This window comes from Clostridium grantii DSM 8605, from assembly GCF_900129965.1.
Classification (GTDB): Bacteria; Bacillota; Clostridia; order Clostridiales; family Clostridiaceae; genus Clostridium_AF; species Clostridium_AF grantii.
Genome location: NZ_FQXM01000014.1, coordinates 57,672 through 112,238, shown reverse-complemented (window position 1 = coordinate 112,238; position 54,567 = coordinate 57,672). Strand labels below are relative to the sequence as shown.

The following is a 54,567-nucleotide window of genomic DNA, read 5'->3' as shown; positions in this document are numbered from 1 at the left end:
AAAGTAGTGCACCTAGATGAACAAGGTGATTATAAAGTAACTTTTAAAGAGAAAGATAATATATTCCCAGAGTATTATCTAATTAATATAGAAAGATTTAAGAATATTGTAAAAGAAGATATAGATGAATGGATATATATGCTTAAAAATTCAGAAATCAAAAAGGAATTCAAGTCCAAGTATATCAAAGAAGCAGAGAGACAATTAAATCTTACAAAACTAGAACAAAAGGATCGAAGAGCCTATGAAAAACATTTAGAAGCTATAGCAATTGAGAGAGATATAATGTCTACAGCTAAGGTAGAAGGATGGATTGAAGGAAGAGAAGAAGGAAGAGAAGAAGGAAGAGAAGAAGGAAGAGAAGAAGGAAGAGAAGAGGGACGAGGAAAAGGAAGAGAAGAAGAAAAAATAGTTACTGTTAAAAATGCTATTTCTTTAAATTTATCAATAGATCAAATATCTGCATTAACTGGATTATCAATTGAGACAATAAAAGAAATCATGGAAAATACTACACACCTGAGGTCGTAGCTAATATTCTCTAAGGTAGAATTATTTCAAAATCACACTGCTCAATATTGAGAATTAACATTTAGGTGGCTGAAATATTTAGTTGTCAAAAAAGCATCCCAAATGATATATAATAACATTTGAAGGTGCTTTTTTAATAGTAAAATGTAATTGCTAATATTTATGTGATCTAAAAGCCATTCTTTAAATGCTTGTTTGAGCAACAAAAATTGTTCTAGTTTTTGTAAGGGTTCAGGTACCATGTCCGTATAAAAAGCTTCAGCCTTATCTATATATTCAAGATGATTAACTTTAAAGTAGCCTAAATCTTTTAATTTCAAATCATTTTTTCCTATGTTATTCTCAAGTTTAGGAATATGCCCAAAGTCGCTCTCACCAGCATCAACTATGCTTTTTAAACGTTTTTCGTTATGAGAAAAAAGCTTACTTTGAGACATCATTAATTTACTAAAGAAACTTCTTAAAAAATCCTCAGATTCCTTATTAAATCTATTATTTACTCCTTGTTTAGTTATTGATAAAGTTTCATTTACTCGCAACCAAGTACTTAATTCTTCTAAAGAATTTTCACATAAATGATTATTTGAAAACACACATAAACTTATAAATTTTTCTGGAGTGAATTTGCTATCTTTTATTAGAAATTTAGCTTTTATAGCTAACTCATTTAAGAGTTTTGAGTTCAAGATATACATTAAATTATCAATTAATTTCCTTATTCGTTTGTTCAAATTTTAACAACCTTTCTTCTTTTATTAATAATAATTTTATCATAAACATGAAAAACTATCTTAACACAGGGGGGGGCCTAGCGATAACTGGAAGTTATTGTTTTCTAAAAATATTTCCTTTCTGATGTGGTTGCGAAATATGAAGACACTTTTTTTAGCCAACAGGAGAAAAGTACATTTATTTAGGATATAATATAGATATTAAAGTAATTATGTTTTAGAATTGTTTAAGGATGGTGGAAATATGAATCATAAGTTAATTTATGAAAAAATCAAAGATTTAATACCTAAAGATAAGATTGATGCTTTATATCTATTTGGTTCTTATAGCAATGGTACTTTTACAGAAAATAGTGATGTTGATTTTGCTATTTTTAGTGATAATTTAAGTTATATAGATTTAGTGGATTTAGAAGATAAAATAAGTGAAAGACTGAGTAGAGAAATTGATCTTATTCTACCAGAAAAAAATGACGTTCTATTATTAAGAGAAATACTCCAAGGTAAGTCTTTAATTGAAACATCAGAAGCTTTTGATAGGTGGTTTGAAAAATTCAATGAATGGTTAGCTGCTGAATGGTGGTTTATAGAGATGTGTATTAATGAAAGGTGTGGTTTAAATGAATAGTTTAAATAATGAACGATTAAAATATATAAGTATTAGTATGCAAGATGTAATAAAAGATTTAGATGAAATAATATCCATTTATGATAGCCAGCCAATAGTTATTCAAAAACATTTAGAGCAAAGTTTTAGAACTAGTTTTCTTCAATATAAAGAGTTATTAGGAAACTATATGAGTCAATGTCTTAAAATACTTGCAATAAGTGTTAATAAAATCACTTATGCTGATGCAATTGAATTATGTATAAAGGAAGAATTTTTACCTAAGAATGAAATAGTATTATATAAAACTTTAAGTAAATTTAGAAATGATACAGCTCATGTATATAAAAAACCCCCATTTAAAGTATTGATTGAGTTTTATAAAGAACATAGAGACTTTTTGATTAATATAATTAAAACTATTAATAGTGTTATAAAAAAAGGATAAGCATAGGGTTTTGGTGTGGCTGCCATATGAGTTATAACAACTCATATGGCAGTACCTTTTTAAAGTTTTACAATCTAGCAACTTCTGTTCAGTTTCAACAAGAGAAACAAACTTCTAATGTATTGACATTTTATGATAGAATTGTAGAGGTTGTATGCACCTCTGAGGTGCAAATTTTTCCAAGTACAAGACTTCAAGAAGAATATATAAAAAATCATTTATATAGTTGAAAAAGATTGGCGTAGGAGTGGAGGAGTGGATTTTTGGAGCTGTTTATAATGAGGGTGAGTGAATTGCAATGGGCAAGGTATTCCTGGAAAATTTTACACCTTGAGATCCTAGGAGGTAATAAATTATTTAAATGAGGTTGAGATTCAGAAGGTTAGGTTTGAATGATTTTTGCTCTTTAAATTGATCCACTTTTCTACTACCCACGCCTCAACAATACTATCTTGATACTTTTCAATATAATAAAATTTTCTATTAGTTAATGCTAGAATCTTCATTTTTCTTTCTTTAGGATCATACTCACTTAATTTACCCAAAAACCATTTATTCTCTAATGTTTTAATCAGAATCCAATAATTCACATAACTATCCCAATTAAATCTTTTGAGATTTCTAATTAAAGCTCATTTATTATTAGGGGCACAATCAATCAATGGGTTATATATACAGCAGTAATAATAAGGGCAAAATTTACAATATGGTAACAACATTTTCCTCCTAATCTTTTTAGTGATTTAATCTCATACAATAAAATATGATTCTATTTTGAAAAGGTGAGTAGAAAGCTAAACCTAAATGTCTTGCGAAAGGAAGTTGGTCATCAAAGGTTCCTTACTAGGTGCACCGGTTGAATTAAAGTAAAAAGCAATATTATTTTCAAGGGATGATGTTACTGTAGCTAGAATAAAAAATATTTATTATTATCAAGGGAAAGGCATATAAAATAATATTTTTAACAAAAGCCTCTAAAGTTCTTAGAGTATTTTTATAATTATTGGAAGTTATGATATAATTATATTGAAATAAAGAAATTAAAATTGTAAGAGCTTATGAGAGCACTTTAAGTTATATTGCACAGCATGATTTAGAAGATAAAATATGGATTCATTTATGAAAGATTATTATAAAAGTTTTGAATTTGAAGGGAAAACCTGAGGATAATAAATCACATTTTACTATTTTAGCTAATAATAAAGTTATTGAAGAAGCGCATATACATACATATTTTAATATGGCAAAGTTTAGAAACAGAATAGTTCATATGTATTTTAATATTAATGACGTCATGATATATGATATCACTCAGAATAATATAGAGGATTTTGAAAAATTCATTAGAATTATTACCATAGAGAGGAAGTGAATCAGATGGAAAACTCAAATAAATTAATAAGGTTTGATTGGTTTATAAAAAAGATGTTACGGGATAAAAGTAACTTTAATGTGTTAGAAGGATTGCTAACAGCCTTACTCAAAAAAGATATTGTTATTTTAAATATTCTAGAGAGTGAAGGAAATCAAATAAGTGAAACAAATAAATTTAACAGAGTAGATATTCTTGTAGAAGATGAAAGTAAAGAGAAAATAATAGTTGAAATACAAAATGAAAGAGAATCTGATTACTTAGAAAGAGTTCTTTATGGAAGTTCAAAAGTTATAGTGGATTACTTTAAATTAGGGGACAAATATAAAGATATTTCAAAGGTTATTTCAGTAAGCATCCTGTATTTTAATTTAGGAACCGGAAAAGATTATATTTATTATGGAACCACAGAATTTTATGGAATGAATACAAAGGAAAAATTAAAGGTAAAAAACAAAGTAGTCCAGATAGATGATAAAGGAAAAGATAAAGTGTCTTTTAAAGAGAAAGCAAATATATTCCCAGAATATTATTTGATTAATATAGAAAGATTTAAGAATATTGTAAAAGAAGATATAGATGAATGGATATACATGCTGAAAAATTCAGAAATCAAAAAAGAATTTAAGTCTAAATATATCAAAGAGGCAGAAAAACAATTAAATCTTACAAAGTTAGATCAAAAAGATAGAAGAGCTTATGAAAAACACTTAGAAGCAATAGCTATCGAAAGAGATATAATGTCTACAGCTAAAGAAGAAGGTTGGATTGAAGGAAGGGAAGAAGGCAGAGAAGAAGGAAGAGAAGAAGAAAAAATAGTTACGGTCAAAAATGCCATTTCTTTAAATTTATCAATAGAACAAATTTCTGCATTAACTGGATTATCAATTAAAACAATAACAGAAATTATGAAAAAATTAGAAGATTAGTTGGAAAATCCTTATTTTTGGGTTAATTTATCATGGAGATTTTATAGTTGGGATATAAAATTACACTGCTCAAAATTGAGCAGTGTAATTTTTCTTTCAAATACTAATATTAAATGAAAAAAAGTTGACAACTAATCTTGTCAATGGTATCATAAGTATGACAAGAATAATTGTCAACATAACAATAAAAGTTGTCAAAATTATATGTAAATTTGTCATGAGGAGGAAGAGATGCCTTTATATAATACTTTGAAAGTTCAAAGAGCAAAGCTTGGTATTAACCAAACAGAATTAAGTAAAATGTGTGGAGTATCAAGGCAAACAATAAGTTCAATTGAAAGAGGGGAATATAATCCTTCAATAACTTTGGTGATAAAACTAGCAAAAATATTTGATGTTGCTATAGAAGAGATTTTTAGTTATGAGGAGGAAAATGAAGATGAATAAAGCAAAAAAGGTGTATAACAAAACAGCATTTCGTTTATTATTATTATTAATTATCGGTGGAATTTTGGGTGGGATTTCATCTATAGGAATGATTAAGTTTAAAGATTCAGAATATGTGAATTTATTCACTAATATGGGCAAGCTTTTCATAGAAAATAGCATAAATATAAATATTGCCTTAATAGTATTTTTATTCTTACCAGCTGTTTATTTTAATATTAAAGGCAGAAAAATCACTAACATGATGTTTCAAGAAAATGTGTCTGATGATAAAATAGAGTCTTTTGAGAAATATGGAAGCAAATTTCGTGATATTTCATTATCTATAAATTCTGTTTTTATTATACTAAATTTTATGCTTTTAGGAATGACCTTTGATGTTACCAATAGTAAATTATTTGTTACACTTATTGTATTTCTGGTTTCCTGTATAGCAGGTTCAGTACTGGAGATTGTAACCATTAAATTTATGCAAAAAAATGATAGTAGATTGAAGGGAGATCCAACATCTTTTAAATTTCACAAAGATTTTCTTGAAAGTTGTGATGAGGCAGAAAAATTAAAAATATATAAAACTGGATATAAAGCTTTCCAATTTTCAAGAGGTGCTTCTTTGGTGCTAATAATAATTACTATAATGGGTAATATGACATTTAAAACGGGGGGCTTTCCTGTATTTATAAGCGGTATGTTTATGTTGATTCAAATAAGCTCGTACAGCTATTATGACTTTAAAGAAAACAATTAATCTAAAGAAGGAATTTATTATGATAATTACAGGACAAAAAGTTTGTGCTTTTATTTGTGGGTTAGTATTAATAGTTTCTATTTTGATGGTGTTAGGAAATTTAATCTTAAATTATGATTTTTCTTATATTGCAGTTGCAATGGGTATTTTTGCAAGATTTTTCTTTTTAATTCTAAGTGGAGATGGTAATAATATGGAGATATTTGGATTGATGGCATTTGCATTAGTCATTTCCGATATGGGATTAAAGGATAAAGTTAAAAAGTTAAAAAAAGATGTGAGGAAAATAAATTCAAAAAAGGAGGAAGTTAAAATGTCCGAAATACTAAAGGAACTAGAAGGTAAAAGATGTAGGCTTACAGTCTCAGAAATTTTTGCGGGACAAATAGAATGTGATGTTATAACTGTAGATGACGAATGGATGAAAATAAGTCTCAATTTTTGTTGTATCAACAATAGTAACAGCGCCAGATTTTAATGCAGCAACAATAAAATCATTGGATGATAAAAAAGCTACAGTTATTAAGCTGGCATCAACTACGGCAGCATCCTCCACTGCTTTATCGTTGATCCCTGGAGATGCTGCAATGCCAATTGCTAATGAAATTGCAGAATTAGCTACTTATTTCATTGTTATACTGGGTTCTATTTTATTAGAAAAGATATTAATTGCAGTAGTTGGGTATGTGTCATTTACTTTTATTATTCCTTTTAGTTGTCTTTTGGGTATTTTTTATTTGTACATAAAGAAAGAGGTATTAAGAAATCTTGCGATAAAATTAGCTATTTTTGGAATAATTATATTTATAGCAATTCCGATAAGTATACAAGTAAGTGACTTAATATATGATTCTTATCAAGCTTCAATAGAGCAAACAGTTGAAATAGCAAACCAAAATAAAGAATATATCGAAGAAAAGAAAAAAGACCTTTCCGAAAAAGATCAAAATTGGATGGGAAAAATTGAGGATTATTTGTCCGATTTAACCTCTAAAATAGGAATTGACATATCCGAAATGGTTAAAAAAGGAGAAGATACACTTACTACATTTTTAGAGGCTGTTGCAGTTCTGATTATAATCTCTTGTGTTATCCCAATAGTTGTAATACTAATTTTTGCTTGGATTATTAAAATCTTATTCAGCTTTGATAGCAACGGGGTATCCACAATTTTAGGAAAAAGATGAATGAGAACATGCTATCAAACAGAGAATACTAACTACTATATTTTCAAGTGTTTATCTAAAAAAGGATATAAAAGTAATGCATTAAGCACACACTTACTTTGCAATGGTTGAAAGATTGATTATCCGATAAAAATGAATAGTAAAACAATTGGAATTAAAGCATTAGAATTCTTTTGTATATTGCTTTGGAGAAACACCAGTGATTTTCTTAAATGCTTTATAAAAATTAGAGTAATCACCAAAACCCACAGCATCAGAAATTTCTAGTATAGGGATGCCTTTATATAGCAGTTTAGTTGCTTCAATAATCCTTTTATAAGTAATGTATTCAATTACAGTAAAACCAGTACTTTTTTTAAAAATATGTGATAAATAATATTTATTAACATAAAACAACTTCTCTAGTAAATCTAGAGTAATTGTTTTATTCAGATTTTCATTGATATAATCCAAAATAGTGTTGATTTTTTCGTTATTTTCAAAAGAATCCATAATCACAATTTTATTTTCTGAGAAGATTTTATTTATTTTAATAAGCATTTGTACCAAAAGAGTTTTAATCATAATAGAACTTTCAGCGGAATCATTCTGGCAGTATTTTTCAATTTCTAACCAATATTTATCAATTCCATAGGATATTACATTTTCACTACGAATTCTATTAAAGTAACCTAATTTTCTTTTTTCTATATAAGTTAGCATATTGTAGTCTTTTGTTTGAAGGGGAAAAATAAACTCTGATTTAAACTGAATCCATTTTCGTTCATAGTTTTTCTGAGAATTAAATACAATTCTATGAAGTTCTCTTGAATTGGTTACAATCATATCATTTTTTTCTAGTTGATACACTTGTCCTTCAATATAATATTTAACATCACCGGAAATAAAATAAAACAATTCATAGCAATCATGAATATGTGTATCTATATCTGTTGGAGATTCAGTAAACGGATGAGAAAAATAAAAATCACTTGTTTTATAAGAAACCAAATCCTTTGTCATATAAAAATCACTCCCAATATAGTATAAAGCAATATTTGCAATATTTAAAGCAGTAAATACTAAGAATTTCAAGTAATCTTAATATAAAATAAAATACAAGTAACAACATATTGGGAGGAAATAAAAATGAGTAAATTTACTTTATCAGCTTTTGCAGATGAAATTCATAGGGACTTAAAGATTCAAATGGATGTTTTAGAACAACATAAGATCTCATATATAGAGCTTAGAGGCGTTAATGGAAAGTGTATATGTGAGTATTCTTTAGAGGAAGTAAAGATGATAAAAAAACAATTAGATGAAAGGAATTTTAAAATATCTTCAATAGGTTCACCTGTTGGTAAAATTCTAATAACTGATGATTTTGAACCTGATTTACGACTTTTTAAACATACTATGAATATTGCAAAAATTATGGAAACAAAGAATATTAGAATGTTTAGTTTCTTTATACCGCAGGGAGAAAATCCGGCAAATTATAGAGAGGAAGTTATGAATAGATGGAAACAATATGTAAAAGTAGCAAGAGGTTCTGGGTTAATGCTTTTACATGAAAATGAAAAAGAGATATATGGGGATACAGCGGAAAGATGTCTGGATGTGGTTCAAACAATGAATTGTGAATATGTAAAAGCTGTTTTTGATTTAGCAAATTTTGTACAATGTAATGAAAAGGTTTTTCCAGAGGCTTATGATTTATTAAAGGATTATATTTACTACGTTCATATAAAAGATGCAGTTTATATTGATGGACATGTTGTACCAGCAGGTAAGGGCGATGGAAAAGTGAAGCAGGTTATAAATACTTTATTTAATAATGGGTATGAAGGTTTCTTATCTTTAGAGCCACATTTAACGGATTTTGATGGATTAAATGATTTAGAACTTAATGGTGTTGCTAGTTTGGATACTATGGAAAAAAAATCAGAGGGGGAGGGGGCAAGAACCTTTGCTATTGCCCTTAAAGCTTTAAAAAATATAATGGTTGAGGTTACTGGAGGAGAATTATAAAATTGTAAAAAATCAATTCTAGGAGGAAAAGGAATATGCCTATTGACTTCCCAGCGCAGGGCATAGTTTATAATGATATTAAAGAGGGGATTTTGTGTATAAAATAATGAGGCCGATTTTAATAAAGCAAAGTTAGTGCAATTATTGAGGAGCTTGGAGTTTTCAATTGCAGAAATAAAAGACGTATTAAGCAAGATTAGCCCTTCAAATAACAGCCCTTTAAAGTATTTTTCCTATATGATATTTGTATTGAGCTGGCTTTTTATCTTTATAAATAATTGAATTCTGAGGACAAATATTTGCACATCGTGTACACATAATACAACTATCTTTAAAGATAATTTTATTACCATCAAAGCTTATATTTTGAGTTGGACAGGATTTGATGCAAATACCACATTCTATACAAGTATCATTAACGGAAAAATGAACACCGGCTTTTTTAGTTCTTTTTCCATAAAATTCATTAGTTTTTCTACATAAGAAAGCTAAAGGGGGGCTTACTTTTTCTATTGAGTAGTTGCCATTCAAAAAGGAATCAACTATTTGTTTACTTTCTTTTAAAGCATTAAATGTGTATAGTTTACAATCTAGTGTAGTAGTTTCTTTGAAAAAGCCAATTAGATAGTTATTTGGCATTCTTATGGTTTTAGAAATCACAAGGTTGCAGTTTTTATCTTTGAGAATAGATTCTGATAAATTAAAGCTAGTTTTTGTAGGAGCCACACCAGTTAAATATTGAATAGTAGGAGTAGGTTTTTTGAAAATAGGCAAATTGGTAGCCATCCAATTAATAAAAAAACAAGGGGTATATTCATAGTGCTTGGGACTTCCCAAAATCATAAAGTCATAATAATCATCTTTTATTATGAAATCTTCTTCAGTAGAATGAATATCCATTTCAATTCCTTTAGTTTTAAAATATTTCTTGATTTCTAAAGCAACAAACTTTGTGTTTCCTGTTGCACTAAAATATAGTATAAGCCCTTTCATATTGCACTCCTTAAATAAAGTTTCTATTTAATATAGTGTGGAAAAGAACAAAATATTACCTATATTTATAGTTGAATGCTTTGTCTAAATAACTGATTTAATAGTATATATGGGAAGAATGGTATATAATTATAGGCATACCTATATTGTGACTGCTTTACTGCATACAATGAATTAAATTGAAAGGAGCATACAATTGGAAATTAAAGAGTTTAAATATTTTGCAGCGGTTTGCAAACATAAAAATATATCAAAAACAGCAAAATCCCTGTATATATCTCAACAAGCTTTAAGTACCTCAATTAAAAATCTTGAGCAAAAATTAAATACTACACTTTTTAGAAGAACTCCTACTGGAGTGGAATTAACTAATGAGGGAATATACTTAGCTGAAAAGATTGATTCTTTCTTAGAACAATATGATTCCATTTGTACTGATATTTATTCACATTTTGATATCAGTAAAGGCACAATTTCTATTGGGATTACTTTAGGAATATTACGCTCATTATCACCAATGATATTTATAGATTTTATGGAAGCTTATCCAGATATTAAGATTGATAAACTAGACTACCTTGATGAACTATGCAAAGTTATGGTTATGAATGAAACCATCCATACTGCAATTAGCATTAAACCTGTTAATTCAACTAATATAGATTTTATATCCATTAAGTCAGAACCACTTATGCTATTAGTAAATAAGCAAAGTGATTTTTCTCAATTAAAAACCGTTAAGTTAAAAGACTTAGCCAATGTGCCATTAATAACCTGTGATGAAAGATTACAATTATATCACTATCAAATTCAAAAATTTAAGCAACATAATATTTCACCTAATTTTATTTTTAAAACTAATGAAATTGAAGTTATGACTTCTCTTGTAAGTCAAAATAAAGGAATGTTGATTTGTGCAGAACACGTTTGTTTAGGAAATAGACATAATAATGTTATAGGAATACCTTTTGAAGATAAGGGATTTGTTTGGGAATATGGGTTTCTATTAAAAAAAGGTAAACCAATATCAAAAAATATTAAAAAATTAATTGATTTTATTATTAATAAAGTTTGAAGCAACCAAGAACCTATAGCATTCTTGGTTGCTTCTATTTTTTTTATATTTCCACTGCAACATTGAAAGCTGAGTGTACAGCATTATGAATATCTTTAACAGTGGAGCAATCACCAACAACATATGTTTCAGGAATTAGTGAACTTAATTGATTTACTGTTTCAACAGTAGATTTCATTCCTAGTGCAATTACCACAGTGTCAGCCGCTAATATGCTTCTGTTCCAATTTCTATCAATTAGTTCAACGCCATTTTCATTGATTTTCTCTACTTTAACATTACCAATGAACTTAACCTTATGTTCATGTAATAAATCAAATAATGCTATTTTACTAACCAAGAAGGTTTCACTACATAAGTTTTCTACTGGCAACATATCAACAACAGTTACTTTTTTCCCTTTTTGTGCTAAGGCTAATGCACTTTCGCATCCAGAAAGTCCACCGCCACATATAACCACTTCTTCGCCTATTTCCACATTGCCCTCATCAGCATCAAATACTGAAATTACATTTTTCCCATGAATTCCATCAATTGGTGGAACTATTGGTGTAGATCCTGTAGAAATAACAATTGCATCAGGGTTTATTTGCTCAACTAATTCTGGTGTCACTTCTGTATTTAAAACTATTTTGGCACCGCAGTTCTCAATATTTTTTACTTGCCAATCAAGATATCTTTTTAAATCATCTTTGAATGACAATACGCTAGCCTCATGAAGTAATCCTCCAAGACGATTTGCTTTATCATAAATAGTAACATCATGTCCACGTTTTATAGCAGTTTCTGCAGCCATCATTCCTGCAACTCCACCACCAACAATCATAACATTTTTCTTTTTATCAGCTTTTTGAATTGTTCTGTATCTTGTTTCACGACCTACAACTGGATTTAAACTACAATGTACAGGCCAACCAGGGAAAATATCTTTTAAGCAATTATAGCAGCGCATACATGGTCTGATTTTATCACTTTCACCTCTATAACCTTTGGTTACAGTTTCACCATCTACCAAAAGTGCGCGTACCATACCAATAACATCAGCTTGTCCTTTTTCTATAATTTCTTCTGCTTCTTCAAGTGTTGTGATACCACCCACTACACATACAGGTATATCAAGAGCAGCTTTTACCTTAGCGGCATTTTCTGCATTTACGCAATGCTCAGATAAATAAGTTGGTAAGGTATACTTTGCATACTTTAAGTCTACAATTAACCCTCTTGATATATGAACCATATCTAAATCTTTTTGAGCTACTTTTAAGAATTCAATTACTTCATCAATCTTCATACCACCTGGAGCGCACTCATCAGCACTAATACGAAAATCTATTGCAAGTTTATTTCCACATTTTTCTCTAATAGCTTTTATTACTTCTAGTGGAAATCTCATACGATTTTCAAGGCTACCGCCATACCAGTCAGTACGTTTATTAGTCATTGGTGATAAGAATTGACCAATAAGATTTCCATGGGCTCCATGCACCATTACCATGTCAAAGCCAGCCACCATACATCTATGCGCACAGTCAGCAAATTTCTTTATAATATCATCAATCTCTCTTTGATCTAACTCTTTTACATATCTTGATTTTCCTGGAAGAGGGATGTTTGATGGTGCTAAAGCATCTCCCACAAGTAAATTTGGAAGTACAGCGCGCCCTGCATGATTAAGCTCTACTGATAGCTTGCAGCCATATCTATGCACTTCTTCTGCAAGTCTTGAAAGTCCCATAATATCTTTATCTCTTGTAATAGATAATGCACCTAAGAAATCTTCTCCTTTATCAGCATCAATTGCAGTAGCCCCAATTGTTATAACGGAAGCTCCTGTTCTTGCTTGACCACCTAAAAAATCAACAAGTTCAGTTGTAACTCTTCCCTCTGCATCTGCATGACAAGAAACAAGGGGAGTAAAGGTAATACGATTTTTAATTGTCATATTACCAACCTGTAAGGGTCTGAATATGTTTGGATAATTATTAAATTTTGTCATTTTTGTATCTCCTTTTTAAATTATTTAGTAACCTTTTGTACTTCAAATTTTTTCACAGCTGAAATATAAGTAAGAACTCCTAAAAATCCTCCCATAAATCCGCTTAGCAAACCACTTATTCCATTTCCTATTGAATTTACAAATATACTTTGAGGCATTGGAATAACAAAATAGTTTAATAAAAAGCTAATGATAAATCCCATAACTCCACCTATAATTCCTGGTTTTAATGAATCTTTCATTTGAATCCTCCTTTAAATGGTTTGTTATTTTTTTAACATATCTTATTATATAAATTATACTTCATTTAAAAGTGGCCATAAAACAGAAAGATATTGTTTAGGTCACAACTAAAATTTGTAGCACTTAATTCAAAAAATATTTGAGTAATCACTATAATTATGATATTATAGTAAACACTATAATTGGAATGATGAGGTGTTCAATAATGGCAAAACAGGAAACAAGAAAAAATATACTAAAAGTCGCAGAAGAATTATTTTCAAAAAACGGTTATGATGGTGTACCAACCAAAATAATTGCCAATGAAGCAGGAGTAACCGAAATGACTTTGTTTAACCATTTCCAGAATAAAGAGTTGTTATATAAAACTGTAGTGAAAGAGAGATATCTTGCAGTGGAGATTCAATCAGTATTTTCTGAATTGACCTACCAAGACTTAGAAAAAGACCTAAAGAGAATTTCTATAAAGCTTATTGAGAATTTTATAAACAATAAGAATATATTAATGATGAGGCTAAAAGAAAAAGAAAATTTTCAAAATGATGAAAGTTTTAGAATTGAGCAAGATCCACTAGTTGAGCAGATCACACCTGTCTTTAAATCATATGAAAAAAAGGGTTTAATTAACGGGTCAGGTGAAAGTGTAGCACTGCTTTTCATGAGTGCAGTTAAAGGTTTGTTTTATATATTTCTTTTGGATGACAAGAGTGAAGAGGAAATCAAGGTTAAAATCAGTGATTTTGTCAGCACAATGTGTAATGGAATAATTTGTAGGTAGAAAGAAGGTATACCATGAAAAACACTGAAAACAGAATTCTGCGATGGGATAAGAAAAAACACACGAAATACGGTGCAGAAAATAAAGGTAAATGGATTACAGATAATAATCCTTATATCAATATAAATCCAGAGTCATTTGACCGATATACAGAGATTGATCCGCCAAACCCAAATACTAAAATGGCTCTTGATCCAAAAAAAATGCGTAAGTTTTTAAGGGATAAAGAGACACCTAAACTTGGAAGAACTTTTATTCAATATATTCCTGGACTGTTTACAGGCTCAATGCTTGAAAAAACACAAAAAATTAAAAACAACAAAGTAAAGACAAAAAAATATGAAACTCTTAAGGAAAAACAAAAGCTAAAAGAGGAAATACTTGAAGAACTCAGAGCTAATGAATTGATTGGTGGTTTTACGCTAATTGACCGAAGATACATTAATGAAGAAAAAGAGTATATTTTTCCCTATGATACTTTCTTGATTATAGGCATGGAAATGACTAAGGATACAATCATGGAAATACCTCAACCAACAACTGATAGCGGCAAGATTTTTGACTTTGACGTTTATCATAATGGAGGATTAATTGTTGACAAGCTTGCTGATTTTATAAGAAGAAAAGGGGTAAAATGTTTTTCACATATTCCACTGAAATGGGATATAAATTTTGCCCCTCACGCAATAAATGCAGGTATAGGTAATTATTCCACACATGGTTTAGTATTGACCAAAGAGTGGGGAACCAGACTAAGGTTTTTTGCTATTAGTATAGACTTGGATATCCCTATTGACAAACCAAAGGATTATAACTTTGAGGAGTTTTGTAAGAAATGTAGAATGTGTTATAAGGCATGTCCTACAAATGCTATACCTAAGGAGGCTTATGATTACAGAGGTGCTGTGAAACGTAGGGTCAGTATAAAAAGGTGTGGTGTAGGTATGTCGGAAAATAAATTCTGTGGTGTTTGCTTAAAAGTATGTCCATTCAATAATTTTGGTTATGAAAAATGTATGGATACACTACCGGAATATTATAAATACAACCTAATGGATAATGAGACAGGCTCCTATGATAAATATGAAGAAGCGGGTGATTAAAATGGTTGATATGAAGTTATTCGGAAATATTAATAAAAAAGGTTTTGTGAGGATAAATGAAAACAAAATAATTCTTGATATTTTGAAAGAAGATGCTATGGGAATGGCTAGTGAAAGAAAACTGGAAATTGTTCAGATAGGAGGTCCATTGGGACAATTTGTGGCGGGAGAGCAATTAACAAAACAACTGGTTGATTATTTGGACAACATGGATATGGCAACAGTGATGTTCTTGAATGATAACTTCTGCCCAGTGGATTTCACAAAATTTCTTCTGCAATATGTAAAAAGAGAAATGGGAATCAGTAATGAAGATCTAGAAATCCTTAGTAATCTCATTGAGGAACTTTCAAGCGGAAAGACACGAAAGTATACATATGAAGAACTTTTGAGAGAAGTGAGAGAGGTAACAGCAAACACAATTGTTACTAAAGTGAAAAGAAACATTAAATATTTGATGGATAGGTATGAAGGTGTTTTTCTTCAACATTTTGAAAGCAAGAAATGTGCTGCAGGCATATGTAACAGGCTGTTTTCTGCACAATGTGTAAATGCATGTCCGGCAGAAATTAATATTCCAGGGTATATTGCACTGATGTATCAAGGAAAAGACGAAGAAGCTTACAGACTTATGCGTCAGAATAATCCTTTGTCTTTAATCTGTGGGAAGATTTGTGCAAGACCCTGTGAGAGTAGATGCAGACGGGGAGAGATAGAACAAACAGTGGGTGTGCGCGCGCTAAAGCATTATGCAGCTACAATTACATTGAACAAGGATGAATTTATAGAAAAGAAACTACCTAAAAATGGCAAGAAAATTGGTATTATAGGAGCTGGGCCAGCAGGTCTTTCGGCAGCTTATTACCTTGCAAAAACAGGTTATGAAGTAGATATTTATGAAAAATATCCTGTTGTGGGAGGTATGCTTGCTGTAGGGGTTCCTTCATATAGATTAGCTCAAGCATCTATTGATAGAGAAGTGAAACTCATTGAAAATCTTGGTGTTAGTATTTATACCAATACTGAAGTAGGAAAAGATATCACCTTTGAGGAATTTAAAGAAAAGTATGACAGTATGGTGCTGGCAACTGGATGTCATTTGCCTAACATTTTTAGTGATCATATCAGCAATCTAGAATCCGCTATTGATTTTCTAAGAGAGGTAAAGCTCTATGATCGCAAGAAAGTTGGTAAGAAAGTAGTTGTAATAGGTGGTGGCGATGTAGCAATGGATGCTGCAAGAACAGCATTGCGACTTGGTGCAGAAAAAGTGGATTTAGTAAGCCTTGAAAGTTATTTGCAGATGCCTGCAAATGATGAAGAAAAAGAGGAAACACAAAAAGAAGGTATTGAATTCCATAATGGCTTTGGCACAAAGTACATCCATGAGGATGAAAATATAGCACAGGGTATTACATTGAAAAAATGTATGGAGTTATATGATCTTAACAACAGATTCAATCCGATATATGATGAGGATGACACGGTAGATCTACAGTGTGATCATATAATTTTGGCTATTGGGCAGAGAAGTGACATAAGTTATCTGGAATCCGCAGTTCAGGTTGATGTAAAAGGCAGAATTCAGTTTGGTAAAAAGCAAGATACAAGCCTAGAAGGGGTGTATGTTGCTGGGGATATTGGTGGACCGGGTAGCGCCATCAAAGCTATAGCTGAAGGAAAAAAAGCGGCTGAAAATATTGACAGGTATTTAGGCGGAAAGGGTCTTTTCATTGGTGATGAGATAGAAGTACCAGTATTTCAGTCTCATTATTCAATATGGGATACTGAAAGTAAGACAGAACAGGTTGAACTATTTACAGAAGGATGTGGCCATGCTTTTGAAGAGAACAGAACTGTACTTAGTGAAACTAAGGTCAGGTCAGAAGCACTGAGATGTATGCGATGTGACAGAAACAGTAAACAGTAGTTGGATTTATAAAAATTGAACATTAAAAGGAGAAAAAGAAAATGGAAAAAAATAAAAAAAGATAAAAAAAGATAAAAAGAAAAATGATTCAGTTGGCAAGGAAAGCCACTCAGTTAATGCCATTACATATGCTTTAAGAATTGAAGAAATTTTTGAAAATAAAGAATACATTAATAAGAACATATGTTTATTGTTATTTGATATTGATAATTTTAAGGAGATTAATGATTTCAATGGACATTTGGTAGGAGATAAAAGTTTGTGTTCTGTGGCAAGAGAAGCGGAAAAAAATGTTAGTGAAAAAACTTTGATTTCAAGATGGGGCGGAGATGAATTTGCAGTCCAATATTAGAAACATAAAAATAAATGAAGAAACAACTTTAAGCATCAGTAGTGGAATAACATTAATTAAAGAAAATGACAGTATTTTAGAAGTATTTAAAAGAATGGATAAAGCTCTTTATGAATCCAAAAATAAAGGGAAAAATCAATATACAATTATATAAATACGATTAAATACCTATAGGCATTGATAAAGAATTAAATCAATTTATAGGTATTTAATTATTATGATTAAAATTCAGTAGCAGTGGATATTAACTTATCTTCAGGAAAACGATATATAGTCATAATGTCCACACCTACAGCGCCTAGTTCTTTATAAAATTTAATGGCAGATTCATTCCAATCTAAGCAACCCCATTCTAATCTTTTGCAGCCACGTTCTGTAGCAAGCTTTGACATAAAGGCCATCATAATTTTGCCAATACCTTTAAATCTCATGTTTTCATCAACATAAAAAGCATCTATGTAAAGACCAGTTTCACCTATAAAGGCAGAAGAATTTTCATAAAAATATGCAAAAGATACTAATTCTTCATTGTAATAGCCTAAAATAGCCTCTCCTTTTTTTTCTAGTAAAAGTTTAAGGACACTTTCTTTTGTTGATGTAATCTTGTCCAACATTTTTTGATATTCTCCAAGTTTTTTCATGTAATCTACAATTAATTCAGCATCATCTGGTGTTGCAAATTTAACTGTGAAGTTTGGATTCTTTGTTTTAATTAGGTCCATGCTATTCACTCCTCATATTTATACAAATTGACACTATATATGTTCAATTATACTATATTGTAAATAATATTTAAAGTAAACTAAAATATTCTAATTCAAGTTTTTATTTTATAAAATTTGCTTATCTTTTTATATTAGCAAGAATATATATAATTAATGCAAAATTTAAATTTCTTAAGTAAAGCAAATTATTAAAACTCTATTAATAATAAAGAATAAAGTAAAGTATGGAGGGGAGAACTATTAGTCTCAAATTTAAAAAATATAATAAAAAATATCTTAAGAGTTGTGGGGAGCTTATAAGAACAACATGGAAATTGGAAGAAGAATTTGAAAACCCGAAGAAAGTAAATTTAATATATGAATATTATTTATTGTGCTGCGCAAATTATTCAGAATATTTGGAGATTCTTGTAGATGAACAGGATAATGTAAAGGGATTGATTTTTGGTAGTATAGAGGATAAAAATATTAAACGTTTGGTGAGCTACAAATTGAAGGGATTCACTAAGGAAATTTGGGCTTTTTATAATTTAATACTAGGAAATTTTGGAGAATTAAAAGAAGCGTTGACCTTTAAAAGAAATATTGATGCTATGGATAAATTGGGGGAATCTTATGCTGAAGAATTTGATAGCGAAATAACTTTATTTATGGTAAGTCCTGAATTAAGAGGGATGGGCTATGGAAAAAGATTGATGGATAGATATATTAAATTTTGCAAGCAGAATAAACTTTATAAAATATTTCTTTGGACAGAACTGGGATGCACATTTACTTTTTATGAAAAGTATGGTTTTAAACTTTATAAAAAATTCTATCATGAGAATTTAACAAAAGGAAATAAAAAACAACCTAATGGACTTATATACACTTATACAATAAATTAATTGATTTTAAGTCTTCATTTAAGAGGGATTAGCATAATATTATTACGGAGGGCTTTTAATAAGTATGATTTACTTTAGCTATATAAAAAGGAGAAATGACTAGTGGGATTTAAGTACTTCAAGAAATATATATTAATAAAATTTTATGATTGTAATAGATATATATTAAACGATTATAAAGTTGTGAAAAAAGTTATTAAAGAAGTTTCGGAAAAAATAGATAATAAAACTGAAAAAAAAGTTTTTCCTATGGTTAATCCCTGTGGATTGAGTGCACTTATAACTACAAAAGAATCACGTTTGATTATTAATACATGGGTAAAGTATGGATATGCAGAGGTTGGGTTGTTTACATCATTAAATAAGTTTATTATAGAGGATATTTGTAAGTATGTAAGTAAGGAAATGAAGGCAAGTAGATATGAGGTATTAGATGATATTCCAATGATACCTACTAGAACGGAAAAAAACTTGAATTATTTAAACAAAACTCGTTTAGAAGGGGCAGTTCAGTCATATCAAGGAACTCCTACAATTTCTATTTTGGGTAGTGCTGGTGGGGTTGCTAAATCTGTTCTGTCTATATTAAATAAAGCGGTAAAAGATAAAAATGATCCTATTTATAGTTTTGTTTGTAATTCTCAATTTCATTTGATTGATTCTAAACAAAAAAGCATAGAGTATTTTTATCAATGGTTTCCTAACCTTAAAGATAAAATTACTTTACATGAATTGGATTTAAAGGATACTGATAAATTTAAAACATTTTTAAGTAATACAAAGACTACTCATGTAATTGATATTTCTTATGCGGATACCCTTGAAATGTTAAGATGTTGTGATGAATTAAAAGTTATTTATATCAATACTGCTTTTGAGAATACAAGTGTAGATGAAAATATTTATTTGGAAGGTTTTACTTTACAAGAAAGATACGCTATTTATGAAAGATATAAACATGATTTTACAAATACTACAGCTATTATTTGTTCTGGAATGAATCCAGGAGTTGTGCAATGGATGGCTATGGATTTGATGAAGAAATTCCCTGGCGAAACCCCAAAAGCTTGTTATATTGTTGAAGATGATAATTCTTTTTACGAAGATGAATCCTTGGCAGATAAAGATACTATTTATACAACCTGGTCAACAATATGTTTCTTAGATGAAGCTATATATAGTTATCCAGCTTTTATGAAACAGCATATGTGCTTATTTTTGTATAAAGCAGTATATGATTTGCAGTTTAAGGTAACTTTGGGTGATAAAAAGTTTTTAGGATGTCTTATGCCTCATGAAGAAGTGCTGACCTTAGCAGCTTTATATGATATGGAAATGGGCTTTATATACAAGGTAAATGACCATACAACTGAACTAATTAAGAAAAATATAAATAATCTTGACGCTTTATGGGATAGTCCTATGAAAGTACTTGATCCAGCGGAAGCACCTTTGAAAGGTAAAGATTTAGTTGGGGTACTTCTTGTTTATGAAGATAAAGAAAGATATATGTATAATGCATTAAGTAATAAAGAAATTTTTTCTAAGTATGGGACCAATGCTACTTATTTTCAAGTGGCTTGCGGAATTTATGGGGCTTTAGCTACTATGCTTTTAGATGATATTCCTAAAGGCATTTATTATGTAGATGAATTACTTCTTAGAACAAGTAGTAATTATGGTAAGTATCTAAGTTATTATATGAAAGAATTTGTGGTGGGTGAAAATAATAAATCTGAGGGTAGTTTACTAGATAGAATAAATTAATGAAAAAAACTACAAGTATATTTTGAAAACTTGTAGTTTTTTCGTTTTATTATCTAATTTTATTTAAAATCTTCATAACCATCTCAACTCTATTAAAAGGGGTGATAAAATAAAGCCCATCAACATGAGGTTTCATTTTATTAGCTACTTCTACAGCTAAATTTATGCCAACTTCTTCAGCTTGTTCTCTTGTCATATCTTTATGAAATCTATCTACATAAATTTTTGGTATAGAGATACCTGGAACTTCATTATTTAAAAAGTGAGCATTTTTATAAGTAACTATAGGCATTATCCCACCAAGTATGGTTACATTATATTGTTTTTTTAGTTTTACTAGGTATTCAATTACTTCCTCATCATAAATAGGCTGTGTAAGAAAGAAAGTAGCCCCCATTTCTATTTTTTTTTAGCATTCTAGAGACTTCTGCATCTTTGTTAACCACATTTAGATTTAAAGCTCCACTTACAGTAATATTATCTTCTTCAAAAACACTTTTGTTCATATCAGAAATAAGGTTCATTAATTTAATGGAATTCAAATTAAAAACACTTTTTGTGGAGTGTTTATCAACATCTGCAACAGGGTCCCCAGTAACAGCCAATACATTCCTTATATTTTCAATATGAGTAGCAAGTAAACCAGAACGAAGGCCATTTATATTCTTATCTCTACAGCAGATATGAGGCATAGTATCTATTCCTATTTCTCTTTTTATTTTTGAGGAAATCATAATTGAATCCACTCTTGAAATAGCTCGAGGAGAATCGGCTATAGTAACCAAATCCACATTATTTTTTTTACAAACTTTTGCTCCTAACATAATCTTTTCTATGGAAGTGTCATAAGGAGGATCAAGTTCTACTGCAATAACAAATTCTTTGTTTTCTAATTTTTTTAAGAAAGCATTATTTTTTTTAGTAATAGATGAAGTTTTTATTAAATCATCTTCAAATGAATCTAAATCAGCAACAATATTTTTATTTAAGGATTCCGTTAATTTTTTTATATGAGAGGGCGTTGTACCACAACAACCTCCTATAATTTTAGCTCCTAGCTTTTTTACATCAAACATTACTTCAGAAAAATATTCAGGATTGTTAACATAAACTGTTCTTTCATTAACTAGTTCAGGGTATCCTGCATTAGGTAAAACTGAAACAATATCGCTGAATATATCTAATTTTTTTAAATGTTTATATAAATGAGCGGGGCCAGAGCCACAATTAAATCCATAAGCATCAATATATGTTATTGATTTTACTTCTTCTACAAAAGATTTTATGCTAATGCCTTTTCTTGAAAGTCCATTTAATCTAATAGCAAATTGAGTTAATATAAAAACATTAGGATTTTTTTCTTTTATATATTTTGAAATTTCTTTTAGATATTCTAAGCTACTAAAAGTTTCAAATACAAAAATTTCTGTTCCTAAATTTAGAAAAGTATCCACTATAAATTTATATTCATCTAGAATATGTAAGTCAGAAATATCAACTTCATTTTTAGGTATAGGTCCAATACTAGCACCTATAAAAGCTGTGCTATTTTTAGTGGCAGATTTAGCGATTTTATAACCTTGTTCAATAACTTCTTTTACTTTTTCTCTTGATACTTCTAAAGAAATAGAGTTAGCGGAAAAAGTGTTGCTTCTAATTAATTTTGCACCGGCTTTTAAATAATCTTGGTGTATTTTTTCTATTATTGCTGGATTGGTAATATTAGCAAGTTCACATAAAGTAAGATAATCTTTAGTGGTTTCAGCATAATATGTACCCATAGCTCCATCAGTAACTAGAATATTTTTTTTTAAATATTCTTTAATCATAAGTTATCTCCTTTCAAAAATAAATTGATTAAATTTATTTTGAAATCATTTATTCTTTTATATAAGAGCAACAATAGTCAGTAGTTTCTTTAACTATCAATTTGAAACTAGAATTTGCACTTACTTCAAATTGACTACCACCAATGAAATTAACCCATTCATCACTACCAGGCAATTGTACATCTAAATTTCCAGCAGTGATTTCCATTATTTCTTTAAGTTCTGTTCCAAATTCATACTCTCCAGGTAACATTATTCCTAAAGTTTTCTTTTCCCCACTATCAAATAAAACAACTCTGCTTGTAACTTTTCCATCAAAATAAATGTTAGCTTTCTTTATAATTGACACATTTTCAAAAATCCCCATTTTATTTCCTCCTAGTTTGTGATTAATATTATAATTATACATATTTTTGAGGGAATATTCAATTTAATTATTTCATTGATTTAAAAGGTTATTTAAATTTTAAAGTCAGTAAATATATGTAATGACTGAAAAGAAGATATTTATTATAAAAATGCTTTAAAAAATCAATTCACCAGTATGTTGATAGTATATTGAATAGTATATTAAACAATGTTAAAATTTAAATGATTAATATGGTATAATTACCTATACAAAAGTTTTATTTTTATAAAAAAATCAAATTTTATCGGAGAAAATTAATGAAAAGAATTTATTGGAATGACATAAAGAAGGTATTAAAGAGTTATTTAATAGTCATTGTTCCTATACTCGCTGTTGGTATATCAATTTACAGTTATATTTTCAATACTGAGATAGAAAAAACAAAAGAGATTATTACAGAAGAACAAAAGCAGAAAGCAAAAGTTATTAATTATATTATTGAAGATAATTTTCAGGAGGCTTATGAAAACCTATTAGTTATAAAGAATTCAAATGAAATAAGTGATTATTTGAATATTAAAGATGAGGAGACTCTTTCACAAACAGAGCAAATGTTTTTAAGAATATCAAAAAGTAAAAAAAGATTTGATCAAATAAGATTTATTGACACTGAAGGCAAAGAGGTTATTAGAGTTAATAGTGACAATGATAATTCTTACATAGTCACAAAGGATCAATTGCAATACAAAGGAGATAGAGAGTATTATAAAACAACAAGTGAATTAAGTGAAGGAAAAATTTATGTTTCAGATTTGGATTTAAATATAGAGAATGAAGAAGTGGAAATTCCTTATAAACCAGAAATTAGAATTGCAACTCCAATGTATTCTGATGATAATAATTTCCAAGGAATATTAATTGTTAACTATTTAGTGCAAGATTTATTAAATTTGTTTGATGATGAATTTAATAAATCAGAATACAATATTACTAATTCTTTTTTAATAAATAATGAAGGTTATTATCTTTTTAATAAAGATGAAAGTAAAAATTTTGGCTTTATGTTTGAAGAAATGAAAAATGTTAATATAAGTATGGAAAATCCAAATTTATGGGCTGAGATAAAATTAAAAGACACTGGACTTTATGAAAACAACGAAGAAGTTGATTATTATATGAAGGTATGGCCTTTAAAGGGGCTTGATGATAAAATTGAATCTGATTATAATTGGGTAATTGTTACTAAATATAATCCAAATGACTTGCCGATTATGAAAGATAGTATTATTTTTGGAATGAAATATGAAGATATTTTAGTTTTAATTGGTATTAGTATATTGATGTTTATAATAATAGTAGCAAAGTACTATTCCAAAAAAGATAAGGCTTTGCTGAATCTTACAGAAAGAATAGCCGAACATACCAGTGATGCAGTAATTGTAACAGATAGTTATACAAATATAATATATGTTAATAAATCATTTGAAGAAGCTACCGGATATATGAAAGAAGAAGTTTTGGGATTAAAAACCAGCTATTTTAAATCTAATAAACAATCCAAAGAATTTTATCATGATATGTGGAAAAACTTAAATACTAAAGGACATTGGCAAGGAGAGTTATGGGATAAAAAAAAGGGGGGGAGTTTGTACCCTAAAAAACTTAGTATATTTGAAGTGAAGAATGAGTATAATAAAAAAATAGTTAATTATATGGGTATATTCACAGATTTAACTAAAACAAAGAAAAAAGAAGAATACGTAGTAAAACTGCAAAATTATAATTTTGAAACAAATTTACCTAATGAGAATCTATTAGAAATATTAATAGATAATAATATTAAAGTTAAGAAAGATAATTTGTTTATTATATATTTTTATATTGAAAATTATAATAGCATTGTGTTAAAGAAAAAGGAAGATGGGCAAGCTGTTGTGAATAATTTAATTCAAAGGATTAAAGGCACACTTCATGAAGAAGATTTTATTGCTCAAATAAGTAAAAATAATTTTGTTGTTGGAGTATCTTCTTTGGATAGCAAAAATAAATTTGAGGATTTTATTCAAAAGTTTTTTGAAGTAAATAAAGAATCAATTTATGTAAATGAAGAGGAAGTTTTTTATGACATTAAAGCGGGGATTTCAATTTATCCTAAAGATGGAACTAATTCTGGGGAACTTATAAGTAATGCTTACCTAGCAATGGAAAAGGTAATAGGCTTAAAAGAAAAAAAATACTTGTTCTATGAAGATGATTTTAAAAATGCTATAAAAAAAGAAATAGAAATGGATTTATTGTTAAGAAAAGCTATTGTAAATAATGAGTTAGATGTTTATTATCAACCACAGATTAAAATAGAAGAAGAGGACATTGTAGGGGCAGAGGCTTTGATAAGATGGAATAATTCTGAATTGGGAAATGTTTCACCAGTTGTTTTTATACCTCTTGCTGAGAAAACCGGACAAATTATTGAAATAGGGTATTGGTTAATAGAAAAAATATTTAAGGATTATTCTTTCATAAAAGAAGAGTTAAGCAACGATTTTAGAATTTCTATAAATGTTTCTCCATTACAATTTAATGATAAAAATCTTTTGGAAAAGTTTAAAGAGCTTGGTGAAAAGTACAATGTGAATTTTAATAATTTTGAAATTGAAATAACAGAAAGTGTTTTGATGACGGATATTAATATTGTGAATGAGTATTTGAAGAAATTCAAAGAGTTAGGGATGACTGTGGCTATAGATGATTTTGGAACTGGTTTTTCATCCTTAAGTTATTTAAAAAATTTAAATGTTGATAAATTAAAGATAGATAGAAGTTTTATAAAAGATTATCCTGAAAAAGATAGTGGAGAAATTGCGCAGGTAATAACTAATATGGCAAATAAATTAAAACTAAAGGTTATTACAGAAGGAGCAGAAACTAAAGATCAAATAAAGTATCTTGAATCTATAGGCTGTGATTTGATTCAAGGATATTATTATAGTCGTCCTCTTGAAAAAGAAGATTTTTATAAATATCTTAGAAATTCTTATTCTACAAAGGAAAGAGATTCCACTGTAGGAATTAAGAATAAAAAAAGCTGAAAAAGGTTCAATAAAAAATAAGCTCATAAAAAAACAAAATGCTTTTGCCATGCAAAAGCATTTTGTTTTTTTGATAAAGATAAGCAGAAATTTATATAAAATATTAAAGTTTATTCTTTATTTCTACATAATTATAAATAGAGTATTTTGAAATACCAAAAAAAGTTGCTATTTTTTCCCCAGATTTAGTAATTAAAAAAGCACCAGCTTCATTAAGAAATTGTATAGCTTCTATTTTTTCCTCTTTACTCATCAAGGGGACAGGTTTTCCAACTTTTTTTACAGATTCATCTAATAAATCGTCAAGTAATTGATTTACATTTTGAGGAATTTTACTGGCTTCTTGAAGATCATCTTTATGGCTTATTAAAGAGTCTATACAATTACTTGCAATGGTAAGTTCGGTAATATCATAATTGATGCTAAATATCCCTACCACTTTATTCTCATCGTCTCTTATATATATAGTACTTGACTTTAAGACTTTACCATCTTGAGTCTTTGTAATATAATTCAATTTATCTTCCACATCAGTTGAGGAATGTTTCAAAGTATCTAAAACAATACGTGAGGGACCATCGTGGCTTGTTCTGTGAGTAACATGTCCGTTCTCAATAAATAATATTGGATAATCGTTATATCCGGAAGATAAATCATGAATAACCACTTCACAGTTTCGTCCAAATTGTGAAGTGAGTCCTTTTGCCATTCTTTTCATAAAATCTAAATTACTTAGTTTATTCATAAAAACCTCTCATTAAATAATAATATAGTGAATATTTTTGTTGAAATGTTATAGAAACACCTGTATGAGGCGTTAATAATATAAAATAACTTTGTTTATGAATTTAGTATAACAATATTTATTTTTAAAATCAATTGATTAAAATATTAAAAATCATAAAATAAATGAAGAGTTTAAATTAGGGAGAGCACATAATCTTTAAACTTAGTTGTATTTAAGGATAATGATGAATTTTTAAGCCATCCCATATAAATTGTTTTATAACCAATATCCTCTTTTATATTAACTATAGAAAGAGTGTTTGTATTAATGAGTGGAGTGTTAGGAACTATTGTTATACCAACACCTGCTGCAACCAATCCCCCTAGCATACTTGCCTCACTGGGTTGAATTGAAACTTTAGGAGTATAATCAATAAATTCAGAATAAGAAAGCATTTTATCTTTATTTTCATCACAATAAACAATAAAAGATTCATTTTTTAAATCTTTCAAAGAAACTTCCGTTTCTTTTGCAAGAAAATGATTTTTGGCAACGATTAAAACATATTTTTCTTTTTTTACTGGAATTGACTCAATTTCAGTGTTTGTAAGAAGGTTATCATTTTTTTCGTAAAAACCTAGAGAAATTTTACCTTCTTTTAAATCTTTTATTATCTTTGAAGTGGGTTGATGATTAAATTGAAACTTGGTATCAGGAGAAATACTTAAAAAGCCACTTATTATAAAGGGCATAAAATAAGTTCCAATACAATGAGTTGAAGCAATTGAAATATTACCTTCCTCTGAATTCACCATAAACTTTAATTCTTCTATTCCTTTCTCAATTTGCAATAAAGCTAAGTCGGTATGTATTAAAAAGGATTTTCCATAAGAAGTAAGAGTAACATTACGTTTATTTCTTTGGAATAAAGGAACTTTTAATTCATCCTCTAATTTAGAAATGGCTTTACTTAAAGCTGGCTGACTTACTGAAATTAAAGTTGCAGCCGTGGTAAAATTTTCAGTTTCGGCTATTTTTTTAAAATATTCTAATTGTTGTAAGTTCATATATTCAGGGCTCCTTAATTTTTAGCTTAAGTTTGAAGAAAAACTTAGTTAGACATAACTAAAAGTTATTACTATGTGAATTTTAATAATTGGACAGAATGATTTAATCCATGTATAATCATATTTGTTGATAAAAAAACTAAATTTATGCATGAGCTTATTATAAGTTTTATTTATGCATATGTCAAAGAGATAATAATAATTTAAGGAATAAGGAGAGTAAATTTATGATGAAAGTTAATAGTGAGAAGTGTATAGGATGCGGACAATGTGTTAAAGATTGTTTTGCAAGAGATATAGAAATAACAGAGGGCAAAGCTAATATTAGAAATGTAACTTGTTTTAAATGTGGTCATTGTATTGCAGTATGTCCTACAAATGCTATATCAACAGATGAATACAATATGGACGATGTAGTGGAGTACAATAAAGAGCAATTCCAAGTTGATTCTGATAATTTATTGAATTTTATCAAATTTAGAAGAACTATAAGACAATTTAAAGATAAAGATGTAGAAATAGAAAAAATTTCTAAAATTATAGAGGCAGGAAGATTTACTCAAACTGGAAGTAATATGCAAGATGTATCATATGTAGTGGTAAAAGAGCAAATGAAAGAAGTAAAAGAATTGACTTTTGAAAGTTTGAAAAATATTGGTGAACACATGTTGGCTAATTTAACACCAGAAACTATGATGTATAAGGGTTACGCTGAAATGTGGGTAAGAATGTATAGTGCTTATAAAGAAGATTCTACTAAAAATGATAACTTATTCTTTAATGCACCAGCATTAATAGTTGTTACAGCTAAGTCAGAAGTAAATGGAGCATTAGCTTCATCAAATATGGAACTTATGACTAATGCTTTGGGACTTGGAACTTTCTTTAGTGGATTTTTTGTAAGAGCTGCAAAAGGAAATAAAGCTATTGAAGAGTTACTTGGACTTAAAGAAGGAAATGAAATAGTAACTTGTATGGTAATTGGTTATCCTGATGTTAAATATAAAAGAACAACTCCAAGAAAAGAAGCAGATATATCTTGGAAATAAGATTTATTAATTAAAGAGTCTTAAATATACACAAAAAAAGAGTAGGGGATAGTAACTAGATTTGGTTTAGAAAAATCTAGCTACTATCCTCATTTTTTCATATGTTTTTAGTTGAAATTATATTCTGTAACTATGCTATTTCTTCCAGTAAATTTATCATTATAATATTCATAGAAAGATAAGCCTAAAAAGCTGCCAGTTATATTATAAATTTGGTCAAATCCTTCATTTTGCAATGCTAAGGTAGCATTATAGCTTCTTTGGCCAGTTCTACAGTGTAAATATACTGTTTGATCTTTTGGTATTTCATTTATTCTATCTCTTAATTCACTTAAAGGAATATTTTTAGAACCTTTAATATGGCCTCTAGCATATTCACCTTTTTCTCTAACATCGATTATATAAGCATTATTTTCTACTAATTCTCTTACTTTATCAACGGTAACTTGTTTAAAATCTCCTGATAATAAATTTGAAGCTACATATCCAGCATAATTAACTACATCTTTTGCAGTACTAAATGGGGGAGCGTAACATAGTTCTAAATCTTTTAAATCTTCTACAGTACCACCAAATTTTATAGCAGTAGCAATTGTATCAACTCTTTTTGTTACATCACCTTTTCCAATAGCTTGAGCCCCTAAAATCTTACCAGTTGGAACCTCAAATAATAATTTGAAATGCATAGGTGCAGAGTCTGGCATAATACCAACTTTGTCGCTGACTATAATATTTACAACCTCATAATTTATTTTCAAATTTAAGAATTTTATGAGAGATTCATTTAATCCTGTGGATGCTCCATTGTAATCAAATACCTTTATAGCAGAGGAACCGATATATCCTTTATTTAAGGTAGCTTTATTATTAATATGGTCTGCAACTGATCTTGCCTGCTTTTGTGCTGGTCCAGCTAAAGATAGTTTTGTCATAGAATGAGATAATGAATTATATACTTCAATAGCATCGCCTACAGCATATATGTTTTTGTCATTTGTCATATAGTTTTTATCTGTTTTTATTGCACCAGTTATTCCTAGTTCTAAACCAGCCTCTTTAGCTAAATCAACCTCAGGAGCCACTCCTATCGCCATAATAACAGCTTTAGCATTGATTTTTTTGCCAGAAGTTAAAACAACAGAGTTTTCTTCAAAAGATTCAACTTTGTCTCCAACCACTAATTTAATTCCACGGTCATATATTTCCTTATGGAGTATTTGAACCATATCATAATCAAAAGGTCTTAAAATTTGATCCATAGCTTCTATAAGAGACACATTATAGCCGGCTTCTCTTAGATTTTCAGCAGCTTCAACCCCTATGTAGCCTCCACCTATTACAGCTACATCTTTTGCTTCAAGGGAATCTACAAACCTCTTTAATTTATCTATATCAACAACATTTCTAATGGTAAAAACATTTACTTTTTCAATTCCTGGTATGTTAGGAACTATAGGTTTAGCCCCTGGTGATAAAATAAGTTTATCATAATTTTCAGAATATATTTCTTCAGTAAGTAGATTTTTAACCTTAACTGTTTTGTTTTTTCTATCAATTTGTAGAACTTCATTATTAACTCTTGCATCTATTCTATATTGCTTAAGAAATTTTTCAGTACTCATAAGCACAAGTTTTTCAGCTTTATCAATAACTCCACTTAAGTGATAAGGTAATGAACAGTTAGAAAAAGAAACATCAGGTCCTTTTTCAAACATAATAATTTCATCTTCTTCACTATTTCTTCTCAATCTTGCTGCAGCAGATGCTCCACCAGCGACTCCGCCTACAATTAAAACTTTTCTCTTCATAATATTGACCTCCAATTTATATTAGTTTCTTTTTGTTCCTACATATGAGCCCATTCCACCAGATACATTTACAACATTATAGCCCTCTTTTATAAGACTACTGCAAGTTCTAGAACTTCTTGCACCAGAATGGCACATGATATAATATTCTTTGTCCTTAGATAAATATTTCTCAGGATTATTTAAAATTGTGCCCATAGGAATATTTTTAGCAGTTTTTAAAGTTCCACTATTATATTCATAAGGTTCTCTAATATCAATTAAATCTATTTTTCCAAGTAATGTATCTATATCATTTACGTTAATAACCTTTTTACTATTGTTTTTTAAAAAATTAAGCATATATTATTACCTCCTAAATTACCAAGTTTAAATTTTGGGTGATAGTTAATTTATTAACTAAATATAGTATATAACAATAATTTTAAATTTTATGTGATTAAATCACATAAATAATAGAAATGGAGAAGACTTTTGTTATTTTAATAGTTCATGAAGATCTTTTATAATCATTATTTTTCCCCTAGTTAAAGAAATGTATCCTAATTTTTCTAAGTATTTAAGTTTTCTACTTACGCTTTCTCTTGTAGAGTCAATCTCTAATGCAATGTCACTATGTTTTAAATAAATCAACTTAGAATCTTTGCTGATTAATAGTTTTAAAAGTCTTGTTTCCAAATCTTCATGCATTATTTTTTCTTTATTTTCTACAATTAAACAAAATTTGTTATGAATATCTTGGTACATATGTTGTAAAAAATCATTTTCCTTTAGCAAGATTTTTTCTACCAATTCAAAATTAAGAATTGCTATATGGGAATCAACTAAAGCTTTTCCTAAAATATCTAAAGGTTGGTAATTTAATAAACAACTTAAAGCCTCATGGCACAAATCACCAGATTCTATATTATACAAATTAGTTTCTTCACCATTTAAATTGATTTTTTGTATATTAACTATTCCTTTTATTACAAATATGAAACCGGGGCAAGTATTTGTAGTGAATGGTAAATATTCTTCGGCACTAACTTTTCTAAAAGTAATATTATCTTTAATGATACCATTATTTTTATCATCTATTTTTTTTAATACTGGGTAAACTTTATACAAAAGTTGCAGGGTATCATTATCTTGTTCGTTTCTAAAATTTGTCATTTATTAATCTCCTTTATGTTATCAAACGTTCAATGGTTTTATAACTTCGGTTTTGTGGTTATCTATATTATAAAAGCTTATGGCTGATTTTAACAGTAATTTTTAAAGATAAGTCTTCTTGTATGGATACTTTAAAAAAAGAGTTATACATGGTAATATAGTAGTATATTAGAAAATACGACATAATGTTTAAATAAACGGAGGTATTTTGGTGAAAAAAAATAAAATTTCAATTTTAAATAGAAAAGATAAATGTTTAGAAAAAATGAAAGAAATATATGATATAAAAGACCTTCTTTTTATAGAAAATAAACTAGTAGCCCTTTTTATGGCTATTGTTTGTTTTGTAATTGCTTTTGCTAGTTTTATTTTATCGATATATTCCACAAATTTAAATGCTAGCTCAGTGGTACATCAAATAACCATGATTATTTTTGGAATGTTTTTTCTCATGGTCAATAAAACAAAATGGAATTTAAAATTGAAAATACATGTAGTTAATTTATTAAGTGGAATTTTGTTTTTATCAATAACCATTAATTATTATGAAGTTTTAGGAATATCCATATGGACATTACTTTTTTTGTTATTGCTTATTTCAATTATCAGAATTGATGGAAGTATGGTTTTTTACGTAGTAATTTCAGGAATGCTAGCAGATGTTTATTTATATATCTTTTTCAGTGAGCGTTCTTTGCAAATTGTTCCAAGATATTATGTTGTTCATTTTTGGGTACATTTGCTTATTGGTATCTTCACCCTTGGAATTAATTATATATTCAGAAATAATTTTATAAATAATATGGAACAATATCGAAAAGAAAAAGAACAAAATGAAGAAATAAAAAAATATATTAAAAAGATTAAAGCAAATGAACTTAGGCTTCAAGAATTAGCTTATTATGATGTGCTTACTCAATTGCCAAATAGAAAGATGTTCTTGGAAGAGATAGAAACTACTTATGATTTGTGTAAAAAAGATAATTTAAAGTATTCAGTTGTATTTATCGATTTAGATGATTTCAAAAAAGTTAATGACACCATGGGACATTATATAGGGGATTTGTTTTTATATGAAGTATCCAATAGATTATCAGAAAAGGTTCTTCCAGGAGATTTGCTAGGAAGGATAGGTGGGGATGAGTTCGCTTTAATCATTAAACAGGGCATTGAAAAAGATAGATTGCTAAAGTATGTAGGTAATTTCAAAGAATGTTTTAATCTTCCTTTTGACCTCAAAGGCTATTCTATTGCAGGAAGTGCAAGTTTTGGAGTAGCCATATACCCAGAAGATGCTATAAACACAGTTGATTTAATTAGCGCAGCAGATATGGCTATGTATAAAGCAAAAAAACAATTAGGAAAAAACGCAATATGTTTTTACAAATAGGGACCACAAATAGTATATGATTTTGTATTAAGCACATAATAATAACAATGACAAATTAAAGGAGATCATTTAGTGTGCAGAAAAGCAAAAATATTAATTATTATAAGTGGACTTTTTACTTTTGCCATGGGACTTTCAAATATCTTTATAAATGTGTTTTTTTGGAACAAAACAAATGATTTTAAAGTTATAGTTGTCTATAACCTTATGCATTACATATTTACACCAATAACTTTTGTTTTAGCAGCTTATATTGCTAAAAAGAAAAATGGGATTTGGCCTTTAAGGATTGGATTGTTTATTTATGCAATATTTTATTTGTTGATATTATCAATGGGGGAAAAAGGAATAGGTTATATTTATTTTCTTGGGATTGTATATGGCCTAGCATGTGGATTTTATTGGCTAGCCTTTAATACCTTAAGTTTTGAGCTCACCAGTTTAAATAATAGAGATACTTTTAATGGGTATAACGGCTGTTGCGCTGGAATTGCTGCGGCTATAGCGCCAATAACATCTGCTTTTATAATTACATCCTTTAACGGTTATAAAGGCTATAAGATTGTATTTCTATTAACGCTTTCTATGTTTGTACTTCTTTTTTTTATGAGTTCTATACTTAAGTGTGATTATAATAATAGCAAATTAAATATAAAAGAAGCTTTGCACCCCAATTTTAAACAATGGGAATTTTTAAAAAAGTCTATATTTTTTTGGGGATTTAGAGATGTTATTATTATTTTTATAATAAATATCTTGGTTATTGAAACAGTAAAAAGTGAACTTTTTTTAGGAAAGTTAACTTTGATGGCTTCTGTAATAACATCATCATCTTATATATTAGTTCAAAAAATAATCAAACCGCCTTTAAGAAAAAAAGCAATTCTATTAGGTACACTTGGATCTTTTTTTGCAGTATTAGGACTTACAATAAATGTGTCAAAGTTTATGTTGATGATTTATGTTGTGATGGATGCATTTTTTCTACCCTTTTTTATAATTCAACAAAATTCCTCTACCTTTAACTTAATAGATAAATCCCACAATAGTGAATTGAGAATGGAATACATTATAAATAAGGATATATATTTGAATTTAGGAAGAATAATAAGCTCAACCATATTATTAATTGTTTTGATGATATTTAAAGATTTTGAAATTTTAAAAGCATATTTATTTTTTATTGCTTTGAGCCCCATAGTCGCAGGATATTATCTTAGAAAAATTATATAGGGATACCATATAATTAAAAAAAAAAGCTTTCATAAATTTGAAAGCTTCTTTTAAATATTAAATATATTATCTTTGTACTCTTGCGCTTCCGCCAGACATAAGATTTTTTACTTCTTTAATGCTTGCCATTGAAGTGTCTCCAGCAGTTGTCATTGCAATGGCACCATGTGCAGCACCGTAATTAACAGCAGTTAAAGCATCATCACCGTTCATAAGACCATAAATAAGTCCTGATGCAAAACTATCTCCGCCACCAACTCTGTCCATGATTTCAAGACTATCATAATCGTTAGCTTTGTAAACTTCTCCATCAGCCCAACAAATAGCGCTCCAATCATTAACTGTAGCAGTTTTAACTCCTCTTAATGTAGTAGCAACAACTTTAAAGTTAGGATATGCTTCTACAACATTATTGATCATTTTTTTATATCCATCAAGATTAAGTTCTTTAAGGTCACCATCGTTACCTTCAACTTCAAAACCTAAGCAAGCAGTGAAATCTTCTTCGTTACCAATCATAACGTCTATATATTTAGCAATTTCTTTATTTACAGCTTGTGCTCTTGGCTTTCCACCAATATAGCTCCATAAAGATGGTCTGTAATTAAGGTCATAAGAAACCATTGTTCCATATTGTTTTGCTTTTTTTACTGCTTCAATAACAACATCTGGTGTTGTATCAGAAAGTGCTGCGAAAATACCACCAGTGTGTAGCCATCTAACACCTAAAGTACCAAATATGTAATCCCAATCAATATCTCCAACTTTTAATTGAGAAGCTGCAGTGTTACCTCTATCGGAAACTCCTAAAGCTCCACGAACACCAAATCCTCTTTCAGTAAAATTAATACCGTTACGTACGCCTCTACCAATTCCATCATAAGGAACCCATTTAATAAGAGAAGTATCAACTCCACCTTGCATTATAAAGTCTTCAACCAAGTAACCAACTTCGTTTTCAGCTAAAGCTGTAACAACTGCTACATCTTTACGGAAACATTTTTTTAAACCACGAGAAACGTTGTACTCGCCGCCGCCTTCCCATGCGTTGAATGATCTTGAATTTTTAATTCTACCTTCGCCTGGATCAAGTCTTAGCATAACCTCACCCAAAGAAATACAATCATACTTACAATTATCTTTTGATTTTACATTTAAAACTGACATAACATCAAGCTCCTTTTATGGTAATATTTAAATTTTTATAATCTTTCTTATGATTAAGAGTCTATAAGAAAGAAATTAATATTCCAATTAGTTTCATAATGTGGAATATGGTTTCAAAACCTTTTTTCAATATAATTTTATACTAATCCATCATATTTGTCAATAATGTGATTTGTTTGTTTTTATATCTTTATAGATATTTATAGGGTATAGATATAAATAAAATTTATCTATTTAATAAAAAAGCTATGGAAAAATTACTAAAAATATAGTATGATTTTATAGGTATGTATTAATGTGTAAATGATGATTATGTAATAAGAAACAGATTAAAGTTTGAAAATAAAGTTTAAAAATGTTGAAAGGATAATAAAACATGGAAAATTTAGAAAGTGAATTAAAAGGAAACAAAAAAATAAACTCAATATCAAGTTTGATAAAAAGACATAAAAAAATTACAATAGCACTTATAGTTTGTTTTAGTATTATAATTTTTATATACGTTGGCATGTCAATTTATTTTATGAATCATTTTTATTTTGGTTCTACCATAAATTGTGTAAGTGTTTCTGGAAAGAGTGTTGAAGAAGTAGAATCAATAATGGCAAATGAACTTGAAAAGTATAATATAACTTTAAATGAACGAAATGGTAAAAGTGAACAAATTGTAATTTCGGACATTGGCTTGAGTTATGTATCGGGGAAAGAGTTTAAAGACTCAAAGGATACTCAGCAGCCATTCAAATGGATAGTGGCAGTTTTAAGCAAAAAAGAAAATGCTATAGTGGAAGAAATTAAATTTGATGAAAAATTATTAAAAGAAAGGGTAGATAAGCTTACTTGCTTTGATACTAATAATATTGTTGAACCCGTAAGTGCAAGTATTAAATATGAAAAGGGTAGTTACCAGATTGTTCCTGAAGTGCTTGGAACTAAGGTGGACAAGGATATCTTATATAAAAATTTACTTAATGCACTAGAAAAAAGTGAAAATTCAATTGATTTAGAGAAATTAGAGTGTTATGTGAAACCTGAATTCACTTCAACTTCTGAAAAAATCATTGAAGCAAAAGAATTACTTAATAAATACGTATCATCAAAGGTTACTTATACATTTGGAAAAGAAAAAGAGATTTTAGATTCTTCATTGATTAATGAATGGATTGAAATTGATGAAAATCTTGATTTTAAAATTAATGAAAATAAAGTTAAAGATTATGTGGAGACTCTTGCAAAAGATTATAATACAGTTGGAAAGAAAAGAGATTTTGTAGCATCCACTGGAGAAAAAATAAAAGTTGGTGGAGGAGATTATGGGTGGATTATAAATAAAGCAAAAGAAACACAAGCTTTAATTGAAGATATTAAGGAAGGTAAAACTGTTGAGAAAAAACCTTCTTTTACTCAAACGGCTATTTATGGGGGCGATAATGATATTGGGAATACTTATATAGAAATAAGTCTTACTAGTCAACATTTATGGCTTTATAAAAATGGGGCTTTGATTACAGACGGACCAGTTGTTACAGGTAATATAGCTGCTAATAATGGCACACCAGCTGGAGTTTATAAGTTAAAATATAAACAAAAGGATGCGGTGTTAAGAGGCGAAGATTATGAAACAAATGTTGAATTTTGGATGCCTTTTAATGGGAATATAGGGATTCATGATGCTACTTGGAGAAAATCCTTTGGTGAACAAATTTACATGACAAATGGGTCTCATGGTTGTGTGAATTCGCCACATGAATTAGCAGAAGCAGTATATCTTAATATTAAGGCAGGTATTCCTGTAATTTGTTATAATTAATAATTAAAATGGGTTAACTTCAATGTGTTATGAGTGAATAAAAAGACCAGAGTAGATAAATATCTACTCTGGTCTTTCTTTGCCTAAAAAGGCAAGTCCAATAATTCCGGCACCGGTATGAGAGGCGATAACAGGGCCTACATGATTGAGCAACACTTCTTTAAAATTATAATTTTCTTCAAGTAAATTTTTTAAAATTAGGGCATCCTCTAAGCAATCACCATGAATTATTCCAACTACATCTAAAGATTTATCATTCATGTTTTTATGGAAATATTCAGCTAAAGATTTAATTGCTTTTTTTCTGCCTCTAATATTTGCAATGTTGATTAATTCTCCAGATTTATTAATATCAAGCAAAGGTTTAATATTTAAAAGTGTGCCTACTTTAGCTTTTGTTGGAGAAATTCTTCCTCCACGCTGTAGATGAAATAAATCTTCAACAACAAAATAATGCCTAATATTAAATTTGTTATCTTCTATCCAGTCAATAATTTCTTCTTTTGAAACATCATTTTTTAACATTTCAAGTACTTTATAAACTAGTAATCCTTCACCAATACTAGCACTTCTAGTATCGATGATTGTGATATCAGCTTCTTTAATTTCTTCTAAAATATGTTGTCTTGCAATAACAGCACTATTATAGGTGCCACTTATTGCAGAGTCAAAAGCCAAGTAAATTATAGGTTCTTTTTTCAAAGCATGTTTTCTAAAGATTTCCTCAAAATTGAAAATATTCACTTGAGAGGTAGTAGGCATGGCCCCTTCTCTTAATCTTTTATAAAAGTGAGAATAAGAAAGAGTTTCCCCAAAATCATCTTCATAGTTTTTCTCGTCTAGATTGCAAATCAAACTTACAAAAATCAAATTATTATGTTCAACAAAGTCTCGCGGTAAATCGCTACTGGAATCTACTAAAATAATAGGTTTCATAATTAGCTCCTCGTAAAATAATATTTTAGTTATAATAACAAAAAAATATAGAATGTATTTAGAAACATTTCTACGTATAATATACCATAGATTAAAAAAAAAGAGCAAATGATTTTATTCTGTTTTTCACACAATTTCACATAATCTTTTATATTTACTTGATATTTGGATGTAATAATTACTTAATAAGGGATAAATACATATAGGTATACCTATAAAAAGTTACCTATGAAAAGAATAAGCTATTTAGAATTTAATTTTTTGTGCCTCAAGTATTGACATAAACCCGAAAAACAAATAAGTTATAATTGAAGACATAGGAAGGACCATCATTTGATATAAAAAGATTTATGAAAGAAAGTGGTGTAAGAAATTTTAAACTAAGTTTAGATTAAGAAGGGAGTCAATATGAAATTAATAATTGATAGATTTGAAGGAAAATTTGCCATTTGCGAAAAAGAAGACAAAACAATGATAGATATAGAAAAAGAAAAACTACCTGTTGAGATCAAAGAAGGAGATGTAATATATGAAAATAAAGGTAGATATATAATTGATTTAAAAGAAACGAAAAAAAGAAAAAGTGAAATTGAAAATATGATTAAGAACTTATGGGAATAAAGTATAAACAAAATGAAAAGGAAAAGAGTGACATAATAAACAATTAACATACATTGAAAAAAGATGTAAAGGATGATATTATAATCAATGGATTATTAGAATATATTTTAAAGAATTAAAAGATACTATTCAATAATTACAAAAGATGAAGAATATTATTTTAGTATACATTTTATGAAAGAACTAGAAAAATTAAAAAAGCAAATCTTTGATGATAATATTTCTAATAATAGCCATAGACTCACTAAATATACTATAGAAAATATTTTGAAATAAAAGGTTAATAAAGTTTATAATAAGTTAATAAAGTTTATAATAAATAAAAGGTTAATGGAAGGAAAACATAATGAAGAGAATAATTACTTATGGAACTTTTGATTTGCTACATTATGGGCATATCAATTTATTGAAAAGAGCAAAAAAACAAGGAGATTATTTGATAGTTGCTTTATCATCTGATGAATTCAATGAAATGAAAGGAAAAAAATGTTATTTTTCCTTTGAGGAAAGAAAAAAACTTCTTGAATCAATTCGTTATGTTGATTTAGTTATTGAGGAAACTAACTGGGAACAAAAAATACATGATGCAAAAGAATATCGTGTAGAAAAGCTTGTTATGGGAAATGATTGGGAAGGCAAGTTTGATTATATGAAAGAGTATTGTGAAGTTGTATATTTACCTAGAACCCCAGAAATATCAACAACAAAAATAAAAAATGAATTAAAATTAACTTAAAAACAATACCTAGGATTTTTTCATCCTGGGTATTGTTTTTAAAAATCTGTCTATAAAAAAGTTATGCAAAATATTATAATTGTGATAAAATAAGAACACAAAAAAAGATTAAGGCAGATGGTGAACAAATGATTAAAATTAAACTAGAGAAAAATAAAAGTGGGAAAATTATATTTAAATTAAAAATTCATGAGGATGATAAAGAAAATATTTTATTTAAAAGAGTATTAATAGAATCAAAGAAAATTAAAGGAAAAGGGGAGTTTGATTACGAAGTACCCCTAAGATTCTTTATTCCAATATGCAGCAACATAAATAAAACGGATTTGATACTATGTAAAAAGAGTTTGAAAAGTTATTTTGAGTTTTCAGATTTTTATGATGAAAACTATTATACAAGTACAGAAATTAATGCTAGGTACATGAAAAAGTGGAGAGATAAAGGTTGCCCTCATATCTATAAAATTACTATTGAGGAAAACAGTTGTGATATAAAAAAAGAAGTGGTTTTTAAGAAAATTTAAATTTTAATAAAAAAAGGAAGTATTAGATATACTTCCTTTTTGCTTGAAAAAAATTATATATATACATAAAGTATATATTATGGGAATTGCGAAAAAAACCACAATTTGTCGAAATATTATGATATAATAATGATTATTAAGAAAATTCTGAGTTGGATTTAATAGGAGTAAAAAATGAATAAAAAGAATATTTTATTAATAGCAATTTTCATTATAGTATTGTGTATATTCTCGTGTATATACACATCTTTACATTCAAGAATTAGTAACCCTTTGAAAGAAATTAGTTCATATAGAATTTATTATAGAAAAATTGATGAAAACATTCTAGAAGATATGACTAGATTTGATTTACTAATTGTGGAAGGTTCATTTTTTGAAAAAAAGGATGTGGATTATTTAAAAACAAATGAAACAAAGATAGTAGGATACCTTTCTTTGATGGAAGTTGGATTTTGGGATGATATTCTTATAAATAAGATGAAAGACTCTAATTATTTAACTATTAAAGGTGAAAAAGTATTGAGTAAATCTGGAAAAAATTATATTGGGGATATTTCAAATGAAAATTACCAAAATGCTTTATTGGAAGTATTAGAAGAAAGAATAATGTGTAAAAATATGGATGGAGTGTTTTTAGATACAATTGATTGGATAGATTATTATGAAAGTGATTTAGAAACCTATAAAAAATTAAAAAAAGGATATACTGACTTTGTTTATAAAGTTAAAGAAAAATATCCTTCTATAGTGATAATACAAAATAGAGGATTAAGAACTTATAAGGATTACAGCTCTGATTTTATAGATGGCATACTTTGGGAAAATTTTTCTTCTCCTTATATAAACAATGATTTATCAAAAATTGAAGATTTAAAAGATTTTATTGAAACAATCAATGAGAAGAAAACAAAAGTATTAACTATATCATTTGATAAAGAATCTGAGAGTAAAGATTTTTCTATAAAAATGGGGTGGACTCATTTACAAAGCCAGTTGGAAAATAGATATTCAAAATGGGATTTTTCTAAATAATGGTTGGGGGAGTGAGTTAAACAAGTGAAAATTAAATTAATAGGTATGCTTGTAATAATAAATTTGTTAGTTACATCCTGCTTAAATAGTGATTTTGGTGAAAATAATAATTCAAATAATACAAGTATTAAAGATAACCAAGATATTTATAAAGAAGAAGATGTTATAGTAAAAGAACTTTACATTACTGTTTTACCAGCGGAGACAGGGCATGATGAATATGGAAAAACTTTTTCTCAATTAAATGAAAGCTCTATTGATGATAGTGTAGATGATATAAAGGTAAAAATAATATTTCAAGAAGGTAGTAATGGTATTATTTCAAGTACAGATTTTGGGTATGGATTAACAGATTATAATGGCATCATGGAATTAAGAGGACAATCTTCAAGGTTAGCGGAAATAAAATCCTATAAGATTAAATTAAATAAAAATAGCCCTTGGAATGAATTTCTAACTATAAACCTTAATAAACATCACTTTGATACATTAAGAATAAGAAACAAACTAAGTTTTGATTTAATAAAATCAATACCTAATATTACAAGTTTAAGAACAGAATTTATTCATCTTTATATAAAGGATTTAAGTGAAGAAGATTATACTAAAGAATATTTGGATTTTGGATTATATACACAAATAGAGCATGTAGACACTGATTTTCTAAAAAATCATAATTTGGATCAGAATGGTTCATTGTACAAAGTTGAAAATTTTGAGTTTTATAAATATGAAGATTATCTAAAACTGAAAGAAGATGCTGAATATAACGAAAAAGAATTTGAAAAGATTTTAGAAATAAAAGGTAGTGAGGACCATGAAAAGCTTATTGACATGCTAGATGATTTAAATAATAAATTTATTCATATAAATGATGTATTTGATAAATATTTTGATAGAGAAAATTATCTTACATGGCTAGCTACCAATATATTATTTGATAATATAGACACAGCAAGTAGAAATTATTTTTTATACAGCGAGTCTGATAGTGATACTTGGTATTTTCTTCCGTGGGATTATGACAAGGGATTAGGTGGGTATAGAAGTAGTCGAGCTATTTGGCAAAATGGATTATCTAATTACTGGGGAAATGTTTTAACAAATCGATTCTTTAGAAATAAAGACAATCTTGAAGATTTAAATAAGAAGATTGAAGAAATTCATGAAATTATTTCTGAAGAAAAGATGGAAAATTTAATAGATCTTTATAAACCAATTGCAATAGAATTTTTAAGAAATGAAGCTGAAGATATTGGGGATAAATTTAATTTAGATGAGATTAATCTAGAATTTGAAGAATTGCAAAAAAATATTGAATTAAACAAAGCTAATTATTATGAAAATCTTGAAAAACCAATGCCGGTTTTTATGGGGGAACCAACGATGCTAGGAAACAATCTTCATTTCCAATGGACAGAATCCTATGATTTTCAAGGAGATGCTTTTACTTATTCTGTAGAAATAAGTGATGCTCCAAAGTTTGAGACCATTTTATACTCTAAAAATGATATACATGAAAAAGAATTAATTATTGATATGTTACCAAAAGGCACATATTATTGGAGAGTCTTTGTTACTGATTCAAATGAAAATAAAATGGATGCTTTTGATTTATATATAGAAGCAGAAAGCAATGGATATTATTTTGGAACTAAAAAATTTTATGTTAATTAAATTATTGTATTAAGTAAGGGGGAGAGTTATATTTGGTGACGAAAAGCATTAATTTGAGGCATGAACACAAATACCTTTTACCTTATGGTAACTATATTCAAATAAGAAATATTCTTTATAAAATCATGAAACTAGATAAGCATACATTGAATAATGAAGGGTATCATGTGAGAAGTGTTTATTTTGATGATTTGTACAATACTTCTTTAAAAGAAAAATTAGCTGGTATTAAAGTACGTAAAAAATATCGTATTAGAACATACAATTTTTCTAGTGAAACCATTAAATTAGAAATAAAAGAGAAATACGGTGATTACACAAATAAAAGATCAAATAATATCTCCAAGGAAGAATATAAAAAAATTATTCATAAAGATATTGATTTTTTATTGACTTCAAATAGTGAGATAAAAAAAGAATACTATATAGAAATGAAAAATAATTTATTAAAACCAAAGGTTGTTGTGGATTATTATAGAGAAGCTTACATTCTTCCTTATAATAATATTAGAATTACTTTTGATAAGAATTTATCAGTAGCAAATGCTTTTGAAAATATATTTTCTAGCAACTTAAAAACTAATGAATTGCCAAAAGAATATTCATTAATTATGGAAGTTAAATATGATAATTTTTTACCTAGTCATATTAAGAGTGTATTAGAAATGTTCTCTTTGAACAAGCTATCTGTATCTAAATATTTGTTGTGTAGAGAACAACTAACTTAGAAAGGGGAGTAATTTAGTGAATGAATTAATTAATTTTCAAGATATAATAAAAAAAAGCGTGCTAAAATCTTCATTTATAGGAAGTTTTCAAATTCAAGATATTGTTTTAGTTATAGGAGTAACCTTAGCTGTTAGCTTATATATGTTTTTTGTATATAAAAAAAGTTTTAGTGGAGTCATTTACAATCATAATTTCAATGTAGCATTAGTTCTTATGGCAATTATAACATCAATTATTATTATGACTATTAGTTCAAATTTGGTTTTATCTTTAGGCATGGTGGGGGCTTTAAGTATTGTTAGGTTTCGAACAGCGGTGAAAGATTCACTGGATATTGTATTCATGTTTTGGGCAATTGCTATTGGGTTAACTTGTGGAGCTAGACTTTATTCAATTGCTTTAATTGGTTCATTGCTTGTAGGAATAATAGCTCTTATGCTACTAAAGTATAAGAATTCAAATAATATTTATTTGCTTATCATTAATTATAGGAGAGATGCTAAGGAAGAGGTAGAAAGGAATATTATTAAATTAGATAATAAAATAAAATCAAAGACAGTTACAGCTGGAATAACTGAATTAACTCTTGAAGTTAAATTGATTGGATCAGATACAACATTTATTGAAAAAATTTCTGATATTAATGGAGTGGAAAATGCCTCTCTTATTAGTTATAATGGTAGTTTTGCTCAATAGGAGGTATTTGTATGGATTTCAAGAAAAATTTTTTTAGTGTGTTAGAAACTATATTATTTAATGTAATAGTATATTATATTTTTTTCATTTTGCAATCTAATCAAGAAGTTTATTTGAATTTGAATCCTCATCCATTATTTATACTAAGTATTGTAATGGGTCTTAGATATGGCAAGAAAATGGGGTTTGTTAGTGCTTGTATATCAGTATGTTTTTTTGTTTATGTTTTCTTGCAGATAAATAAAGATATTAATCTTTTAGTAGAGTATTTTAATAACTATAAGTATATTTTATTATTTTTATGGTCAGCTGTAGTATTAGGAACTTTTAAAGATAATTACACTTCAAATATAAAAAAACAAAGTGATGAGATTAATTTATTAGAAGAAAGTTTTGCTCAATTAAAAAAAGACTATTCTGTATCAGAAAAAATACAAAAGGAACTAAAAAGACAAATTATTAGTTCAGAAGAAAGCATAATAAGTCTTTATGACATAGCATCAAAGTTAGAAACTTTTGAAACAGAAGAGTTATATACAGAAACCATTGGTATCTTGGCAAAATATCTTCGTGCAACGGCTATTTCAATATATTATTACAGTGAAGAAAGTAATTATTTGAGACTTAAGATTAGTTATGGTAATGAGATTGAAGATAGAAAATCATTGCTAATTACTAATTCAAAAGGGTTCAGCCAAGTTATTTACAAGGAAAGAGTTGTTAGATGGCAGGAAATAGAAGAAGAAGATTTTCCTTTAATGTCGGCTCCCTTAGTTAGAAATAATAAAGTTATAGCGGTTGTAAATATTGAGAATATGGATTTTGATAGAATATCTGAGTATGCATTTCAATTATTCAAGCTTATTATGGATTGGGTAAACAAATCATTAAATCAAGCCATATATATAGACGAAATGAAAGAATCCAAATATATTAAAGAAACAAAATTGATGAAAATAAACTTTTTTCAAGAAAGACTTAAAGTTGAAGAACAACGGAAAAAGGATTTTGGAATGGACTTTGGATTATTGAAGTATAAAGTTTTTGATTTGAGTTTGCAATCAATCAATGATAAAGCTACAAAATCTCTTCGTTCAGTAGATATAATTAGCTATGATATAAATAATAAAATATTGTTTATTTTGGTTCCAGCCACTGCTAAAGAAAATCTTTATATTGTGGAGGATAGAATATTAACGAATTTTAAGGAGAGTATAACAAAAATAAGTTGATAGTTATCTTTAATTATTAACTAGTAAAGTGGTGATTTTTTGAAATACATTTCTTTTGTTTTGTGTTTAATTTTATTAATTTTAGATATATTAATTTCTATGTTTTTAATATTACACCCTAGATATTGGTGGCAATTTTTAATTGCTCATGCTGTAATAACAGTATTGATAAGTTTTTTAATGAAGAAAATACAAGAAGTGCAAAAGGGGATACCGGTGTATTTAATATTTTTTCTACCTGGACTTGGTGGTGTGATAGTATTTATTTTATATTTCAGTTTATCTTACTTTATTAGAGACAGTATAGTTCTTTCGGACTATGAGCTTTTAATAGAATTTGAAAATAACAATAGTTTTAAAGAAAAAATAAATTATAACAAAGAAATTAGAACTATGAGTTTTTTAGATGTGATTGAAGTTTTAGATTCTGAAGAAAAAAAACAATTTATTATAGAATCAGAGATATTTGAAGATAAAGGTAAAATAAAATTATTTCAAAAGGGATTAAGTGATTCAGACATAGAGATTCAGCATTATTCTGCTACTTTATTAAATGATAAAGAAAATGATTATACAAATTTGATTGATTATCTTAAAGAAGAATACAATATTTTAAAAGACTATGTTTCATTAGAAAACTTATCAAAAGCCTATAAAAATTATATTGATTCGGGATTGATTAGTGGAGAACTGCTTTATATAATTAACAATGATTATATTGAAACTTTAAATAAAATGATAAAGATTAAGCAAAAGGATCTTATGATTCTTGATGAATTAGTTAAAGCTTATATAAAGAATGATGATTTTTTAAATGCAGAAAAAACTAATAAAATTCTATTAAAAGAATACCCTAATAATTGTGAGGGGGTACTAAATAAACTAAATATTTCCTTTGAAAAAGATTTAATCTTCGAATTTAATAAAGTTATAAATGGATTGACGGAAATGGAAATTAAGTCTTGTAAAAGGGTAGAGGAACTAGTTTCATTTTGGATAAGAAAGAAGGAGAGTATATGATAGTATGTCTTTTTACTGAAGGATCATACCCTTATATCACAGGAGGGGTCTCTAGTTGGGTGCATCAATTAATTACCTCTATGCCTAATATAAAATTTAAAATATTTTGCATAATGCCTTCAAAAGAGGAAAAAATAAAATATAGATATGATATACCAAGAAATGTAATAGAGGTTAAAACAATCTTTTTAGATGATTATACTTATATAAAACATAGAATGTTTAAAAAGAACTGTAAGCTTTCATCTCAAGAAAAAGATGATATTTATGATTTACTTCAAATGAATGAAAATATTAATTGGAGTCGTTTGCTTAGAATATTCACAAAAGGTAGAAAAGTTGGAAGTGCAATAGATTTTCTTCAAAGCTTTGAATTTTGGAAACTAGCTTTAAAAAACTATAATAAAGATTTTGACTCAGAGAGTTTTAATAATTATTTTTGGACAATGAGGAGTATGCTTGTTCCTTTTATATATTTACTTCAACAAGAGCCTATAAAAGCGGATATTTACCACTCTGTTTCTACTGGATATGCAGGTATAGTTGCTACATCATTTGCCTCAAGAACGGGTAAACCATTTTTGCTAAGTGAGCATGGCATATATTGTAGGGAAAGAGAAGAAGAAATATTAAAAGCTAAATGGGTTACAGGAATATATAAAAAATTCTGGATTGACTTTTTTTATGCTATATCCATTGCTGCTTATAAGGAAGCAGAGATTATAACTTCTTTATATTATAGAAGCAGGGATATGCAAATAAAATTAGGCGCTTCATCTGAGAAAACAAGAATTGTTTCAAATGGAGTTGATATATCTAAATTTCAGAAATCAAAAAAAGAACATGAAGGATATAATGTAGGTGCAATTTTAAGAGTCGTTCCTATTAAAGATGTGATGACTTTAATAAAAGCATTTAAAATTGTATGTAACAATATTAAAGAAGCTAAATTATATATTATAGGACCAACAGATGAAGATCCTGAATATTACCAGCAATGCAATAGATTAGTAAAATCATTGCAGTTAACGGAAAACATAATATTTACAGGAAGAGTGGACGTTAGTGAGTACTTAAAAATAATTGATGTTATTGTTCTTACATCAATATCAGAGGGACAACCCTTGGTAATACTGGAGGCCATGGCCGCTAGAACTCCTGTGGTTGCAACTAACGTAGGAAGTTGTAGTGAAATGTTAGAAAAAAATCAATTTGAAGAAGCTTGTGGAATAATAACAAAATTAGCATCACCTAATGAAACAGCTACAGCCATTATTAAATTGTTAAAAGATCCACAACTAAGAGAAGGTATGGGTTTAAACGGTATAAAAAGGGCGAAAAGAGCTTATAATAAAAAGATTATTATTGATAGTTTTAAAAATTTTTATGATATTTTATATGTGGATTATTCATGGAGCAGAAGTAAAAGTAGAACAGATAAAAGGGTGAATAGAACTAGTAAAAAAACATACCAAAGAAAAGCACTGGGTAAAACAGGAATTTACACTAAATAAGAAAGGAAGATATTTAAATGGCTGGGATAGGTTTTGAATTGAAAAAAATATTTAAAGAGGAATCTTTTACAAATAGAAGTAAAGCCTATTTATACTCAGCCTTAGTATCAGCAGGACCATGGCTTTCAAGTGTTATAACAGTAAACTTACTTTTTTTTATTATGGAAATTCAAGGAGTATCAGGACAAGAAAAAGATTTGTTTTCTGGAACAATTGTATACAGTTTTGTGTTTTCTCAAATATTAACTGCTCCTTGGCAATTTATTATTACCAGATATATATCCGATAAATTATATGTTAAAGAATATAAGTATATCCGTCCATCCTTTATTGGATTAAATAAGATAATATTTTTCTTAAGTTTATTAATTGCAGTAGCATTTTACTGGGGCAAGCCCTTACCTAACTCCTATAAGTTTATGGCTATATACACATTTGTGATTATATCTATGATATGGATATTGATGGTTTATTTAAGCGCTGTAAAGAATTACGAGTTAATAGCAAAAGCTTATATAAGTGGAGGTCTTTTAACCTTTGCTTTAGCTTTTTATTTACTAAAAAAACCCTTAGAATTTACAACGATTATAATGTCAGCTAATTTACTTTTTTCATATCTTATGGGTATTAGTTTAACTTTTGTTATATTGATGTACAATTTTTTATCTACTTTTTATTTTGGTAACGAAATGGAATACGATTTTATAAGATATTTAAGCAAATACAGTAGTTTGTTTTTTATTGGATTATTTTACACTCTTGGTTTATGGGCAGATAACATCATCATGTGGTTTAGTGAATTTGGTATAGAAACCTTTGAAACATACCATTTTTCACCCTTATATGATAATGCTGTTTTTTTGGCTTATCTTACAATTATACCTACCATGGTTTTGTTTTTGGTGTCTGTAGAAACAGATTTTTATAGCTACTATAAGAATTATTTCGGATTAGCAAATAAAAAAGGAACTTTTAAGGAAATAAAGCTAGCTGAGAATAAAATGAAAGATGTGTTATTTAATCAACTTATCTATACATTTGAAGTACAAGGATTGATAAGCTTAACAATAATTTTGCTTTCAAAATATATTTTTAAATTTTTAAATGTTAATTCTTTAATTAGAAATATTTTTAGAGTAACTTCAATAGGAGCGCTTTTTAATATTTTTATTCTTTTAATAATTCTTGTGCTTTTGTACTTTGAAATTAGAAAAAGAGCTCTTTTGGTTTCTGTCTCCTTTTTTGTATTTAATACAGCTTTTACATGGTTTTTTAAAGATAAAGGAATAAGTTATTATGGCTATGGTTTTGTAGTAGGAACATTTAGTGCATTTTGTATTGGAGCAATTATACTTTTTAAGTTTATGAAAAAAATTAGTTATAACACTTTTGCTTTGCAACCATTGTATATAAAAAAAGAGCAAGGTATATTTGTTTTTATAGCAGATAATTTAAATTTTTATAAAGAGATCAAATTAAATAAAGCTACAATATTTATTAATTTATTTAGAAAAAGAAAAGTGAAAAATAACACTCTTAGATCAAGAAGGATAAAAAGAAAAAGACGGGAAAGAAGAAAAAAGAAACACTAAGTTGAATTTAATCGCTAAATTTATACACTTATTGCCAAAATGGTTATAATCATATATAATTAATTGAAGATGATTTATAGGTATCCTGGCTCAACTATTACTTTAAACAAGTATAAAGTAAGTTTCACAATGGAATATCTATAGGTATCCCAGTTCAACTATTAATTAAGTTTCATAGTGGGATCCCTAGATAAAAGGAGTTTATTATGAAGGATTTGAGAATGAATTTTAATAAATTAAATGCTGATAGCAAAAGAATTTTAGATATTATTATTAAAAGTGGAGCTACAACAAAAAATGAAATTCTTAAGATAACAAAAATGAAATTAACAACATTAAATAGGTTTTTGGAGCCTTTAGAAGAGTTTGATTTAATAGAACAAATTGGCGTAGGAGAATCTTCAGGAGGAAGAAAACCAACGTTATATGGTATTAAAGAAGATTCTTTTTATATATTTGGTATAGATATATCAAGAACATATACACAAATAATTTTAGTTAACATGAAAATGAATATTATTTGTAAAGAAAGATTTATTATGGATGAAAGTACTTCCCCTGAAATTACTATTCAAAAGCTTACAGAAGTAATTTCAAAAACTTTAAATGACTTTGATATACCACATAATAAAATCTTAGGGCTTGGAATAGGCACTGTTGGGCCAATAGATCGAGAAAAAGGCATAATAAAAAATCCAGTTAATTTTGAATCAATAGGTTGGCTTAATGTTCCAATAAAAAGTATGTTTGAAGAAAACTTTGATTTTCCAGTTTTCATTGATAATGGCTCAAATACGGCTGTTCTTGCTGAATATATTTTAGGTGTAGGCAAGGGAATGAATAATATTGCTTATTTTAACTGCGGTATTGGTATAAGAACTGGAACAATAACTTCAGGTGTTATTATAAGATCCATAAATGATGGAGAGGATGCATTTGGCCATATGGTTATTGATGTGGATGGGGATTTGTGTAGTTGTGGAAATTATGGATGTATAGAGTGTTATTCCTCTATTAAAGCAGTAACTAGAAAGTTCACAGCTGAAGTAAAGAAAGGAAGAATAACTAAAATTCATAAAGCCTTGCATGAAATAAATTATAAAGATATTACAAAAGCTGCGGAAGAAAAAGATTCTCTTTCAAAAGAAATCATAATTGGAGCAGCAAGTATTATGGGAGCGGGACTTGTGAATTATATCAATTTGCTTAATCCAAATATAATTATTTTAAGTGGCCCATTAATTAAGAGTTCTTCTTTGTTTTATGATACTTGTGTAAAGGTTGCTAATAGTAAAAATTTTCTTAGAGGAAATAGCCAAGTTTTTTTTAATAAAGAAGGAAGTTTTGGAGAAGATGCAATATCTATAGGTGCAGCTGTTATGGTGATTAATGATTTTTTAAGTACATAAAATAGGATACTGTTATACACTTTTAACCAAAATGGTCATAAGGTGATTATATATATTAAAGTTATAAAATACTAATCAAAGAAAAGGAGTTTAAATTATGTATTTAGTTTATTTTTTAGTGAGCCTTTTAGCCTCAGTTATTGGGGGCATATGTGGTATAGGTGGTGGCGTTATTATTAAACCTGTACTGGATGCTACAGGGACAATGAGTGTTGCTAGTGTAAGTTTTCTTTCGGGGTGCACTGTTCTATCAATGTCACTTATTTCTGTTTTTCGAAATCAAAAAAGTAATAAAGGTATTGTTGACTTAAAATCTTGTACACCTCTTGCAATAGGTGCAGTAATAGGTGGTTTGTTTGGAAAAGTTATATTTGATTTTCTTCTCCAATTATTTGAAAACCAAAATCATCTAGGAGCTGTACAAGCTGCCTTATTAATTCTTGTTACTTTTGGTACTCTGCTTTACAGTTTGAATGCAAAAAAAATAAAAACTAAAAAAATCGAAAGTGCTGCCATATCTATTATTATAGGATTTGGGTTAGGAACCATTTCTTCATTCTTAGGAATTGGAGGAGGACCTATTAATCTTACTGTTCTATTTTTCTTTTTCTCAATGACAACGAAAAAAGCAGCTGCAAATTCATTATATATTATAATGTTTTCTCAATTATCTAGTTTTATACAATCTGTGCTAAAAGGAAATATTCCGGAAATAAGTTTCATTGTTTTGGGGCTTATGGTGTTTGCAGGAGTTGTGGGTGGAATGATAGGTGGACATGTGAATAAGAAAATTTCAGATAATGTGGTTGATAAACTATTTATTGGATTAATGGTTGTGATTATAGGAATTAATATTTTCAATATGGTTAAATTTTTAGTAATATAGATAGATTTACAAAAGTGAATCTCAAGAAGTAGAATATTTATTTAGCATGTAAGCAAACAGATTGCCTACATGCTTTTTAAGTATAAAATGTTTTTTTTATCAAAATAAATTATTTGTTTAATTGATACGTTGATTCCCAAAGGAATTCGTGATAAGATAAATTTGATTTTATAGGGATTCCACTGTGAAACTTAATTTATACTTATACTAAAAACTAGACGTATCAACTAGTTTTATAAATCTCCATGTTTCTAGGAGTTTTGGACACGTATAAATTAATAGTTGAACTGGGATACCTATAATGATAAAAATTATAAAAGGAAAACATAAATTAATGTAAGAAGGAGTAATAAAATGGCAGATTTTAAATTTGATATTAAAGAAAATTTAGGAACAATATCTGAAAGCAACAAAGGCTGGACACGTGAGGTTAATGTAATGACTTGGAATAACAAAAAGCCAAAAGTGGATATTCGAGAGTGGGATGAAAAGCATGAGAAAATGGGAAAAGGAATCACTTTAAATAAAGAAGAGTTAAAAAAACTTAAAGAGATTTTAAATGCTATTGATTTAGATGAATTGAAAGTTGAATAAATAGTAAAAAATATTATTACTATTCATTTTATTTATATCATCAAAATGACAATCATGATATAATTGAGTACTATAAATAATATAAATTAAATTGATTTATTGAAGGGAGTATTTTATGTCAGAAAAAAGTATAGAAATGATGAAAAAGCTAATAGAGAAAAGAAATGGACAACAAAATAAAAAAGAAAAACAAATTCCAGGTAAGAAAATTACTTCTGGGTCCAAAGAAAAAAGAAACCAAAGAAGTGGTGGGTCTAATAATAGAGTTTAAAATTCTATTGATTTAATTGTTTTAACTAAAAAGCTATGAATTTTTTTATGATTAATATATAAAAAATTCATAGCTTTTATTATTTAAATAGTACTAAGAATTTTGATTTTAAAAAATTATGAAAAGAAACTAGGGCTAATTATCTGAGATTTGATTTGGGATATAAATTCTTCAGCTATTATTTTATTTCCAGTAAAAGTGGGATAAGGTTCTCTTAAATAGGTTTCAAAAAATGTAAAGTTGTTTTTACTACTAAATTTAAAAGATTCATATACATCTACAATCTTGTAATCATAGGTTTTAATCCAAAATTCATCTTTTATAATGCTATTTGCTAATTGTATATAATAATCTGCTACAGTGAAATTTGGGTCTTTTGTATTAAAAGGGTTATAGATGGTCATTATATATATGGTTGCTTTAGAACCTATGCAATTGCGAATAAAATATAAAATAAAATTCCAATCTTCTTTAAAACTTTCTATGCTTTTTTTTACTGATTTTCCGTTAATATCAGTATAAGTTTCATTTACACCAAGTAATAAATTATTAGCTCCTATACTTAGGGTTAATACATTGGATTTTTTGATTTGCTGCCTTATTTCAAAATTTGACCTTAATTGAAAAAATAAATCGTTACTAGTAAATTTGGGTTTTGCAAAATTATGAAATTCAACTTTAAAGTTATTTTGTTTAAAATATCTGCAAATTCGATAAGGAAATCCATAAAATATGAAAGAAGGTAATAAGCTACTTAAATCATCACCTAAAGCGGTGTATATAAAATTATTAGACAGTTCATTCATAGTAATATCCCCTTAAAAGTTTAATTTATATAATATTATATATACAATATTATACACAGAATAAACAAATACAGCAAAAAAAATATTTTATTGTTGACCAAAGGTAGGATGTATGATAGCCTATATACGAAAGTGAAATTTGAAGATATAATTATAAAACATATTCTAGGAGGGTTTAAAATGTCAGAAACAATTTTATCTATTAAAGAAAACAAGTTTTTAATTAATAACAAACTAGTGTATAGCGAAATTCCTGATTCTCTTCCGCAGGCTCACGGATTACTTATGAATGCTAGATTTATTCAAGGTGTTTTTGATGATGTAAATAATAGAGAAAGATACGCCAGATTTGGAGCTACTGTTTTTGATCCAGAAAAAAATACAGAGGATTTGATTAAAGCTCTTCCTATGTGGTATAGTTACGGACTAAGAGCATTTACAGTAGGTTTTCAAGGGGGAGGGCCTTGTTGTACAATAAATAACTATTCTATTAACAACAATCCTTATGGAGAAAATGGTACAAGTATAGATAAAGCATATCTAAGTAGAATGGAAAGCTTAATTAAAGCAGCAGATAAACTAGGAATGATAGTTATTGTTAGTTGCTTTTATGGTGCTCAAACAAGACATTTAAAAGATGATAAAGCCGTTATTAATGCAGTTAAACAAGTTTCTAATTGGATAAAAGATTTAAAATTTACTAATGTAATTATTGAAATTGCTAATGAACATGATATATGGGATTTCAAAGTTC

General features: G+C 28.0%; 56 protein-coding genes and 1 pseudogene (1 of these 57 cut by a window edge). 39 read left to right on the top strand and 18 right to left on the bottom strand.

Annotation, left to right across the window (positions count from 1 at the left end):
- A partial coding sequence (locus BUB83_RS21990) for a hypothetical protein (protein ID WP_479723235.1) occupies positions 1-531 on the top strand: 531 nt, incomplete at its 5' end.
- Positions 532-572: 41 nt separating this feature from the next.
- Here the strand turns inward: BUB83_RS21990 and BUB83_RS12960 are convergent.
- Positions 573-1,262, bottom strand: coding sequence for a hypothetical protein (locus BUB83_RS12960; RefSeq protein ID WP_073338891.1), 690 nt, complete (start codon positions 1,260-1,262; stop codon positions 573-575).
- A gap of 244 nt (positions 1,263-1,506) precedes the next feature.
- On the opposite strand from BUB83_RS12960, the gene mntA reads away from it, so the two are divergent.
- Genes mntA through BUB83_RS12945 form a run of 3 tightly spaced genes read left to right on the top strand, consistent with a single transcriptional unit; the run spans position 1,507 to position 2,547 of the window.
- On the top strand, positions 1,507-1,890 hold the full coding sequence (gene mntA, locus BUB83_RS12955; protein WP_073338890.1) for a type VII toxin-antitoxin system MntA family adenylyltransferase antitoxin: 384 nt from the start codon (positions 1,507-1,509) through the stop codon (positions 1,888-1,890).
- Complete coding sequence (locus BUB83_RS12950; RefSeq protein ID WP_073338889.1) at positions 1,883-2,317, top strand: hypothetical protein; 435 nt, start codon at positions 1,883-1,885, stop codon at positions 2,315-2,317. The genes mntA and BUB83_RS12950 overlap by 8 nt, the downstream gene beginning before the upstream one ends.
- A 26-nt stretch (positions 2,318-2,343) precedes the next feature.
- The gene (locus BUB83_RS12945) at positions 2,344-2,547 is read left to right on the top strand and encodes a hypothetical protein (RefSeq protein ID WP_073338888.1); all 204 of its coding nucleotides are present in this window, start codon (positions 2,344-2,346) and stop codon (positions 2,545-2,547) included.
- 144 nt (positions 2,548-2,691) lie between these two features.
- On the opposite strand, the gene BUB83_RS12940 is transcribed toward BUB83_RS12945, so the two are convergent.
- On the bottom strand, positions 2,692-2,907 hold the full coding sequence (locus BUB83_RS12940; RefSeq protein WP_073338887.1) for a hypothetical protein: 216 nt from the start codon (positions 2,905-2,907) through the stop codon (positions 2,692-2,694).
- A 551-nt stretch (positions 2,908-3,458) separates the two neighbouring features.
- Between BUB83_RS12940 and hepT the strand changes: the two genes are divergently transcribed.
- From hepT to BUB83_RS12910, 6 genes are all read left to right on the top strand, one after another.
- On the top strand, positions 3,459-3,689 hold the full coding sequence (hepT, locus tag BUB83_RS12935) for a type VII toxin-antitoxin system HepT family RNase toxin (RefSeq protein WP_341465353.1): 231 nt from the start codon (positions 3,459-3,461) through the stop codon (positions 3,687-3,689).
- A 5-nt stretch (positions 3,690-3,694) separates the two neighbouring features.
- On the top strand, positions 3,695-4,618 hold the full coding sequence (locus BUB83_RS12930; RefSeq protein WP_073338885.1) for an Rpn family recombination-promoting nuclease/putative transposase: 924 nt from the start codon (positions 3,695-3,697) through the stop codon (positions 4,616-4,618).
- A 231-nt stretch (positions 4,619-4,849) separates the two neighbouring features.
- Complete coding sequence (locus BUB83_RS12925; protein WP_073338884.1) at positions 4,850-5,065, top strand: helix-turn-helix transcriptional regulator; 216 nt, start codon at positions 4,850-4,852, stop codon at positions 5,063-5,065.
- Positions 5,058-5,813: a DUF3169 family protein gene (locus BUB83_RS12920; RefSeq protein WP_073338883.1), complete on the top strand. Its 756-nt coding sequence runs from the start codon at positions 5,058-5,060 to the stop codon at positions 5,811-5,813. Before BUB83_RS12925 ends, BUB83_RS12920 begins: the two co-directional genes overlap by 8 nt.
- 19 nt (positions 5,814-5,832) lie before the next feature.
- A complete protein-coding gene (locus tag BUB83_RS12915) occupies positions 5,833-6,291 on the top strand; it encodes a hypothetical protein (protein WP_073338882.1) in 459 nt (152 codons plus the stop codon).
- Positions 6,292-6,310: 19 nt separating this feature from the next.
- Positions 6,311-7,000: a hypothetical protein gene (locus BUB83_RS12910; protein ID WP_143160544.1), complete on the top strand. Its 690-nt coding sequence runs from the start codon at positions 6,311-6,313 to the stop codon at positions 6,998-7,000.
- 162 nt (positions 7,001-7,162) lie between these two features.
- Here the strand turns inward: BUB83_RS12910 and BUB83_RS12905 are convergent, their stop codons facing one another.
- On the bottom strand, positions 7,163-8,002 hold the full coding sequence (locus tag BUB83_RS12905; RefSeq protein WP_073338880.1) for an AraC family transcriptional regulator: 840 nt from the start codon (positions 8,000-8,002) through the stop codon (positions 7,163-7,165).
- A gap of 126 nt (positions 8,003-8,128) precedes the next feature.
- Here BUB83_RS12905 and BUB83_RS12900 point away from each other — a divergent pair, with 126 nt between their 5' ends.
- Positions 8,129-9,013, top strand: a complete 885-nt coding sequence (locus BUB83_RS12900; RefSeq protein WP_073338879.1) for a sugar phosphate isomerase/epimerase family protein — start codon at positions 8,129-8,131, stop codon at positions 9,011-9,013.
- Between the two features lie 219 nt (positions 9,014-9,232).
- Here BUB83_RS12900 and BUB83_RS12895 read toward each other — a convergent pair whose 3' ends face one another.
- On the bottom strand, positions 9,233-10,006 hold the full coding sequence (locus tag BUB83_RS12895; protein WP_073338878.1) for an EFR1 family ferrodoxin: 774 nt from the start codon (positions 10,004-10,006) through the stop codon (positions 9,233-9,235).
- 196 nt (positions 10,007-10,202) lie between these two features.
- On the opposite strand from BUB83_RS12895, the gene BUB83_RS12890 reads away from it, so the two are divergent.
- Positions 10,203-11,081 (top strand): LysR family transcriptional regulator, encoded by an 879-nt coding sequence (locus BUB83_RS12890; RefSeq protein WP_073338877.1) that lies wholly within the window; start codon positions 10,203-10,205, stop codon positions 11,079-11,081.
- Positions 11,082-11,124: 43 nt separating this feature from the next.
- On the opposite strand, the gene BUB83_RS12885 is transcribed toward BUB83_RS12890, so the two are convergent.
- Entirely contained in the window at positions 11,125-13,077 is a 1,953-nt protein-coding gene (locus BUB83_RS12885; RefSeq protein WP_073338876.1) for an oxidoreductase, read from the bottom strand.
- Positions 13,078-13,097: 20 nt separating this feature from the next.
- A complete protein-coding gene (locus BUB83_RS12880) occupies positions 13,098-13,319 on the bottom strand; it encodes a hypothetical protein (protein ID WP_084133560.1) in 222 nt (73 codons plus the stop codon).
- A 206-nt stretch (positions 13,320-13,525) separates the two neighbouring features.
- Here BUB83_RS12880 and BUB83_RS12875 point away from each other — a divergent pair, with 206 nt between their 5' ends.
- From BUB83_RS12875 to BUB83_RS22950, 4 genes and pseudogenes are all read left to right on the top strand, one after another.
- Positions 13,526-14,098: a TetR/AcrR family transcriptional regulator gene (locus BUB83_RS12875; protein WP_073338874.1), complete on the top strand. Its 573-nt coding sequence runs from the start codon at positions 13,526-13,528 to the stop codon at positions 14,096-14,098.
- 14 nt (positions 14,099-14,112) lie between these two features.
- Positions 14,113-15,201 carry a 4Fe-4S binding protein gene (locus tag BUB83_RS12870; protein WP_073338873.1) on the top strand — a complete coding sequence of 363 codons (1,089 nt, stop codon included), beginning with the start codon at positions 14,113-14,115 and terminating at the stop codon, positions 15,199-15,201.
- Between the two features lies 1 nt (position 15,202).
- Positions 15,203-17,131 (top strand): FAD-dependent oxidoreductase, encoded by a 1,929-nt coding sequence (locus BUB83_RS12865; RefSeq protein ID WP_073338872.1) that lies wholly within the window; start codon positions 15,203-15,205, stop codon positions 17,129-17,131.
- Positions 17,132-17,321: 190 nt separating this feature from the next.
- Positions 17,322-17,637, top strand: a pseudogene (locus tag BUB83_RS22950) (GGDEF domain-containing protein).
- A 67-nt stretch (positions 17,638-17,704) separates the two neighbouring features.
- Here BUB83_RS22950 and BUB83_RS12850 read toward each other — a convergent pair.
- Positions 17,705-18,205: a GNAT family N-acetyltransferase gene (locus BUB83_RS12850; protein ID WP_073338871.1), complete on the bottom strand. Its 501-nt coding sequence runs from the start codon at positions 18,203-18,205 to the stop codon at positions 17,705-17,707.
- Positions 18,206-18,522: 317 nt separating this feature from the next.
- Here BUB83_RS12850 and BUB83_RS12845 point away from each other — a divergent pair, with 317 nt between their 5' ends.
- Together BUB83_RS12845 and BUB83_RS12840 are read left to right on the top strand one after the other, a co-directional pair.
- On the top strand, positions 18,523-19,095 hold the full coding sequence (locus tag BUB83_RS12845; protein WP_159434088.1) for a GNAT family N-acetyltransferase: 573 nt from the start codon (positions 18,523-18,525) through the stop codon (positions 19,093-19,095).
- Between the two features lie 102 nt (positions 19,096-19,197).
- Positions 19,198-20,862: an S-adenosylmethionine decarboxylase gene (locus BUB83_RS12840; protein WP_073338869.1), complete on the top strand. Its 1,665-nt coding sequence runs from the start codon at positions 19,198-19,200 to the stop codon at positions 20,860-20,862.
- Positions 20,863-20,911: 49 nt separating this feature from the next.
- Here the strand turns inward: BUB83_RS12840 and BUB83_RS22745 are convergent, their stop codons facing one another.
- Genes BUB83_RS22745 through ppnP form a run of 3 tightly spaced genes read right to left on the bottom strand, consistent with a single transcriptional unit; the run spans position 20,912 to position 23,058 of the window.
- On the bottom strand, positions 20,912-21,259 hold the full coding sequence (locus tag BUB83_RS22745; RefSeq protein WP_278336936.1) for a methylenetetrahydrofolate reductase: 348 nt from the start codon (positions 21,257-21,259) through the stop codon (positions 20,912-20,914).
- Positions 21,222-22,691, bottom strand: coding sequence for a bifunctional homocysteine S-methyltransferase/methylenetetrahydrofolate reductase (locus BUB83_RS12835; protein ID WP_278336935.1), 1,470 nt, complete (start codon positions 22,689-22,691; stop codon positions 21,222-21,224). The genes BUB83_RS22745 and BUB83_RS12835 overlap by 38 nt, the downstream gene beginning before the upstream one ends.
- 49 nt (positions 22,692-22,740) lie before the next feature.
- Positions 22,741-23,058 carry a pyrimidine/purine nucleoside phosphorylase gene (gene ppnP / locus BUB83_RS12830; RefSeq protein ID WP_073338868.1) on the bottom strand — a complete coding sequence of 106 codons (318 nt, stop codon included), beginning with the start codon at positions 23,056-23,058 and terminating at the stop codon, positions 22,741-22,743.
- Between the two features lie 299 nt (positions 23,059-23,357).
- On the opposite strand from ppnP, the gene BUB83_RS12825 reads away from it, so the two are divergent.
- Entirely contained in the window at positions 23,358-26,129 is a 2,772-nt protein-coding gene (locus BUB83_RS12825; protein ID WP_073338867.1) for a bifunctional diguanylate cyclase/phosphodiesterase, read from the top strand.
- Positions 26,130-26,232: 103 nt separating this feature from the next.
- Here BUB83_RS12825 and BUB83_RS12820 read toward each other — a convergent pair whose 3' ends face one another.
- Both BUB83_RS12820 and BUB83_RS12815 read right to left on the bottom strand, forming a co-directional pair.
- Positions 26,233-26,874, bottom strand: coding sequence for a helix-turn-helix transcriptional regulator (locus BUB83_RS12820; RefSeq protein ID WP_073338866.1), 642 nt, complete (start codon positions 26,872-26,874; stop codon positions 26,233-26,235).
- Positions 26,875-27,047: 173 nt separating this feature from the next.
- Complete coding sequence (locus tag BUB83_RS12815) at positions 27,048-27,923, bottom strand: LysR family transcriptional regulator (protein ID WP_073338865.1); 876 nt, start codon at positions 27,921-27,923, stop codon at positions 27,048-27,050.
- Positions 27,924-28,150: 227 nt separating this feature from the next.
- On the opposite strand from BUB83_RS12815, the gene BUB83_RS12810 reads away from it, so the two are divergent.
- Complete coding sequence (locus BUB83_RS12810) at positions 28,151-28,972, top strand: nitroreductase family protein (RefSeq protein WP_073338864.1); 822 nt, start codon at positions 28,151-28,153, stop codon at positions 28,970-28,972.
- A gap of 107 nt (positions 28,973-29,079) precedes the next feature.
- On the opposite strand, the gene BUB83_RS12805 is transcribed toward BUB83_RS12810, so the two are convergent.
- From BUB83_RS12805 to BUB83_RS12795, 3 genes are all read right to left on the bottom strand, one after another.
- On the bottom strand, positions 29,080-30,780 hold the full coding sequence (locus BUB83_RS12805) for an FAD-dependent oxidoreductase (protein WP_073338863.1): 1,701 nt from the start codon (positions 30,778-30,780) through the stop codon (positions 29,080-29,082).
- Between the two features lie 21 nt (positions 30,781-30,801).
- Entirely contained in the window at positions 30,802-31,122 is a 321-nt protein-coding gene (locus tag BUB83_RS12800) for a rhodanese-like domain-containing protein (RefSeq protein ID WP_073338862.1), read from the bottom strand.
- A 135-nt stretch (positions 31,123-31,257) separates the two neighbouring features.
- Entirely contained in the window at positions 31,258-31,935 is a 678-nt protein-coding gene (locus tag BUB83_RS12795; protein WP_073338861.1) for a Crp/Fnr family transcriptional regulator, read from the bottom strand.
- A gap of 211 nt (positions 31,936-32,146) precedes the next feature.
- Between BUB83_RS12795 and BUB83_RS12790 the strand changes: the two genes are divergently transcribed.
- The gene (locus tag BUB83_RS12790; protein ID WP_073338860.1) at positions 32,147-33,325 is read left to right on the top strand and encodes a GGDEF domain-containing protein; all 1,179 of its coding nucleotides are present in this window, start codon (positions 32,147-32,149) and stop codon (positions 33,323-33,325) included.
- Positions 33,326-33,397: 72 nt separating this feature from the next.
- Complete coding sequence (locus tag BUB83_RS12785) at positions 33,398-34,558, top strand: MFS transporter (RefSeq protein ID WP_073338859.1); 1,161 nt, start codon at positions 33,398-33,400, stop codon at positions 34,556-34,558.
- Positions 34,559-34,624: 66 nt separating this feature from the next.
- Here BUB83_RS12785 and BUB83_RS12780 read toward each other — a convergent pair whose 3' ends face one another.
- Complete coding sequence (locus BUB83_RS12780; protein ID WP_073338858.1) at positions 34,625-35,725, bottom strand: sugar kinase; 1,101 nt, start codon at positions 35,723-35,725, stop codon at positions 34,625-34,627.
- Between the two features lie 376 nt (positions 35,726-36,101).
- Here BUB83_RS12780 and BUB83_RS12775 point away from each other — a divergent pair, with 376 nt between their 5' ends.
- Positions 36,102-37,535 carry a L,D-transpeptidase family protein gene (locus BUB83_RS12775; RefSeq protein WP_143160542.1) on the top strand — a complete coding sequence of 478 codons (1,434 nt, stop codon included), beginning with the start codon at positions 36,102-36,104 and terminating at the stop codon, positions 37,533-37,535.
- Positions 37,536-37,598: 63 nt separating this feature from the next.
- Here BUB83_RS12775 and BUB83_RS12770 read toward each other — a convergent pair whose 3' ends face one another.
- Complete coding sequence (locus BUB83_RS12770; protein WP_084133555.1) at positions 37,599-38,471, bottom strand: DegV family protein; 873 nt, start codon at positions 38,469-38,471, stop codon at positions 37,599-37,601.
- Between the two features lie 408 nt (positions 38,472-38,879).
- Here BUB83_RS12770 and BUB83_RS12765 point away from each other — a divergent pair, with 408 nt between their 5' ends.
- The 15 genes from BUB83_RS12765 to BUB83_RS21985 all read left to right on the top strand — a co-directional run bounded on the left by BUB83_RS12765 (position 38,880) and on the right by BUB83_RS21985 (position 53,007).
- A complete protein-coding gene (locus BUB83_RS12765; protein WP_073338857.1) occupies positions 38,880-39,092 on the top strand; it encodes a DUF3006 domain-containing protein in 213 nt (70 codons plus the stop codon).
- Positions 39,093-39,438: 346 nt separating this feature from the next.
- Positions 39,439-39,828: a glycerol-3-phosphate cytidylyltransferase gene (gene tagD, locus BUB83_RS12760; protein ID WP_073338856.1), complete on the top strand. Its 390-nt coding sequence runs from the start codon at positions 39,439-39,441 to the stop codon at positions 39,826-39,828.
- A gap of 128 nt (positions 39,829-39,956) precedes the next feature.
- Positions 39,957-40,352, top strand: a complete 396-nt coding sequence (locus tag BUB83_RS12755; RefSeq protein WP_073338855.1) for a hypothetical protein — start codon at positions 39,957-39,959, stop codon at positions 40,350-40,352.
- Positions 40,353-40,526: 174 nt separating this feature from the next.
- Positions 40,527-41,387, top strand: a complete 861-nt coding sequence (locus BUB83_RS12750) for a putative glycoside hydrolase (RefSeq protein ID WP_073338854.1) — start codon at positions 40,527-40,529, stop codon at positions 41,385-41,387.
- Positions 41,388-41,411: 24 nt separating this feature from the next.
- Positions 41,412-43,064, top strand: a complete 1,653-nt coding sequence (locus BUB83_RS12745; RefSeq protein WP_073338853.1) for a CotH kinase family protein — start codon at positions 41,412-41,414, stop codon at positions 43,062-43,064.
- Positions 43,065-43,099: 35 nt separating this feature from the next.
- Positions 43,100-43,792 (top strand): polyphosphate polymerase domain-containing protein, encoded by a 693-nt coding sequence (locus tag BUB83_RS12740; RefSeq protein ID WP_242950682.1) that lies wholly within the window; start codon positions 43,100-43,102, stop codon positions 43,790-43,792.
- A gap of 16 nt (positions 43,793-43,808) precedes the next feature.
- Complete coding sequence (locus tag BUB83_RS12735; protein ID WP_073338851.1) at positions 43,809-44,489, top strand: DUF4956 domain-containing protein; 681 nt, start codon at positions 43,809-43,811, stop codon at positions 44,487-44,489.
- A gap of 11 nt (positions 44,490-44,500) precedes the next feature.
- The gene (locus BUB83_RS12730) at positions 44,501-45,721 is read left to right on the top strand and encodes a GAF domain-containing protein (protein WP_073338850.1); all 1,221 of its coding nucleotides are present in this window, start codon (positions 44,501-44,503) and stop codon (positions 45,719-45,721) included.
- Between the two features lie 39 nt (positions 45,722-45,760).
- Positions 45,761-46,741 (top strand): tetratricopeptide repeat protein, encoded by a 981-nt coding sequence (locus tag BUB83_RS12725; RefSeq protein WP_073338849.1) that lies wholly within the window; start codon positions 45,761-45,763, stop codon positions 46,739-46,741.
- Positions 46,714-48,255 carry a GT4 family glycosyltransferase PelF gene (gene pelF / locus BUB83_RS12720; RefSeq protein WP_207649337.1) on the top strand — a complete coding sequence of 514 codons (1,542 nt, stop codon included), beginning with the start codon at positions 46,714-46,716 and terminating at the stop codon, positions 48,253-48,255. The genes BUB83_RS12725 and pelF overlap by 28 nt, the downstream gene beginning before the upstream one ends.
- Positions 48,256-48,272: 17 nt before the next feature.
- Positions 48,273-49,847: an exopolysaccharide Pel transporter PelG gene (pelG, locus tag BUB83_RS12715; protein WP_073338847.1), complete on the top strand. Its 1,575-nt coding sequence runs from the start codon at positions 48,273-48,275 to the stop codon at positions 49,845-49,847.
- 206 nt (positions 49,848-50,053) lie between these two features.
- Positions 50,054-51,256, top strand: coding sequence for an ROK family protein (locus BUB83_RS12710; protein ID WP_073338846.1), 1,203 nt, complete (start codon positions 50,054-50,056; stop codon positions 51,254-51,256).
- Between the two features lie 97 nt (positions 51,257-51,353).
- Complete coding sequence (locus BUB83_RS12705) at positions 51,354-52,142, top strand: sulfite exporter TauE/SafE family protein (RefSeq protein WP_073338845.1); 789 nt, start codon at positions 51,354-51,356, stop codon at positions 52,140-52,142.
- Between the two features lie 354 nt (positions 52,143-52,496).
- Positions 52,497-52,736 (top strand): YdbC family protein, encoded by a 240-nt coding sequence (locus tag BUB83_RS12700; protein ID WP_073338844.1) that lies wholly within the window; start codon positions 52,497-52,499, stop codon positions 52,734-52,736.
- Positions 52,737-52,851: 115 nt separating this feature from the next.
- Positions 52,852-53,007 (top strand): hypothetical protein, encoded by a 156-nt coding sequence (locus BUB83_RS21985; RefSeq protein ID WP_159434087.1) that lies wholly within the window; start codon positions 52,852-52,854, stop codon positions 53,005-53,007.
- Positions 53,008-53,123: 116 nt separating this feature from the next.
- Here the strand turns inward: BUB83_RS21985 and BUB83_RS12695 are convergent, their stop codons facing one another.
- The gene (locus BUB83_RS12695; RefSeq protein WP_073338843.1) at positions 53,124-53,813 is read right to left on the bottom strand and encodes an SGNH/GDSL hydrolase family protein; all 690 of its coding nucleotides are present in this window, start codon (positions 53,811-53,813) and stop codon (positions 53,124-53,126) included.
- A 180-nt stretch (positions 53,814-53,993) separates the two neighbouring features.
- Here BUB83_RS12695 and BUB83_RS12690 point away from each other — a divergent pair, with 180 nt between their 5' ends.
- On the top strand, positions 53,994-54,567 hold the 5' portion of the coding sequence (locus BUB83_RS12690) for a glycoside hydrolase family protein (protein ID WP_073338842.1). It continues 692 nt past the right edge of the window; 574 of the gene's 1,266 nt are visible here — the first part of the coding sequence; it begins with the start codon at positions 53,994-53,996; its stop codon lies beyond the right edge, outside the window.

Excerpts from the sequence above, each read along its gene's own strand:
- BUB83_RS12775 (WP_143160542.1), top strand. The coding sequence starts at position 36,102 with ATGGAAAATTTAGAAAGTGAATTAAAAGGAAACAAAAAAATAAACTCA.
- BUB83_RS12880 (WP_084133560.1), bottom strand. The coding sequence starts at position 13,319 with ATGAAAGATTCATTAAAACCAGGAATTATAGGTGGAGTTATGGGATTT.
- BUB83_RS12905 (WP_073338880.1), bottom strand. The coding sequence starts at position 8,002 with ATGACAAAGGATTTGGTTTCTTATAAAACAAGTGATTTTTATTTTTCT.
- BUB83_RS12920 (WP_073338883.1), top strand. The coding sequence starts at position 5,058 with ATGAATAAAGCAAAAAAGGTGTATAACAAAACAGCATTTCGTTTATTA.
- BUB83_RS12755 (WP_073338855.1), top strand. The coding sequence starts at position 39,957 with ATGATTAAAATTAAACTAGAGAAAAATAAAAGTGGGAAAATTATATTT.
- BUB83_RS12750 (WP_073338854.1), top strand. The coding sequence starts at position 40,527 with ATGAATAAAAAGAATATTTTATTAATAGCAATTTTCATTATAGTATTG.
- BUB83_RS21985 (WP_159434087.1), top strand. The coding sequence starts at position 52,852 with ATGTCAGAAAAAAGTATAGAAATGATGAAAAAGCTAATAGAGAAAAGA.
- BUB83_RS12915 (WP_073338882.1), top strand. The coding sequence starts at position 5,833 with ATGATAATTACAGGACAAAAAGTTTGTGCTTTTATTTGTGGGTTAGTA.
- BUB83_RS12850 (WP_073338871.1), bottom strand. The coding sequence starts at position 18,205 with ATGGACCTAATTAAAACAAAGAATCCAAACTTCACAGTTAAATTTGCA.
- BUB83_RS12875 (WP_073338874.1), top strand. The coding sequence starts at position 13,526 with ATGGCAAAACAGGAAACAAGAAAAAATATACTAAAAGTCGCAGAAGAA.
- BUB83_RS12730 (WP_073338850.1), top strand. The coding sequence starts at position 44,501 with ATGGATTTCAAGAAAAATTTTTTTAGTGTGTTAGAAACTATATTATTT.
- pelG (WP_073338847.1), top strand. The coding sequence starts at position 48,273 with ATGGCTGGGATAGGTTTTGAATTGAAAAAAATATTTAAAGAGGAATCT.
- BUB83_RS12825 (WP_073338867.1), top strand. The coding sequence starts at position 23,358 with ATGAAAAGAATTTATTGGAATGACATAAAGAAGGTATTAAAGAGTTAT.
- BUB83_RS12795 (WP_073338861.1), bottom strand. The coding sequence starts at position 31,935 with ATGACAAATTTTAGAAACGAACAAGATAATGATACCCTGCAACTTTTG.
- BUB83_RS12800 (WP_073338862.1), bottom strand. The coding sequence starts at position 31,122 with ATGCTTAATTTTTTAAAAAACAATAGTAAAAAGGTTATTAACGTAAAT.
- BUB83_RS12710 (WP_073338846.1), top strand. The coding sequence starts at position 50,054 with ATGAAGGATTTGAGAATGAATTTTAATAAATTAAATGCTGATAGCAAA.
- BUB83_RS12770 (WP_084133555.1), bottom strand. The coding sequence starts at position 38,471 with ATGAAACCTATTATTTTAGTAGATTCCAGTAGCGATTTACCGCGAGAC.
- tagD (WP_073338856.1), top strand. The coding sequence starts at position 39,439 with ATGAAGAGAATAATTACTTATGGAACTTTTGATTTGCTACATTATGGG.
- ppnP (WP_073338868.1), bottom strand. The coding sequence starts at position 23,058 with ATGGGGATTTTTGAAAATGTGTCAATTATAAAGAAAGCTAACATTTAT.
- BUB83_RS12820 (WP_073338866.1), bottom strand. The coding sequence starts at position 26,874 with ATGAATAAACTAAGTAATTTAGATTTTATGAAAAGAATGGCAAAAGGA.
- BUB83_RS12705 (WP_073338845.1), top strand. The coding sequence starts at position 51,354 with ATGTATTTAGTTTATTTTTTAGTGAGCCTTTTAGCCTCAGTTATTGGG.
- BUB83_RS12895 (WP_073338878.1), bottom strand. The coding sequence starts at position 10,006 with ATGAAAGGGCTTATACTATATTTTAGTGCAACAGGAAACACAAAGTTT.
- BUB83_RS12885 (WP_073338876.1), bottom strand. The coding sequence starts at position 13,077 with ATGACAAAATTTAATAATTATCCAAACATATTCAGACCCTTACAGGTT.
- BUB83_RS12700 (WP_073338844.1), top strand. The coding sequence starts at position 52,497 with ATGGCAGATTTTAAATTTGATATTAAAGAAAATTTAGGAACAATATCT.
- mntA (WP_073338890.1), top strand. The coding sequence starts at position 1,507 with ATGAATCATAAGTTAATTTATGAAAAAATCAAAGATTTAATACCTAAA.
- BUB83_RS12900 (WP_073338879.1), top strand. The coding sequence starts at position 8,129 with ATGAGTAAATTTACTTTATCAGCTTTTGCAGATGAAATTCATAGGGAC.
- BUB83_RS12780 (WP_073338858.1), bottom strand. The coding sequence starts at position 35,725 with ATGTCAGTTTTAAATGTAAAATCAAAAGATAATTGTAAGTATGATTGT.
- BUB83_RS12765 (WP_073338857.1), top strand. The coding sequence starts at position 38,880 with ATGAAATTAATAATTGATAGATTTGAAGGAAAATTTGCCATTTGCGAA.
- BUB83_RS12835 (WP_278336935.1), bottom strand. The coding sequence starts at position 22,691 with ATGATTAAAGAATATTTAAAAAAAAATATTCTAGTTACTGATGGAGCT.
- BUB83_RS12695 (WP_073338843.1), bottom strand. The coding sequence starts at position 53,813 with ATGAATGAACTGTCTAATAATTTTATATACACCGCTTTAGGTGATGAT.
- BUB83_RS12950 (WP_073338889.1), top strand. The coding sequence starts at position 1,883 with ATGAATAGTTTAAATAATGAACGATTAAAATATATAAGTATTAGTATG.
- BUB83_RS12815 (WP_073338865.1), bottom strand. The coding sequence starts at position 27,923 with ATGAACTTACAACAATTAGAATATTTTAAAAAAATAGCCGAAACTGAA.
- BUB83_RS12805 (WP_073338863.1), bottom strand. The coding sequence starts at position 30,780 with ATGAAGAGAAAAGTTTTAATTGTAGGCGGAGTCGCTGGTGGAGCATCT.
- BUB83_RS12925 (WP_073338884.1), top strand. The coding sequence starts at position 4,850 with ATGCCTTTATATAATACTTTGAAAGTTCAAAGAGCAAAGCTTGGTATT.
- BUB83_RS12865 (WP_073338872.1), top strand. The coding sequence starts at position 15,203 with ATGGTTGATATGAAGTTATTCGGAAATATTAATAAAAAAGGTTTTGTG.
- BUB83_RS12810 (WP_073338864.1), top strand. The coding sequence starts at position 28,151 with ATGATGAAAGTTAATAGTGAGAAGTGTATAGGATGCGGACAATGTGTT.
- BUB83_RS22745 (WP_278336936.1), bottom strand. The coding sequence starts at position 21,259 with ATGGGGGCTACTTTCTTTCTTACACAGCCTATTTATGATGAGGAAGTA.
- BUB83_RS12930 (WP_073338885.1), top strand. The coding sequence starts at position 3,695 with ATGGAAAACTCAAATAAATTAATAAGGTTTGATTGGTTTATAAAAAAG.
- BUB83_RS12870 (WP_073338873.1), top strand. The coding sequence starts at position 14,113 with ATGAAAAACACTGAAAACAGAATTCTGCGATGGGATAAGAAAAAACAC.
- BUB83_RS12945 (WP_073338888.1), top strand. The coding sequence starts at position 2,344 with ATGAGTTATAACAACTCATATGGCAGTACCTTTTTAAAGTTTTACAAT.